The sequence below is a fragment of the Priestia sp. TSO9 genome, assembly GCF_021029645.1.
Taxonomy (GTDB): Bacteria; Bacillota; Bacilli; order Bacillales; family Bacillaceae_H; genus Priestia; species Priestia megaterium_E.
On record NZ_JAJEKD010000003.1, the window covers coordinates 1 to 55,803 of the forward strand.

Consider the following 55,803-nt stretch of genomic DNA (forward strand, 5'->3'; position numbering starts at 1 on the left):
CAATCTCTTGTCTGGTGGCGATAGCGAAGAGGTCACACCCGTTCCCATACCGAACACGGAAGTTAAGCTCTTTAGCGCCAATGGTAGTTGGGACTTTGTCCCTGTGAGAGTAGGACGTTGCCAGGCACCTGAAAAAGGACTAGCTATTTTAGCTAGTCCTTTTTTGTTTACAATTTATTTGTTTTATGAAAAAGTATAGTAAGAACAATAAAATTCACGATTTGCAGGTTTTGAAATAAATTTTAGTGGCAACGATAAAAGTAAAGAATAAACTTTAATAGTACATAGTTGAAAATTTTTTCGTTTCCTTTTATATTTAAATTAAGGTCAAATATAGTCAAAGTCAGAAGGAGGGGGCAGCGTGCCAAATATCTCTGACATTATCGAACAGTATTTAAAACAAGTACTTGAATTAAGTGAAAGAGAAATTGTTGAAATAAGGCGCAGTGAGATTGCTGATAAATTTCAATGCGTTCCGTCGCAAATTAATTACGTTATCAATACCCGTTTTACAGTTGAAAGAGGTTATCTTGTAGAAAGTAAGCGAGGCGGCGGCGGCTTTATTCGTATTGCAAAAGTAAAAATGCACGATGCAGCGGATTTGTTTCAGCAAGTAATTGAGATGATTCAAAATGAAATTTCACAAGTAAGTGCTGAAAACGTCATTATTAGGTTAGTTGAAGAAAAAGTCATCACAGAACGAGAAGCAAAAATCATGTTGAGTGTTATCAATCGTTCAGTTATTAATATTGAACTTCCTTATCGTGATGAGCTAAGGGCTAATCTTTTAAAAGCAATGCTTAATTCATTACGCTACCGATAAGCTCATGATCTATTTTATTTAGAACAGGGAGTGATGACAGGATGATTTGTCAGCAATGTGAAACGAGACCTGCAACTCTTCACTTCACAAAAATCATTAATGGTGAAAAGACGGAGATGCATGTATGTGAACAATGCGCTTCAGAAAATGGAGATGCATTTTCTTTTTCAAATCAGCAAGGTTTTTCAATCAATAACTTACTAGCTGGCCTACTTAACCTAGATCCAGCAGTAACTGAAAATTATAAGAAACAAAGTCAGGAGGTTCTTTCTTGTCCTACTTGTGGCATGACATATCAAAAATTTGCTAAAATCGGCAGGTTTGGATGTGCAGATTGCTACAAAACATTTGAGCGACCTCTTATTCCTTTCTTGAAGAGGCTGCATGGAGGTAATTATCTGCATCATGGAAAAATACCAGCAAGAATTGCAAGTAATCTTCATTTAAAAAAGGAATTACAGGCATTAAGATTGAACTTAAAAGAGTATATCGAAAAAGAGGAGTTTGAGAAGGCAGCCGAACTCCGAGATCACATTCGGTTACTAGAAAAGAAGATGAACGAATCGAGAGAGGAGGAAGCGTAATTCATGTCCCAGGATTTGTTCTTTTCCCAGCCTGTTAGCTCTTGGATGCGTCAAGAAGCTTCGAATTCAGATATTGTTCTAAGCAGTCGAATCAGGCTGGCTCGAAATTTAACTCATTATCTTTTTCCAACTCTCTTTTCTAAAGAACAAGCAGTTGAAGTGGTTCGAGTATTCGAGCAAGTTTTTCAAAAAAGTGAAAACACCAATCAGTGGAATTTGCATTTACTAAAGATGAACGAATTACAGCCTCTTCAAAAGCAAGTGTTGGTTGAAAAGCATCTTATCAGTCCTAACTTGGCTGAAGGAGATAACAACGGAGCTTGTTTTTTATCAGAAAAAGAAGATTTGAGTATTATGGTTAATGAAGAAGATCATTTACGCATACAATGTTTATTTCCAGGCCTTCAATTATCTGAAGCTTTAAGCACAGCCAATAAAGTAGATAATTGGATTGAGAAATACGTAGATTATGCGTTTGATGAAAATAGAGGGTATTTAACCAGCTGTCCCACAAATGTGGGTACTGGGCTACGTGCATCCGTGATGATGCATCTGCCGGCTTTAGTGATGACCCGTCAAATTCATCGTATTATTCCCGCTATTAACCAGCTTGGCTTAGTAGTGAGAGGAATTTATGGAGAAGGTAGCGAAGCTTTAGGGAATATCTTTCAAATTTCTAATCAGATAACCTTAGGGAAATCTGAAGAAGATATTGTGGCAGATTTAAATAGTGTCGTACAGCAGTTGATTACACAAGAGCACTCTGCACGAGACGCGCTGTTTAAAACATCTCATGTAGAGTTAGAAGATCGAGTGTATCGTTCATATGGAGTATTGGCCAATAGCCGTATTATTGAGTCAAAAGAAGCTTCACAATGTTTATCAGATGTTCGATTAGGAATCGATTTAGGGTATATAAAAGGACTGAGTCAAAATATATTGAATGAACTTATCATTATGACGCAGCCAGGCTTTTTACAAAAGTATTCGGGAGGTCCCCTAAAGCCTCAAGAACGTGACATTAAAAGAGCCACCTTAATTCGAGAACGTCTCACTATAAATAAAAACACAAATTAAACGTGGAGGGTGACGATTATATGATGTTTGGTAGATTTACAGAGCGCGCACAAAAAGTATTAGCTTTGGCACAGGAAGAAGCACTACGCCTAGGTCACAACAACATTGGAACGGAGCATATTTTATTAGGTATCGTTCGTGAAGGTGAAGGGATTGCAGCAAAAGCTCTTTCTGCTCTAGGCCTAAGCACTGAAAAAATTCAAAAAGAAGTGGAAGCATTAATTGGCAGAGGCCAAGAATTAACGCAGACCATTCATTATACACCTCGTGCGAAAAAAGTCATTGAACTTTCAATGGATGAAGCCCGAAAGCTTGGTCATTCTTATGTAGGAACAGAACATATCTTACTAGGCTTAATTCGTGAAGGTGAAGGCGTTGCAGCACGCGTTTTAAATAATCTAGGTGTCAGCCTAAATAAAGCTCGTCAGCAAGTGCTTCATTTATTAGGTAGCAATGAAGCTGCTTCAAGTCATCAAGGCGGAGGTTCTTCAAATGCTAATACACCTACGCTAGACAGCTTAGCACGCGATTTAACAGTTGTAGCGCGCGAAGGAAGCTTAGACCCTGTTATCGGACGTGGGAAAGAAATTCAGCGTGTTATTGAAGTGTTAAGCCGACGTACAAAAAACAATCCTGTATTAATCGGGGAGCCAGGTGTCGGTAAAACGGCAATCGCTGAAGGTTTGGCTCAGCAAATCGTCAACAATGAAGTTCCAGAAATTTTACGTGACAAACGTGTTATGACTTTGGATATGGGAACGGTCGTTGCTGGTACAAAATATCGCGGAGAATTTGAAGATCGCCTGAAGAAAGTAATGGATGAAATTCGTCAAGCAGGTAATATCATTCTCTTTATCGATGAGTTACACACATTAATTGGCGCTGGCGGCGCAGAAGGTGCTATCGATGCTTCTAATATTTTAAAACCGTCTCTTGCTCGTGGAGAACTTCAGTGTATCGGTGCTACGACTTTAGATGAATACAGAAAGTACATTGAAAAAGATGCAGCGTTAGAGCGTCGCTTCCAGCCAATTCAAGTGGATGAACCAACGTTGGAAGAGTCTATTCAAATCTTAAAAGGGCTTCGTGACCGTTATGAAGCACATCACCGAGTATCTATTTCTGATGAGGCAATCGAGCAAGCCGTGAAACTATCAGATCGCTACATTTCCGATCGTTTCTTACCGGATAAAGCAATCGATTTAATTGATGAAGCTGGTTCAAAAGTGCGTTTACGTTCATTTACAACGCCGCCAAATTTAAAGGAATTAGAGCAAAAATTAGAATCAGTACGCAATGAAAAAGATGCGTCTGTTCAAAGTCAAGAATTTGAAAAAGCAGCATCTTTACGCGATACAGAGCAACGCCTACGCGAAGAATTAGAAGACACGAAGAAAATTTGGAAAGAGCAGCAAGGTAAAGAAAACTCAGCTGTAACCGTAGAAGATATTGCGATGGTTGTATCTAGCTGGACGGGTGTACCGGTCTCTAAACTGGCACAGGAAGAGACAGAAAGACTGCTGAACATGGAAGAGATTCTTCACTCTCGTGTAATTGGGCAAGAAGAAGCGGTAAAAGCAGTTGCAAAAGCTGTGCGCCGTGCTAGAGCAGGCTTGAAAGATCCAAAACGTCCAATTGGTTCATTCATTTTCTTAGGACCAACAGGGGTTGGTAAAACAGAGCTTGCACGTGCATTAGCGGAGTCAATCTTCGGCGATGAAGATGCAATGATTCGTATCGATATGTCTGAGTACATGGAGAAACATTCTACTTCACGCTTAGTAGGTTCACCTCCAGGATATGTTGGATACGAAGAAGGCGGCCAGTTAACGGAAAAAGTAAGAAGAAAACCTTACTCAGTTGTTCTTTTAGACGAAATTGAAAAAGCGCATCCGGATGTATTTAATATTTTATTACAAGTGTTAGAAGATGGACGCTTAACAGATTCAAAAGGCCGTACAGTTGATTTCCGTAATACGATTTTAATTATGACATCAAACGTAGGTGCTGATACATTAAAACGAAGCAAGCACTTAGGGTTCACAGTAGAAGCAGAAGGGCAAGACTACAAAGATATGAAAGGAAAAGTAATGGCGGAAATGAAGCGCGCGTTCCGTCCGGAGTTCCTAAACCGTATCGATGAAATTATCGTCTTCCATTCATTAGAGAAACCTCACTTAGCTGAAATCGTTAAATTAATGGCGGATCAGTTAACAAAACGCTTAAAAGAGCAAGAAATTGATCTTGAATTAACAAAAGAGGCAATTGATAAGATTGCAGAGGAAGGTTTTGATCCAGAATACGGTGCTCGTCCACTTCGTAGAGCAATTCAAAAACATATTGAAGACCGTTTATCTGAAGAGCTGCTAAAAGGGGTTGTTCAAAAAGGTCAGAAAGTGACGCTAGATGTAGACAAAGGAGAATTTGTTGTTAAATCCTCCGCTCCAAGCAGCATCAGCTAAATTTACTCAAACCAAGACGAGGCATACGAAAAAACACGTATGCCTCCCTTTTTATTTTAGCTTAGGAAATAGTGTACAATAGAGATAGAAATCGATTGAATGAACGGAGAGATTGATAACATAATGGCGAAACGAAAAACAAAATTTGCATGTCAGCATTGCGGATATGAATCAGCAAAATGGATGGGGAAATGTCCCGGATGCGGAAGCTGGAATTCGATGGTAGAAGAAATGGAAGAAACGAAATCATCACGCCGAGGAGCTTTTTCCGGAGCTACTGCTTCTAAAGTCCAAAAACCTCAGTCAATTACAGCGATTGAATCTACAACAGAACCACGAATTTTTACACCTTCTGCAGAGTTAAATCGTGTATTAGGAGGAGGTATTGTCAGAGGGTCACTCGTTTTAATAGGGGGAGATCCGGGTATCGGAAAGTCTACTTTACTTTTGCAAACCTCCGCGCAGTTAGCAATGAAACAAAATAAAGTACTATATATTTCGGGAGAGGAATCAACCAAGCAAACGAAGTTAAGAGCGGACAGGCTAGGTGTAAAAGCTGAAGAGCTTTATGTTCATGCAGAAACAAACTTAGAATTAATACTAGAGGCCATCTCAAGCATGCAGCCTGATTTTGTGGTGATTGATTCAATTCAAACCATTTACCATGCTGATGTCACATCAGCGCCAGGAAGCGTCTCACAGGTGCGAGAGTGTACGGCTGAACTAATGCGTGTTGCTAAAACGAATGGAATTGCCATCTTTATTGTGGGTCATGTAACGAAAGAAGGGGCCATTGCAGGACCAAGACTTCTTGAACATATGGTGGATACGGTTCTTTATTTTGAAGGAGAGCGCCATCATACGTATCGTATATTAAGAGCGGTTAAGAACCGATTTGGATCCACAAATGAAATGGGCATTTTTGAAATGAAAGAAAGTGGGCTAGAAGAAGTATTGAATCCATCTGAAATCTTTCTAGAAGAACGGTCTCAGGGAGCAGCAGGATCGGTTGTTGTTGCTTCAATGGAAGGGACAAGACCCGTATTAGTAGAGCTGCAGGCGCTAATCAGTCCAACGAGCTTTGGAAACCCTAGAAGAATGGCGACGGGAGTAGATCATAATCGCGTTTCGCTTATCATGGCTGTCTTAGAAAAGCGTGTAGGAATGCTGCTGCAGAATCAAGATGCTTATTTAAAAGTAGCAGGTGGAGTAAAATTAGATGAACCAGCAATTGATTTAGCTGTAGCCGTTAGTATTGCTTCAAGCTTCAGAGATGCTGCTTCTAGCGCTACAGATGTTATTGTAGGAGAGGTAGGATTAACAGGTGAAGTACGCCGAGTATCTAGAATTGAACAGCGCGTTCAAGAAGCGGTAAAATTAGGGTTCCAACGAATTATTATCCCAGAGAAAAATTTAGGAGGATGGAAAGTCCCAGATGGTATTGATGTGATTGGGGTATCAACAGTAGCGGAGGCTCTGCAATATACATTAGGAGGATAAGCAGTGGAAGGAGAAAAAACAACAGTTAGTCAAAAACAAATATCAGAAATTCTGCAGTTTGTAGCACCAGGGACCCCTATTCGTGACGGTATCGATAACGTCTTGCGGGCAAAGACGGGCGGCTTAATTGTTATGGGCTACAATGAACAAGTCAAAAAGATGGTAGATGGAGGATTTTCGATTAATTGTGCATTTACACCTGCGCATTTATACGAGTTAGCCAAAATGGATGGAGCGCTTATTTTAAACGACAGTGGAAGCAAGATATTATTTGCTAATGCTCAGCTCATGCCAGACCCCTCTACTCCTTCTTCACAGACAGGAATGCGACACCGTACAGCAGAGCGCGTAGCTAAACAGTCAGGTGTATTGGTGATAGCCATTTCACAAAGAAGAAATGTGATTACGCTTTACAAAGGGTCTCTGCAGTATGTATTGAAAGACATTAGCGTTATTTTAGCAAAAGCGAATCAAGCGCTTGGAACACTTGAAAAGTACAAGGCGGTATTAGACGAATCGATTACAAGTCTCAGTGCATTAGAGTTTGAAGAGCAAGTAACTCATACAGATGTGCTGCAATCGCTTCATCGTACAGAAATGGTTCTGCGTATTAAAAATGAAATTTTGAGCTATATTAGCGAGTTAGGAACAGAAGGAAGACTAATCCGTCTCCAAATGAATGAACTACTTTCCCACTTAGAGGAAGAAGCAACTTTATTAATCAAAGATTATATGTATGACCTCAGTTTTGACCCTTACCGAGTAATTGAACGCATGCAGCAGCCGTCAAATAATGTTCTTCTCGATGACCAAACGCTCCTTCGCTTAATGGGATATCCCATGTATACAAGCTTTGAAGACAGCGTTATTCCTAGAGGGTATCGAATGCTTCATAAAATTCCAAGACTTCCATCGATTATTATTGAAAATCTCATTGATGAATTAGGGGATTTAAAAACGATAGCAGATGCCTCGGTAGAAGAATTGGATGAGGTAGAAGGCATCGGTGAAATTCGAGCACGGAAAATCAGAGAAGGTCTAAAAAGGCTAAAAGAGCAGCATCTTACAAACCGTCAGCTATAGGATATTAATTGACATTAAATGTTTGATTCATTAAGATATTGTGAAAATACAAAAAAAGTGACAGTTTGTTTACAAATTCTGTTTTTTGGTTAAATAACAGGTTTCAATCATTGTAAACTGTTTATAATGATAAAGGGAGGTGAAGGCGTGTTAAAACGTTTTGTACAGTTATTTTTTATTATTACAGGTGGTACATTGGGCGTCTTTTTTATACCTGAACTTATTCAATTATTAAATCTGCAAGATGTAGCATTTCTAGAAAAGCCTTACGTCGATGCAATACTGGGAGCCATTTTGTTTTTCCTTGTCACGTTTTGGATTGTTGATTATATAGTTGAATTAATTCGCCGAGTGGAAGAGGCGTTACTAAAGGCGCCTGTAACAGATGTGCTTTTTGGGAGCTTAGGATTGATTTTAGGGCTTATTGTGGCCTACTTGGTCGGAGCTTTTTTAGGCAGAATTCAACTTCAAGTAGTAAGTACCATTTTACCAATCTTTCTAAGTATTCTTTTAGGTTACTTAGGGTTTCAAGTCGGGTTTAAAAAACGTGATGAACTTGTAAGCGTGTTTTCGATGCCGGCTCGAATTGGGAAGAAAAAAGGACAAGAAGAAGAAACAGATAACGAAGAATCATTAAAGTCTCTTAAGATTTTAGATACAAGCGTTATTATTGACGGCCGTATCGCAGATATTTGTCAAACAGGATTTTTAGACGGAACGATTGTTATTCCGCGCTTTGTCCTTGAGGAGCTCCAGCATATTGCTGATTCGTCGGATGTTCTAAAACGAAACAGAGGTAGACGAGGTCTAGATATTCTAAACCGTATTCAAAAAGAACTGGCAATGAAGGTAGAAATTTATGAAGGCGATTTCGAAGACATTCAAGAAGTAGACAGCAAGCTGGTTAAATTGGCAAAGCTAACTTCCGGTTTGGTCGTGACAAACGATTTTAATTTAAATAAAGTATGTGAACTTCAAAATGTTGGCGTTTTAAATATCAATGACTTAGCAAATGCCGTCAAGCCAATTGTACTTCCAGGAGAAGAAATGAACGTATTGGTTATAAAAGACGGTAAAGAGCACAATCAAGGTATTGCCTATCTTGATGACGGTACAATGATCGTGGTAGAAGAAGGAAGAAATTATATTGGAAAGCAAATTGATGTACTGGTGACGAGCGTACTCCAAACCTCAGCAGGCCGTATGATTTTTGCAAAACCCAAGTTATTAGAAAAAGCACTGTGACGTAACAGGTAAAGGGAGTATACCTATGAAGTATGAAATTATCGTGTTAGCTGCAGGTCAGGGGAAGCGAATGAAAGCGGGGCGGAACAAACAATTTTTAACTATTCAAAACGTTCCGCTTATCATTCATACGCTGCAAAAATTCGAACAAGATCCTTGGTGCAGTGGAATTGTACTAGTCGTAAACGAAAAAGAAGTGGAGATTTTTGAAGAGTTATTGATCGAATATCCAATTCAAAAGGTTCAATCTTTGACAGTTGGAGGCGATGAACGTCAACATAGCGTTTATAACGGCCTTAAAAGTTTAAAGCAGGCTCAGATGGTATTAATTCATGATGGCGCTCGTCCATTTGTTCAACAAAACACAATCCATGAGTTAGTAGAAAAAGCTGCTAGTGATAAGGCTGCTGTGCTGGCTGTTCCAGTCAAAGACACAATTAAGCGTGTGGAACAGGGTACTGTCATTGAAACAGTTGAGCGCTCTAGCTTGTGGGCTATTCAAACGCCGCAGGCTTTTCTTTTTGATGTAGTAATGGATGCACACGAAAAAGCAAAAACAAATGAATACTTAGGCACCGATGATGCAAGTTTAGTAGAAAAAGCGGGGCAAAAAGTATCGATTGTAGAGGGAAATTACGATAATATAAAACTAACAACACCAGAAGATTTGTTATATGCAGAGGCTATATTAACAAAGCTAAACAGGACTGAAGGAGTGGAAAAATGAACATTCGAGTAGGACAAGGTTTCGACGTACATGAGTTTGCAGAAGGAAGACCTTTAATCATCGGCGGTTTAGAAATTCCGTATGAAAAAGGATTATTAGGCCACTCAGATGCAGATGTGCTGTTGCATACAATCGCAGATGCCTTATTAGGAGCGGCGGCTAAGGGAGATATCGGAAAGCATTTTCCGGATACAGACCCTGAATTTAAAGATGCTGATTCAGCAAAGCTTCTTCAACACGTATGGAAACTGCTAAAAGATGAAGGCTATGAATTAAGCAATGTCGATTGCACAATTATCGCACAAAAACCTAAAATGGCTCCTTACATTGAACCAATGAGAGAGCGTATTGCGCAGCTGTTAGAAGCAAGCATTTCTCAAATTAACGTCAAGGCAACAACAACAGAAAAGTTAGGCTTTACGGGACGTGAAGAAGGAATTGCCGCCCAAGCAGCCGTTTTAGTTTATCAAAAATAAAAACAGTTGACTTTGACAGATACCTATTTGGTGATAAAATTAGAACATGTCTAAAACATATAAATACATACTATAAGTAATATTAAATTGGAGGTCATCTTAGTTATGTCAAGCGAAGTAAGAGTTCGTTATGCCCCGAGTCCAACTGGACATCTTCATATAGGGAATGCAAGAACAGCACTATTTAATTATTTATTTGCACGAAATCAAAACGGTAAATTTATTATCCGTATTGAAGATACAGATCAAAAGCGTAATATCGAAGGCGGAGAAGAAAGTCAGCTGCGCTATTTAAAATGGTTAGGTATTGAATGGGATGAGAGTATCGACGTAGGCGGCGAGTACGGTCCTTATCGCCAGTCTGAACGTACGGAAATCTATCAAAAATATACGGAAGAACTTCTTGAAAAAGGATTAGCTTATCACTGTTACTGTACGTCAGAAGAGCTTGAAAAAGAGCGTGAAGAACAGCAGGCGAACAGTCAAATGCCGCGCTATTCAGGTAAATGCCGTAACTTAACAGCTGAACAGCGTGCTGAACTAGAAGCAGAAGGCCGTGAGCCAAGCATTCGCTTCCGTGTTCCTAGCAACACAGAAATTAAGTGGAATGATATAGTCAAAGATGAAGTATCATTTGAATCTGAAGGCATTGGTGATTTCGTTATTGTGAAAAAAGACGGTACACCAACATATAACTACGCTGTAGCCATTGATGATTATCTAATGAAGATGACACATGTTCTACGCGGAGATGACCATATTTCTAATACACCGAAGCAAATTCTTGTGTATGAAGCTTTAGGCTGGACGCCTCCTGTATTTGGTCATATGACATTAATCGTAAATGAAAATCGCCGTAAGCTAAGTAAACGTGATGAGTCAATCATTCAGTTTATTGAGCAATATAAAGAATTAGGCTACTTGCCGGAAGCACTGTTTAATTTTATTACAATGCTTGGCTGGTCACCTGTGGGAGAAGAAGAAATCTTCTCTAAAGAACAGTTCATTGAAATTTTTGACCCAGCTCGTTTATCAAAATCTCCAGCACTATTTGATACAAGCAAATTACGTTGGATGAACAACCAATACATGAAACAATTGGATTTAGACGAGGTAGTAGCTTTATCAGTTCCTCACTTAGTGAAAGCCGGAAAAGTTGAAGAAACGCGCGATGCAGAAACAGAACAATGGGTACGTGACTTAGTCGCTCTATACCAAGAACAAATGAGCTTTGGCGCTGAGATTGTTGAACTTACTGAAATGTTCTTTAAGAAAGAGATTGATTACAGTGAAGAAGCAAAAGCAGTGCTTGCTGAAGAGCAAGTGCCGGAAGTGTTAAAAGCATTTGCTGCAGAGATTTCTTCCTTAGAAGAATTCAGCGCTGATGAAATTAAGGCAGCAACAAAAGCTGTACAAAAAGCAACAGGTCAAAAAGGTAAAAAACTATTTATGCCAATTCGTGTAGCAACAACAGGCGAAACACACGGTCCTGAGCTTCCAAAAGCTATTTCTCTTTTAGGGAAAGAAACAGTTTTAGCTCGTCTAGAAAGCATTTATAGTTAACAAATTTCTATTTTGCCCATATGATAAAATAATCAAATATGGATATCGTTGAGAAGGAAGAGTAGGCAAGTTCATTGCATATCAGAGAGGGTTATCACCGGCTGAAAGTAACCTATGACAAAACTTGTTGAAGTGCGCCTTTGAGTCTTTTGTTGAATGCTACTAAGTAAGTAGGCAAAAGCGGGTACTTTCACGTTATGAGAGAAGAGTTGGGATTGTTTGTTGATCCAAACAGAGTGGAACCGCGTATATACGTCTCTGTGTCATTTGACATAGGGGCGTTTTTTTATACAATCAATGAGTAGATAGAGCAATAGCGGAATTGGGGTGAGATGATGCTAAAGTTGTTAAAGGAAGACATTGAAGCCATATTTGAACAAGATCCTGCAGCAAGAAGTTACATTGAAGTGATATTAACCTATTCGGGGTTGCATGCTATTTGGGCACATAGATTCGCTCACGGACTTTTTAAAAGAAAGTGGTTTTTTCTGGCACGTGTAATCTCACAAATTAGCCGATTCTTCACAGGGATTGAAATCCATCCGGGTGCGAAAATTGGCCGCCGCTTTTTTATTGACCACGGAATGGGAATTGTTATTGGAGAAACGTGCGAAATTGGAGATAATGTAACAGTATATCAAGGAGTAACACTCGGAGGAACAGGGAAAGAAAAAGGAAAGCGTCACCCGACGATTGAAGACAATGTCTTAATTGCAACAGGTGCTAAAGTGCTAGGGTCAATTACGATTCATGCACACTCCAAAATTGGAGCAGGTTCAGTTGTGTTAAATGACGTCCCAGAAAACTCAACGGTTGTTGGTATCCCTGGCCGAGTCGTCATTCAAAATGGCGTCCGGATTCCAAAAGATTTGAATCATCAAGATTTGCCAGATCCAGATGCAGAGCGTTTCAAACAGCTAGAGAAAGAAATTTTACACCTGCAAAATCAATTAAAGGAATTAAAAGAAGGGAAGATTCACCATGGCAATTAAGCTATATAACACGTTAACACGTCAAAAAGAGACGTTTGTACCGCTGGAAGAAAACAAAGTCAAAATGTACGTGTGCGGACCGACTGTATATAACTATATTCATATTGGAAATGCGCGTCCTGCGATTGTATTTGATACGGTGCGCCGCTATTTAGAATTTAGAGGCTACGATGTAGAGTATGTCTCGAACTTCACAGATGTAGATGATAAATTAATTAAGGCAGCAAAAGAGTTAGGAGAAGATGTTCCAACGATCGCAAACCGCTTTATCGATGCTTACTTTGAAGATACGTCAGCTCTTGGATGCAAGCATGCCGATGTGCATCCGCGCGTAACTGAAAATATGGATATCATTATTGAGTTCATTGATGAACTTGTGAAAAAAGGTTATGCGTATGAGTCAGAGGGTGATGTATACTATCGTACACGTAAGTTTGAAGGATACGGAAAATTATCACATCAGTCTATTGATGAATTGCAATCCGGTGCTCGTATCGAAGTTGGCGAAAAGAAAGAAGATCCATTAGACTTTACTCTTTGGAAAGCAACCAAAGATGGAGAGATCGCATGGGATAGCCCTTGGGGTCAAGGCAGACCAGGCTGGCATATCGAGTGCTCGGCGATGGCACGCAAATATTTAGGTGACACAATTGATATCCACGCAGGCGGTCAGGATTTAGCTTTCCCTCATCACGAAAATGAAATTGCCCAATCAGAAGCGCTCACTGGGAAATCGTTTGCGAAATACTGGCTTCATAACGGATATATCAATATTGATAATGAAAAGATGTCTAAATCACTAGGGAACTTCGTGTTAGTTCATGACATTATTAAAAAGCATGACCCTTCCCTACTTCGATTCTTTATTTTATCTGTTCACTATCGTCACCCAATTAACTATAACGAAGAAATTTTAGAGAATACGCGCAAAGCGCTTGAGCGTCTGCAAACAGCTTACGGCAACTTAACTCACCGTCTAAAGGCAGCAACAAATCTTCAAGAAGATGCTTCGGAATGGTTCGAAAAGCTAAAAGAGCTTCGCGAAACGTTTGTTGAAGAGATGGATGATGATTTTAATACAGCAAATGCCATTTCTGTTCTGTTCGAGCTAGCAAAGCAAGCTAACTTGTATTTATTAGAACAAACAACGTCTACAGATGTAATTGAAGCCTTTATTAAAGAGTTTAAAGAATTAGGTGCTGCAATAGGCATTACGTTTGGAGAAGCTGAACTTCTAGACGAAGAAATTGATCAATTGATCCAAGATCGTATTCAGGCTCGTAAAGAGCGTAATTTCCAATTAGCAGATCAAATTCGAGATGAATTAAAGGCTAAAAATATTATTTTAGAAGATACGGCGCAAGGAACAAGATGGAAAAGAGGATAATAGTGTTATGAGCAGCAGTAAATTAGATGTAAAACAGCTAAATAGCTTAGCTCTTGCTTATATGGGTGATGCGGTGTTTGATTTACATGTTCGCCGCCACCTGCTGGTGTTAGGGACAGTGCGCCCTAACCAGCTTCATAATAAAGCTAAAAAATATGTATCAGCAAAAGCACAAGCACAAATCGTATATTATTTTAAAAATGAAAACTTTTTTACTGAAGAAGAAGAAGGTGTACTGCGCCGAGGACGCAATGCAAAGTCCGGTACAGTCCCTAAAAACACAGATGTGCAAACGTATCGCTACAGTACGGCATTTGAAGCGGTCGTAGGCTATTTGTATCTTTTAGGTGAAGAAGAAAGAATGATGGAACTTATTACTAAAGCTATCTCTTTCGTCGATGAAGGAGAGGGAGGAATGAATCATGGAACATGAATTTATCATTGGACGTAATCCGGTCCTAGAAGCCCTAAAGTCTGGGCGCGACATTAACAAACTATGGATTGCCGAAGGATCGCAAGGCGGTTCTATGGGGCAAATCACGCAGTTAGCAAAACGTAATGGTGTATTGGTGCAGTTTGTACCGAAAAAGAAAATTGAGCAAATGGTAGACGGTATTCATCAAGGAGTAGCTGCACAAGTTGCTGCTTATCAGTATGCAGAGTTAGATGATTTATTTAACTTAGCGGAAAAACGTAATGAAAGTCCGTTTTTTCTTCTGCTAGATGAGCTTGAAGATCCCCATAATTTAGGCTCTATTATGCGAACAGCCGATGCCGTTGGCGCACACGGTATTATTATTCCAAAGCGCCGTTCAGTTGGATTAACGGCCACTGTAGCTAAGGCCTCTACAGGAGCGATTGAACATGTTCCCGTAGCAAGGGTAACAAACCTATCAAGGACGATTGATGAATTAAAAGATCGAGGCGTATGGATTGTTGGAACAGATGCGAAAGAAAGCGATGATTACCGCAACTTAGATGGAGGTATGCCGCTTACGTTAGTGATTGGAAGCGAAGGAAAAGGCATGAGTCGTTTGATTCGTGAAAAATGCGACTTCCTTGTACAGCTTCCAATGGTTGGGCATGTTACATCGTTAAATGCATCTGTAGCAGCTAGTCTTCTCATGTATGAGGTTTACCGAAAACGCCATCCTCTAGGTGAATAAGAATGGATATTCTACTGGTGGATGGTTATAACATGATAGGTGCGTGGCCCGACCTAAGAAAGCTTAGAGATAATGATTTAGCCGGTGCTCGAGACCTGTTAATCGAAAAGATGGCAGAGTATCAAGCGTATATGGGTTATCGTGTCATTATTGTCTTCGATGCTCATATGGTCGAAGGAATTGAAAAGAAGGCAAAAAATCATAAGGTTGACGTTGTATTTACAAGAGAAAATGAAACAGCGGATGAGTACATTGAAAAGCTGGCTCAAGAGCTAAACAATGTAAAGACACAGATTCATGTTGCTACATCTGATTTCACGGAGCAGTGGGCAATCTTTGGACAAGGTGCGCTTAGAATTTCTGCTCGAGAATTGTACAACGAAATTGAGCAAATTGAGAAACATATTAATCTTGATGTGAAGTCTATTCAAAATCAAAAGCCAGCGGCACGCATTCAACTTTCCAATCAAGTAGCCGAAATTTTCGAAAAATGGCGTCGGGGACAGCGGTGAGGTTATTGACGGTACGGAATTAGCTACTGTATAATATTTCTATCTACTGTGCGGTCGGGGGGATCGATATGGGCGATAATTATGGGAGAAAACTGCATGCTCATTTCGAACAACAAGAGGATGAAACAGTTGTCGATCTTGTGCATAAAGGCGATATTGACGCATTAGAGTATTTGATTCATAAATACAAAAACTTTGTGCGAGCAAAGGCGCGGTCATATTTTTTAATTGGGGCAGACCGTGAAGATATTGTACAAGAAGGTATGATAGGGTTATATAAGGCAATTAGAGATTTTAGAGAAGATAAGCTAACTTCGTTTAAAGCTTTTGCTGAACTTTGCATTACGAGGCAAATTATTACCGCTATTAAAACCGCAACAAGGCAAAAACACATTCCATTAAACTCTTATGTATCATTGGACAAGCCAATATATGATGAAGAGTCCGACCGAACCCTAATGGATGTTATTTCGGGGACAAAAGTAGCAAATCCAGAAGAGTTGCTCATTAATCGAGAGAAGTTTGATGATATTGAATTAAAGATGGCTGAACTGTTAAGTGATCTTGAGCGAAAAGTTCTCGTTCTTTATTTAGATGGTCAATCTTATCAAGAGATTTCAGAAGAGTTAAACCGCCACGTCAAATCCATCGATAATGCACTTCAGCGTGTGAAGAGGAAATTAGAGCGCTACCTCGAGATTCGTGAAATCACAATGTAGCCTTCTATCCTCATATTGACATGCTAAGAAAGTCTGTGATACTTTTTTATAGACATTATCACTCTATAGGTGGTTGACATTATGCGTAAAAAAGTTGTACTTGCGTGTGTGCAATGCGCTAGTCGTAACTATACGACTATGAAAAACACACAGCAAAACGAAGAGCGTTTAGAAATGAAGAAGTTTTGCAAAACGTGTAACGCACATACGATTCATCGTGAAACAAAGTAGATCAATAATCTGCACAGACTAATACCCCTTTTAATTTATTGGAGGTTACAAACATGAACCGTGTAGGAAATTTCTTGCGTGATGTTGGGCGTGAGATGAAGAAGGTAAGTTGGCCTAAAAAAAATGAGCTAACTCGTTATACAATTACTGTTATTTCTACAGTTGTATTTATGACACTCTTTTTTGTAGTAGTTGATTACGGAATTTCGTCACTTATTCGTTTAATCCCTTGAATAAATTGACTTAAATCATGGTATAATAAAGCTAAATTATGTTTTTTTCAGAAAAGCCCGGAGACGGGTTTTTTAATTTGCTTTAAGAATGATTGTGCTAGGAGTCAACTATTTTCCTAGTGCGTTGTCTGTGCAATAGATTAGGACATCTTATTTTATAGTGAGCTGGGAGGGAAGGACGTATAGTCCTCAGAAATGGAGAAAAATTGGTATGTAGTCCATACTTATTCTGGATATGAAAATAAAGTAAAAACAAATTTAGAAAAGCGCGTAGAAACAATGGGTATGCAAGATAAAATTTTCCGCGTTGTTGTTCCTGAAGAAGAAGAAAGAGAAATTAAGAACAACAAAGAAAAGATTACAAAGAAAAAAGTATTTCCAGGGTACGTGTTAGTTGAAATCATCATGACGGATGATTCATGGTATGTAGTTCGTAATACACCTGGCGTTACGGGCTTTGTAGGTTCAGCAGGTTCTGGATCAAAGCCAACTGCTCTTCTACCAGAAGAAGTAGAAATGATCTTAAAACAAATGGGCATGGACGAGAAGCATGCTGACTTTGACTTTGAACTAAAAGAAACAGTATTGGTTCAAGAAGGTCCGTTTGCAAACTTTGAAGGTACCATTGAAGAAATCGATACAGATAAACGTAAAGTTAAGGTTCATGTGGATATGTTCGGAAGACAAACGCCAGTAGAGCTAGACTTTACACAAATTGAAAAAATATAATCTGTAAGACCTTGCAATTCATGAAGTTTAATGTTAATATTTCATAAGTCAGTATGTCTCAAAACTAGAGACTAAAACAACTATTTCTTTATTTTATATATAAAGAACATTGAGTGGGAGGGCATCGCCCTATTACCACATCACGGACTTAAGGAGGTGTGTCTCGTGGCTAAAAAAGTAATTAAACTTGTTAAGTTACAAATTCCTGCAGGTAAAGCAAATCCAGCGCCACCAGTTGGTCCTGCATTAGGTCAAGCCGGTGTTAACATCATGGGTTTCTGTAAGGAGTTTAACGCTCGCACAGCTGATCAAGCTGGTCTTATCATTCCTGTTGAAATCACGGTATTTGAAGACCGTTCATTTACATTTATTACGAAAACTCCACCTGCTGCTGTACTACTTAAGAAAGCGGCTGGTATTGAGTCTGGTTCTGGTGAACCAAACCGTAATAAAGTTGCAACAGTCAAGCGTGACAAAGTGCGTGAGATTGCTGAAACTAAAATGCCTGACTTAAACGCTGCTAGCGTTGAATCTGCAATGCGCATGGTAGAAGGTACAGCGCGCAGTATGGGAATCGTAGTTGAAGACTAATTCCATTTGATTGGGTGTTAGAAGGTTGCGAGAAATGGAAGTTTTCCTATGCTCGCAACCTTTATTAGTGGGAGGTTATTCCGTTAAAACCACATAAGGAGGAAACAAAAATGGCTAAAAAAGGTAAAAAGTACGTTGAAGCTGCTAAGCTTGTAGATCGTACACAAACTTATTCAGTACAAGAAGCGATTGAATTAGTAAAGAAAACAAACACAACTAAATTTGATGCAACTGTAGAAGTAGCATTCCGTTTAGGAGTTGACCCTAAGAAAGCTGACCAACAAATTCGTGGTGCAGTAGTACTACCAAACGGTACAGGTAAAACTCAACGTGTATTAGTATTCGCTAAAGGCGAAAAAGCTAAAGAAGCTGAAGCTGCAGGCGCTGACTACGTTGGCGATGCTGACTACATCAACAAAATCCAACAAGGTTGGTTCGAGTTCGATGTAATCGTAGCTACTCCAGACATGATGGGTGAAGTTGGTAAACTTGGTCGTGTATTAGGACCTAAAGGTTTAATGCCAAACCCTAAAACTGGTACAGTAACATTTGATGTTCAAAAAGCAGTTAACGAAATCAAAGCTGGTAAAGTAGAATACCGCGTTGATAAAGCTGGTAACATCCACGTACCAATCGGTAAAGTATCTTTCGAAGAGAGCAAGTTAGTTGAAAACTTCACTACAATCTTCGAAACTATGGTAAAAGCTAAGCCGGCAGCAGCAAAAGGCACATACATGAAGAACGTAGCTGTTACTTCAACAATGGGCCCTGGTATCAAAGTTGATACTGCTTCATTCTCTGCTTAATAAATTTGGAAATAAATCGGTGTTGACTTTTTGGGAGTCCCTGATTATAATAGATAATGTTGTTAAAAAGAATAACATTTGTACCGTAGACAGTAGGTGCTGCAAAGCTTAATTCCCTACCGAGGTGTGTGAGATAAATTAGTGAAACGTTATGGTTCGCTTACTACACCTCCATGTCTTTATTGTCATGGAGGTTTTTTATTGCACCTTGTCTGAGTGTACGGAAGGAAATCTACAGGAGGTGTAAAGATGAGCAACGTAATTGAACAAAAGAAACAAGTCGTAGACGAAATTGCTGAAAAACTTCAAGCGAGTAACTCAATAGTTGTCGTTGACTACCGTGGTTTGAATGTTGCTGAAGTTACTGAACTTCGTAAGCAATTACGTGAAGCAGGCATTGAGTTCAAAGTTTACAAAAACACTTTAACTCGCCGTGCTGTAGAAAAACTTGAACTAACAGATCTTAATGATGCGTTAGTAGGTCCAAATGCAATCGCATTTGGTGGAGAAGATGTTGTTGCTCCAGCTAAAATTCTAAACAACTTCGCGAAAGAACACGAAGCGTTAGAAATCAAAGCTGGTGTAATTGAAGGTAATGTTGCATCTGTTGAAGAAATTAAAGCACTTGCAGAACTACCATCTCGCGAAGGCTTACTTTCTATGTTGCTTAGCGTGCTTCAAGCTCCAATTCGCAACCTTGCTCTTGCTACAAAAGCTGTGGCAGATCAAAAAGAAGAACAAGGTGCATAATCTAGTCTGTTATATATAACACAATCACAAGGAGGAAATTAACAATGACTCAAGAACAAATCATTGAAGCAGTTAAAAATATGACTGTTTTAGAACTTAACGATTTAGTAAAAGCAATCGAAGAAGAATTTGGCGTAACTGCTGCTGCTCCTGTAGCTGTAGCTGGCGGTGCTGCTGGTGAAGCTGCTGCTGAGAAAACTGAATTTGACCTAGTACTTGAAAGTGCTGGCGGACAAAAAATCAAAGTTATCAAAGTAGTACGTGAAATCACTGGTCTTGGCTTAAAAGAAGCTAAAGAAATCGTTGATAACGCTCCAAAAGCTCTTAAAGAAGGTATTTCTAAAGAAGAAGCTGAAGAAGCAAAAGCTAAACTTGAAGAAGTTGGCGCTTCTGTAGAAGTTAAGTAATTATTGCTTAACAACTGATATAAAAAAGCTCGCTTGTACAAGCGAGCTTTTTTGCTTCTGTCATCCTTTTCATTTATAGTAAAGAAGAACATATTGATTAGGAGGTTCTATTTTGACAGAACATTATTTTTCCAATACACCATTGTCTGCAAGTAATGAAGAGCGCTTTTCATTTGAATTGAGAGGAACCTCTTTTTCATTTACGAGTGACCGCGGTGTTTTTTCAAAAAAAGAGATCGATTTTGGATCGCGCCTGTTAATTGAAACGTTTCAAATGCCCGAGAGTCCCGGCCCACTTCTGGATGTTGGGTGCGGATATGGCCCAATTGGGTTGGCACTTGCAAAAGAGGACAGCCAAAGAAACGTTCATATGGTTGATGTTAATGAACGTGCATTAGCACTAGCTCAAAAAAATGCTGAAGTTAATTCAGTATCAAATGTTTCAATCTATCAAAGCTCTTGCTATGAAAATGTGAAGGAAACGAATTTTGCAGCTATTCTTAGTAATCCGCCGATCCGTGCGGGTAAAAAAGTTGTTCATGAAATTCTAGAAAAATCATTAGATCACCTTGCTGACCAAGGAGAACTTTGGATTGTGATTCAGAAAAAGCAAGGAGCGCCATCTGCTCTTGCGAAATTAGAATCTCTATTTAATGAAGTAGAAGTAGTAGACAAGAAAAAAGGGTATTATATCATATGTGCTAAAAAATGTTGACTAATATTTTTTAGTATGTTAGCATTATAAAATGCCAATATATAAATATTCCATATAAGCTCGGGTTATACATAAAATAAAAGGTATAATTTTGAATTATATGGGAAAAACTAATAAAATCAATAGTACGTTTTTATGAAATTGTGGTTTTCTATTTAAAGAGACCATTTTTCTTTTGTTCAATAATAAACATATGGTTTATTATATATTTTGAATAATAACGCTTGATTTGAGGGGTGAATCAGTTGACAGGTCAACTAGTTCAGTATGGACGCCACCGCCAACGCAGAAGTTATGCTCGTATTAGTGAAGTTTTAGAGTTACCGAACTTAATCGAGATTCAAACGGCTTCATACCAATGGTTTTTAGATGAAGGTTTACGAGAAATGTTCCAAGATATTTCTCCAATTGATGATTTTACAGGTAACTTATCACTAGAATTTATTGATTACAGCTTAGGTGAGCCAAAGTATTCAGTAGGAGAGTCCAAAGAACGTGATGTAACTTATGCAGCACCTCTTCGTGTTAAGGTGCGGTTAATTAATAAAGAAACAGGTGAAGTAAAAGACCAAGATGTGTTCATGGGAGATTTCCCATTGATGACCGAAACAGGTACCTTTGTAATTAATGGTGCTGAGCGTGTTATCGTATCACAGTTGGTTCGTTCACCAAGTGTTTACTATAGTGGAAAGCTTGATAAAAACGGTAAAAAAGGATATACAGCAACTGTTATCCCTAACCGTGGTGCATGGCTAGAATATGAAACTGATGCAAAAGATGTAGTATACGTGCGTATTGATCGTACTCGTAAACTGCCAGTAACAGTGCTGTTACGCGCGCTAGGTTTCGGTTCTGACCAAGAGATTATCGATTTAATCGGTGATAATGAATACATCCGTAATACGCTTGAAAAAGATAATACGGAAACAACGGAAAAAGCGCTATTAGAAATCTATGAGCGTTTACGTCCGGGTGAACCACCGACAGTTGAGAATGCGAAGTCTCTATTAGTATCTCGCTTCTTTGATCCAAAACGATATGACTTAGCGAACGTAGGTCGCTATAAAATTAATAAAAAGCTTCATATCAAACATCGCTTATTTAATCAAAAGCTAGCTGAAACATTAGTTGATCCTGAAACAGGTGAAATTATTGCAGAAAAAGGCGCAATGATTGACCGCCGTCTGCTAGATCGCTTGATTCCGATGCTTGAAGGTGGAGTAAACTTCAAAACTTACAGCCCAGTTGGCGGAGTAGTAGAAGACGATGTTACATTACAATCTATTAAGATTTATGCGCCAAATGATCCAGAAGGTGAAAAAATCATCACTGTATCAGGCAACGCGTATGTAACAGAAGAAGTTAAAAATATCACACCTGCTGATATTTTAGCATCGATCAGTTACTTCTTTAACTTGCTTCATCAAGTAGGAGACACAGATGATATCGACCACTTAGGTAACCGTCGTCTGCGTTCTGTAGGTGAATTGTTACAAAATCAATTCCGTATCGGTTTATCTCGTATGGAACGTGTTGTTCGTGAAAGAATGTCAATTCAAGACACGAATACAATCACACCTCAACAATTAATTAATATTCGCCCAGTTATTGCGGCGATTAAAGAGTTCTTTGGAAGTTCTCAATTATCACAGTTCATGGATCAAACGAATCCATTAGGCGAATTGACGCACAAACGTCGTCTTTCAGCTCTAGGACCTGGTGGTTTAACGCGTGAGCGCGCTGGTTTCGAAGTACGTGACGTTCACTACTCCCACTATGGCCGTATGTGTCCGATTGAAACGCCAGAGGGTCCGAATATCGGGTTAATCAACTCACTATCTTCTTATGCAAAAGTAAACAAATTCGGTTTCATCGAAACACCTTACCGTCGTATCGATCCTGAAACAGGTAAAGTGACAGAGCGAATTGACTACTTAACAGCTGATGAAGAAGATAACTATGTTGTAGCCCAAGCGAACGCTCGTCTAGGTGATGATGGTTCATTCTTAGATGAAAATGTCGTTGCACGTTTCCGTGGAGAAAACACGGTTATCCGTCGCGATCGTTTAGACTACATGGATGTATCACCAAAACAAGTTGTATCTGCCGCTACAGCATGTATCCCATTCTTAGAGAACGATGACTCTAACCGTGCATTAATGGGTGCGAACATGCAACGTCAAGCAGTACCTTTATTAAATCCTGAAGCACCAATCGTAGGTACAGGTATGGAATACGTATCTGGTAAAGACTCTGGTGCAGCCGTGATTTGTAAATATCCTGGCGTTGTAGAGCGCGTAGAAGCCAAACAAATTTTTGTTCGCCGCTATGAAGAAGTAGACGGACAAAAAGTTAAAGGTAACTTAGATCAATACAAACTATTAAAATTTGTTCGTTCTAACCAAGGTACTTGTTACAACCAGCGTCCAATTGTTTCAGTTGGCGACGAAGTAGTAAAAGGTGAGATCTTAGCCGACGGTCCTTCAATGGAAAAAGGTGAGCTTGCTTTAGGACGAAACGTAATGGTTGGTTTCATGACATGGGATGGCTACAACTATGAGGATGCCATCATCATGAGTGAACGCCTTGTGAAAGACGACGTATATACGTCTGTTCATATTGAAGAATATGAATCTGAGTCTCGTGATACGAAGCTTGGACCTGAAGAAATTACGCGTGACATTCCAAACGTAGGTGAAGATGCGCTTCGCAACTTAGATGAGCGTGGAATCATCCGCATTGGTGCAGAAGTAAAAGACGGAGATCTTTTAGTTGGTAAAGTAACGCCAAAAGGTGTAACAGAATTAACAGCTGAAGAACGTCTTCTACACGCTATTTTCGGTGAAAAAGCGCGTGAAGTTCGTGATACTTCTCTTCGTGTACCGCACGGCGGCGGTGGAATCATTCTTGATGTTAAAGTCTTCAATCGCGAAGATGGCGACGAATTACCACCAGGTGTAAACCAATTAGTCCGTGTATATATTGTTCAGAAGCGTAAAATTTCTGAAGGTGACAAAATGGCCGGTCGTCACGGTAACAAAGGTGTAATTTCACGTATTTTACCTGAAGAAGATATGCCTTACCTACCAGACGGTACGCCAATTGACATCATGTTAAACCCATTAGGGGTACCATCTCGTATGAACATCGGTCAGGTGCTAGAGCTTCATCTAGGTATGGCTGCTCGTAAGCTTGGCATTCACGTTGCGTCTCCGGTATTTGATGGTGCGCGTGAGGAAGATGTTTGGGCAACAATCGAAGAAGCTGGCATGTCTCGTGATGCTAAAACAGTTCTATATGATGGTCGAACAGGTGAACCATTCGATAACCGTGTATCAGTAGGGATCATGTACATGATCAAACTTGCTCACATGGTAGACGATAAACTTCACGCTCGTTCTACTGGACCATACTCACTTGTTACACAACAACCACTTGGTGGTAAAGCGCAGTTCGGTGGACAGCGTTTTGGTGAGATGGAGGTATGGGCACTTGAAGCATACGGTGCTGCTTACACATTACAAGAGATCTTAACAGTGAAATCAGATGACGTAGTAGGTCGTGTGAAAACATACGAAGCAATTGTTAAAGGTGAAAACATTCCAGAACCTGGCATACCTGAATCGTTCAAAGTATTAATTAAAGAACTACAAAGTTTAGGTATGGATGTGAAGATGCTTTCTGCTGACGAGCAAGAAATTGATATCATGGACTCAGAAGAGGACCATGAGCAACCAACAGAATCAATTATTGCAGATAACGAAGAAAGCCTTTCTGAAGGACAAAAAGATCCTGTCACAAAAGAGTAAGGAATTACTTTCATATAAACGTTAAGGGAAAAAACCTGTAGATTAAAAGGGAGGTAGGCTCCTTGCTAGATGTAAATAACTTTGAGTATATGAAAATCGGTCTAGCTTCGCCAGATAAAATTCGTTCTTGGTCGTACGGTGAGGTAAAAAAACCTGAAACGATCAACTATCGTACGTTAAAACCTGAAAAAGACGGCTTATTCTGTGAGCGTATTTTTGGTCCACAAAAGGACTGGGAATGTCACTGCGGAAAATATAAGCGCGTTCGTTATAAAGGTGTTGTATGTGATCGTTGCGGCGTAGAAGTTACGCGCGCAAAAGTTCGTCGTGAACGCATGGGTCACATCGAGCTAGCTGCACCTGTTTCTCATATTTGGTACTTTAAAGGTATTCCTAGCCGCATGGGACTTGTCTTAGACATGTCCCCTCGTGCGCTAGAGGAAATCATTTATTTTGCTTCTTATGTAGTAACAGATGCTGGTGATACACCACTTGAAAAGAAACAGCTTTTATCAGAGAAAGAATACCGTGCGTATCGTGAGAAGTACGGACAAACTTTCCATGCAGCAATGGGTGCTGAAGCTGTTAAAAAATTATTGCATGACATCGATCTTGATAAAGAAGTAGATGCTTTGAAAGAAGAATTGAAAACTGCTCAAGGTCAACGTCGTACACGTGCTATTAAACGTTTAGAAGTACTAGAGGCTTTCCGTCATTCTGGTAACGAACCTTCTTGGATGATTTTAGACGTTCTACCGGTTATTCCGCCAGAACTTCGTCCAATGGTTCAATTAGATGGTGGACGCTTTGCTACGTCTGATCTAAATGATTTATATCGCCGTGTAATTAACCGTAACAACCGCTTAAAGCGTTTATTAGACCTTGGAGCTCCTAGCATTATCGTTCAAAACGAAAAGCGTATGCTTCAAGAAGCTGTAGATGCATTAATCGATAATGGTCGTCGCGGCCGTCCGGTAACAGGACCAGGTAACCGTCCATTAAAATCTCTTTCTCACATGTTAAAAGGTAAGCAAGGTCGCTTCCGTCAAAACTTATTAGGTAAACGTGTTGACTACTCCGGCCGTTCGGTAATCGTTGTAGGTCCGAACTTAAAGATGTATCAATGTGGTCTTCCAAAAGAAATGGCGTTAGAGCTTTTCAAACCTTTCGTAATGAAAGAGCTTGTTGAACGCGGTTTAGCTCATAACATCAAGAGTGCAAAACGTAAAATTGAACGCGTGCAACCTGAAGTATGGGATGTATTAGAATCGGTTATTAAAGAGCATCCAGTTCTTTTAAACCGTGCACCAACGCTACACAGACTAGGTATTCAAGCATTTGAACCTACGCTTGTAGAAGGTCGCGCTATCCGTCTTCACCCGCTTGTATGTACAGCATATAACGCTGACTTTGACGGTGACCAAATGGCGGTTCACGTTCCATTATCTGCAGAAGCACAAGCAGAAGCACGTATCTTAATGCTTGCTGCTCAAAATATCTTGAACCCTAAAGATGGTAAACCAGTTGTTACACCTTCACAGGATATGGTATTAGGTAACTACTACTTAACGCTTGAGCGTGAAGAAGCAGTTGGAGAAGGTATGGTGTTCAAGGATACAAATGAAGCACTATTAGCGTACCAAAACGGTTATGTGCATCTTCATACACGTGTAGGTGTGTATGCAGGTTCTTTAAACAACGAAACGTTTACAGAAGCACAAAATCAACAGTTGCTTGTTACAACGGTTGGTAAATTAGTTTTCAACGAAATTTTACCAAAATCGTTCCCATACATTAACGAACCAACAAGAGAAAACTTAGAAGTGAAAACTCCTGAGAAGTACTTTGTTGAAAAAGGTGCAGATGTGAAGGAATTCATCAAGAATCAACCGGCTATCGCACCGTTTAAGAAAAAAATCTTAGGTAATATTATCGCTGAAGTATTTAAACGTTTCAAAATTACTGAGACTTCTAAAATGCTTGACCGTATGAAAGACCTAGGTTTCAAATATTCTACTAAAGCTGGTATTACAGTTGGTGTAGCTGATATCGTGGTTTTAGGAGAAAAAGAAGTTATCTTAACAGAAGCGCAAGCTAAAGTAGATAACGTACTAAAACAATTCCGTCGTGGTTTAATTACTGAAGATGAGCGTTATGAGCGTGTTATCTCTGTATGGAGCAGCGCGAAAGACGTTATCCAAGGTAAATTAATGGCGTCATTAGACAAACGCAACCCAATCTTCATGATGAGTGACTCTGGTGCCCGTGGTAACGCATCTAACTTCACTCAGCTTGCAGGTATGCGTGGACTAATGGCCAACCCGTCTGGTCGTATCATTGAGTTACCAATCAAATCTAGTTTCCGTGAAGGTTTAACAGTATTAGAGTACTTTATCTCTACCCATGGTGCACGTAAAGGTCTTGCCGATACGGCTCTTAAAACAGCTGACTCAGGTTACCTTACTCGTCGTCTGGTTGACGTGGCACAAGACGTTATCGTACGTGATGATGACTGTGGTACAGACCGCGGTATTCTGGCTGTTGCAATCAAAGAAGGAACAGAAGAAATTGAGAAACTTGATGAGCGTCTAATTGGACGTTATGCAAGAAAAACACTACTTCACCCAGGAACAAACGAAGTGTTAGTGAAAGAAAACGAACTAATTACAGAAGACCTAGCTGAAACAATTGTGGATGCTGGTGTTGAAGAAGTATGGATTCGTTCTGCATTTACTTGTAACACTCGCCACGGTGTATGTAAAAAATGTTACGGTCGTAACCTTGCAACTGGTTCAGAAGTTGAAGTGGGTGAAGCAGTTGGTATCATCGCTGCTCAATCTATCGGTGAGCCAGGTACACAGTTAACGATGCGTACATTCCATACAGGTGGGGTTGCTGGAGACGATATCACTCAAGGTTTACCGCGTATCCAAGAGATCTTCGAAGCGCGTAACCCTAAAGGTCAAGCCGTTATTTCTGAAATTGAAGGTACAATTGCCGGCATTTCTGAAGGACGCGATCGTCAACATGAAATTACTGTTCAAGGAGAGATTGAAACTCGTTCTTACACAGCTCCGTACAGTGCACGTCTGAAAGTTATTGAAGGACAGCGCATTGCACGTGGTCAAGAATTAACAGAAGGTTCAATTGATCCTAAAGAATTACTAAAAGTAAAAGACATCACGGCTGTACAAGAGTACTTGCTTCGTGAGGTGCAAAAAGTATACCGTATGCAAGGGGTAGAAATTGGAGATAAACACGTAGAGGTAATGGTTCGCCAAATGCTTCGTAAAGTGCGCGTAATGGATTCAGGAGATACAGATGTATTACCAGGTTCATTACTTGATATTCACCAATTCACTGATGCAAATGAAAAAGTATTACTTGAAGGCAATCGTCCAGCGACGGGTCGTCCTGTATTACTTGGTATTACAAAAGCATCTCTTGAAACTGATTCCTTCTTATCTGCTGCATCATTCCAAGAAACAACACGTGTTCTTACGGATGCTGCAATCAAAGGAAAACGTGATGAGTTGCTTGGACTTAAAGAGAATGTTATCATTGGTAAGCTAGTTCCGGCTGGTACAGGTATGACGAGATATCGTAATGCTGAACCGATCAAAAACCAAGCTGAAGAAACGGTAACAATCGACTAATTATAAAATCATTACTCTAGAATGGATGTTTTTTTAAAAAACTACAAAACGTTAGTTGACATCCATTCTAGGGAATGATACTATATCAAAGGTGCTCCTATAAACTACCTGTTACTTTGGAGGATATGATAATGTCTTATGAAAAAGTATTACAGGCTGATCATATTATTGTAGGAACAAAGCAGACGGTGAAAGCATTAAAAAAAGGTACAGTAAAGGAAGTCATCATTGCTGAAGACGCTGATTTTTATGTCACCTCCATTGTGGCAAAAACGGCACAGCAAGAAAACGTTCCGTATACGTATGTCCCTTCTATGCGAAAGCTTGGTCAAGCTTGTAGGATAGAAGTTAACGCTGCAACTGTTGCAATTATTAGTTAACACGTTTTTGAACTTTTAGTTTCAAAGACTTTGTTTTTTGCTAAAAAATGAACCACCTGGATGTGTGGTCTTACAAAAGGCGAAAGGAGGAAAATTTAAATGCCTACTATTAACCAATTAATCCGTAATGGTCGTGTGAGTAAAGGTAAAAAATCTGACTCACCTGCTTTAAACAGAGGTTACAACAGCTTCAAAAAAGCTCAAACTAACCAATCTTCTCCACAAAAACGTGGTGTATGTACACGTGTGGGTACTATGACACCGAAGAAACCGAACTCGGCTCTTCGTAAATATGCTCGTGTACGTTTAACAAACGGTATCGAGGTAACAGCTTATATCCCAGGTATTGGTCACAACTTACAAGAACACAGCGTGGTACTTATCCGCGGTGGACGTGTAAAAGATTTACCAGGGGTACGTTACCATATCGTACGTGGTGCACTTGATACTGCTGGTGTGGATGGCCGTATGCAAGGTCGTTCTAAATATGGTACTAAGCGACCAAAAGCAGCTAAAAAATAATAGCTTAACAATTAATAGATAAACTTTTAAAAGTGAAAGGAGGAAGTAGAATGCCACGTAAGGGACCTGTTGCAAAAAGAGACGTATTACCAGATCCGATTTACAATTCTAAGCTTGTATCTCGCTTAATCAACAAAATGATGCTTGATGGAAAGCGCGGTAAGTCACAAGCTATTCTTTATAGAGCATTCGATTTAGTACAAGAGCGCAGTGGTAAAGAAGCTATGGAAGTATTCGACCAAGCTCTTAAAAACATCATGCCTGTACTAGAAGTTAGAGCACGCCGTGTAGGGGGTTCTAACTACCAAGTTCCTGTAGAAGTACGTCCAGAGCGTCGTACTACTTTAGGTCTTCGTTGGTTAGTAAACTATGCTCGTCTTCGTGGAGAAAAAACGATGGAAGAGCGTTTAGCTAACGAAATCCTTGATGCAGCTAACAACACTGGTGCTGCAGTTAAGAAACGTGAAGATACTCACAAAATGGCAGAAGCTAACAAAGCATTTGCTCATTACCGTTGGTAATCTTTTAACGAAACTTTTTAAAAAACAAATTATAATATGGAAGGAGAAATACCTAAGATGGCAAGAGAGTTCTCCTTAGAAAACACTCGTAATATTGGGATCATGGCTCACATTGATGCTGGTAAAACAACAACAACTGAGCGTGTTCTTTATTATACTGGCCGTATCCATAAAATTGGTGAAACTCATGAAGGAGCTTCACAAATGGACTGGATGGAGCAAGAGCAAGAACGTGGTATCACTATCACGTCTGCTGCGACAACTGCTTCTTGGAAAGGTCACCGCGTTAACATCATTGATACTCCTGGACACGTAGACTTCACTGTTGAAGTTGAGCGTTCATTACGTGTACTTGATGGCGCTGTGGCAGTTCTTGATGCTCAATCTGGTGTTGAGCCTCAAACAGAAACAGTATGGCGTCAAGCGACTACGTACGGTGTTCCCCGTGTCGTATTCGTTAACAAAATGGACAAAATTGGTGCTGACTTCTTGTACTCTGTAAAAACGATCCACGATCGTTTAGGTGCAAATGCTCACCCAATTCAGTTGCCAATTGGTGCTGAAGATGAGTTCGAAGCAATCATTGACCTAGTGGAAATGAAAGCATACTTCTACGAAGATGACTTAGGTACTCGTTCAGAGTCTCGTGAAATTCCTGAGGAATACAAAGAGCAAGCTGAAGAATACCGTGCAAGCTTAGTAGAAGCTGTTGCAGAACTTGACGAAGAATTAATGATGAAGTACTTAGACGAAGGCGAGCTTACAGTTGAAGAACTAAAAGCTGGTATCCGTAAAGGTACTTGTGACGTTGAATTCTACCCAGTTATCTGTGGTTCAGCATTCAAAAACAAAGGTGTACAATTAATGCTAGATGCAGTAATTGACTACCTACCATCTCCAGTAGATGTACCAGCAATCCAAGGTATCGTACCTGACACAGAAGAAGAAGTTACGCGTGAGTCTAGCGACAACGCTCCTTTCTCAGCATTAGCGTTCAAAGTTATGACGGACCCTTATGTTGGTAAATTAACATTCTTCCGTGTGTACTCTGGTGTACTAAGCTCTGGTTCATACATCAAAAACTCTACAAAAGGTAAGCGTGAGCGTGTAGGTCGTATCCTACAAATGCACGCTAACTCTCGTGAAGAGATTTCTGAAGTATACGCTGGAGATATCGCGGCAGCTGTAGGATTAAAAGATACTTCTACTGGTGATACTCTATGTGACGAAAAGAGTCTTGTAATTCTTGAGTCTATGGAATTCCCAGAGCCAGTTATCTCTTTATCTGTTGAGCCAAAATCAAAAGCTGACCAAGATAAAATGACTACAGCTCTTCAAAAGTTACAAGAAGAAGATCCAACTTTCCGTGCGGAAACTAATACAGAGACTGGTCAAATCATCATCTCTGGTATGGGTGAGCTTCACCTTGATATCATCGTTGACCGTATGCGTCGCGAATTCAAAGTAGAAGCAAACGTTGGTGCTCCTCAAGTAGCTTACCGTGAAACTTTCCGCGCTGGTGCGAAAGTTGAAGGTAAATTCGCTCGTCAATCTGGTGGTCGTGGACAATTCGGTCACGTTTGGATTGAGTTCGAACCTAACGAAGAAGGAAAAGGCTTTGAATTTGAGAACAAAATCGTTGGTGGTGTAGTTCCACGTGAATACATCCCTGCAGTTCAAGCTGGTCTTGAAGATGCATTACAAAACGGTGTTGTTGCTGGTTATCCATTAATCGATATCAAAGCTGCTTTAGTTGATGGATCTTACCATGACGTTGACTCAAGTGAGATGGCGTTTAAAATTGCCGCTTCTATGGCTCTTAAAAACGCAGTATCAAAATGTAGCCCAGCTATCCTTGAACCAATGATGAAGGTTGAAGTTGTTATCCCTGACGAATACTTAGGAGATATCATGGGTGACATTACGTCTCGTCGTGGACGTGTAGAAGGTATGGAAGCACGCGGTAACGCTCAAGTTGTACGTGCATTCGTTCCACTTTCTGAAATGTTTGGTTATGCAACTGCATTACGTTCAAACACTCAAGGTCGCGGAACATATTCTATGCACTTCGATCACTACGAAGAAGTTCCTAAATCAATTTCAGAAGAAATTATTAAAAAAAATAAAGGTGAATAATTGATTTTCACTCTTTATTGAAGTATAACTACTTATGTACGCTGTGAAAGTGGAGCTCATTCCCTTTCACGGCCTCATAAAACATAAACTACATGAATTTTAAGGAGGATTTTCGAATGGCTAAGGAAAAATTCGACCGTTCAAAAACACATGCCAATATCGGTACAATTGGTCACGTTGACCATGGTAAAACAACTTTAACAGCTGCTATCACTACTGTTCTTGCTAAGAAAAGTGGTAAAGGTGCAGCAATGGCTTACGACATGATCGACGCTGCTCCAGAAGAGCGCGAGCGTGGAATCACAATCTCAACTGCACACGTTGAGTACGAAACTGACACTCGTCACTATGCACACGTTGACTGCCCAGGACATGCTGACTATGTTAAAAACATGATCACTGGTGCTGCTCAAATGGATGGCGGTATCTTAGTAGTATCTGCTGCTGATGGTCCAATGCCACAAACTCGTGAGCACATCCTTCTTTCTCGTCAAGTAGGTGTACCTTACCTAGTTGTATTCTTAAACAAATGTGACATGGTAGACGACGAAGAGCTACTTGAATTAGTAGAAATGGAAGTACGTGACCTTCTTTCTGAATACGACTTCCCTGGTGACGATGTACCAGTAATCAAAGGTTCTGCTCTTAAAGCTCTTGAAGGCGAAGCTGATTGGGAAGCTAAAATCATCGAGCTTATGGACGCTGTTGATGAGTACATCCCAACTCCAGAACGTGACACTGAAAAACCATTCATGATGCCAGTTGAGGACGTATTCTCAATCACTGGTCGTGGTACAGTTGCTACAGGTCGTGTAGAGCGTGGACAAGTTAAAGTTGGTGACGTTATCGACATCATCGGTTTAACTGAAGAGCCAAAATCTACTACTGTAACAGGTGTAGAAATGTTCCGTAAGCTTCTTGACTATGCTGAAGCTGGCGACAACATCGGTGCTTTACTTCGTGGTGTAGCACGTGAAGAAATCCAACGTGGACAAGTATTAGCTAAACCAGGCTCAATCACTCCACACACTAAATTTACTGCTGAAGTATACGTTCTTTCTAAAGACGAAGGTGGACGTCACACTCCATTCTTCACAAACTACCGTCCACAGTTCTACTTCCGTACAACTGATGTAACTGGTATTTGTAACTTACCTGAAGGCGTAGAAATGGTAATGCCTGGCGACAACATCGAAATGACTGTTGAACTTATCGCTCCAATCGCGATTGAAGAAGGTACTAAATTCTCAATCCGTGAAGGTGGACGTACAGTAGGCGCTGGCGTTGTAGCTAAAATCAGCGAGTAATTTCTCGTTTCAGTAAAGGGAGTAGGGTAACCTACTCCCTTTTTTATTTGGTGATAAAAGGTAAAGATAGTTTTTACTATTACACTTGCAAAATGATCTCCTTTTATATATAATGAAAAAAGTGTGCGACACATAAAAAAGTTTTTTAACTTTATTGTTGCAATATGAACCCATTTTTAGTATAATAAAAATGTTGGTCTTTGACTGCGATGATGCGGAAGGTTGCCGACACACCCGGCCGCTTTGCCATGGCGAGTGTGGGGAAATTTCCGCGGAGAATGTCTATTGTAAAATAGGCGAAAAAGGAGGGAAAATAATGGCAAAAGAAAAAATTCGCATTCGTTTAAAAGCATATGATCACAGAATTCTTGATCAATCTGCTGAGAAAATCGTAGAAACTGCAAAACGTTCTGGTGCGGCTGTATCTGGTCCGATTCCATTACCGACTGAAAAATCAATTTATACAATTCTACGTGCAGTACACAAATATAAAGATTCTCGTGAGCAGTTCGAAATGCGCACGCATAAACGCTTAATTGATATCGTGAATCCAACACCACAAACTGTTGATTCATTAATGCGTTTAGACTTACCATCTGGTGTAGATATCGAAATTAAACTTTAATTTAAAATAAAGAATGAAAAGATACTTAGGAGGTGTGACTAATGGCCAAAGGAATCTTAGGAAGAAAGATCGGTATGACTCAAGTATTTGCTGAAAATGGTGACTTGATCCCAGTAACAGTAATTGAAGCTTCTGCTAACGTAGTTCTTCAAGTTAAAAACGCTGAGACAGACGGTTACGAAGCAATCCAATTAGGTTTCGAAGATATCCGTGAAAAACTATCTAACAAACCTGCAAAAGGACATGCTACTAAAGCTAATACTGCTCCTAAGCGCTTCATCCGTGAGTTACGCGGTGTGGACGCTTCAGCATATGAAGTTGGTCAAGAAGTCAAGGTTGATATTTTCGCAGAAGGCGATGTAATTGATGTAACAGGAATCTCAAAAGGTAAAGGTTTCCAAGGTGCTATTAAACGCCACGGACAATCTCGCGGACCTATGTCTCATGGTTCTCGCTACCACCGTCGCCCAGGTTCAATGGGTCCTGTAGCTCCAAACCGCGTATTCAAAGGTAAATTATTACCAGGACGCATGGGTGGAGAGCGCATCACTGTGCAAAACTTATCAATCGTTAAAGTTGACGCAGAACGCAATCTTTTATTAGTAAAAGGTAACGTGCCAGGAGCTAGAAAATCTCTAGTTACTGTTAAATCTGCAGTTAAATCTAAATAATAATTCTTCGAGAAAGGAGGAATAACCAATGCCAAAAGTAGCATTGTTTAACCAAAACGGTGAAAACGTTGGAGAAATCGAACTTCAAGATGCCGTTTTCGGTATCGAACCAAACAACAAAGTACTTTTCGACGCGATCGTAATGCAACGCGCATCTCAACGTCAAGGTACTTCTAAAGTTAAAAATCGTTCTGAAGTAAGAGGCGGTGGCCGTAAGCCATGGCGTCAAAAAGGTACTGGTCGTGCTCGTCAAGGATCTATCCGTTCTCCACAATGGCGTGGCGGTGGCGTAGTATTTGGTCCAGTTCCAAGAAGCTATAGCTACAAATTACCTAAAAAAGTTCGTCGTTTAGCAATTAAGTCTGCATTATCAACTAAAGTTCAAGATAACAGCATCGTTGTTCTTGAAGCTCTTTCTTTTGATGCTCCAAAAACAAAAGAAATGGTAGCAGTTCTTAAAAACCTAACAGTAGAACGCAAAGCATTAGTAGTAACTGCTGATCTTAACGAAAACGTTGCACTTTCAGCACGTAATATTCCTGGTGTAACAGTTGTTGCAGCTAATGGTTTAAGCGTATTAGACGTTATGAACCATGATAAGCTTGTAATCACTAAAGACGCAGTTGAAAAAGTAGAGGAGGTGCTTGCATAATGAAAGATCCTCGTGATATTATTAAGCGCCCCGTAATTACAGAACGTTCAACAGACTTAATGGCTGAGAAAAAATATACGTTTGATGTTGATGTAAGAGCTAATAAAACTGAGGTTAAAGATGCTATCGAAAAAATCTTTGACGTAAAAGTTGAAAAAGTAAACATCATGAACTACAAAGGTAAATTCAAGCGTGTAGGTCGCTACAGTGGTCTTACTAACCGTCGTCGTAAAGCGGTAGTAACACTAACTCAAGAGAGCAACGAAATCGAATTCTTCGAAGCTTAAGATTACTAGAGAAGGAGGGAAATTGAGATGGCGATTAAAAAGTATAAACCAACCTCAAATGGTCGTCGTGGCATGTCAGTTTCTGATTTCGCTGAAATTACTACTGACAAACCAGAAAAATCGTTACTTGCACCTGTCAAGAGAAAAGGTGGTCGTAACAACCAAGGTAAATTGACTGTTCGTCACCAAGGTGGTGGGCACAAGCGTCAATACCGTATCATCGATTTTAAACGCGATAAAGATGGAATACCTGGACGCGTTGCTACAATCGAATATGATCCAAACCGTTCAGCTAACATCGCATTAATTCATTATGCTGATGGTGAAAAACGTTACATCCTTGCTCCTAAAAACCTAAAAGTAGGTTTAGAAGTTATGTCAGGTCCTGAAGCTGACATTAAAGTAGGTAACGCGCTTCCTTTAGCTAACATTCCTGTTGGTACAGTAGTACACAACATCGAATTGAAACCTGGTAAAGGTGGACAATTAGTTCGTTCTGCAGGTACATCTGCTCAAGTACTTGGTAAAGAAGGTAAATACGTATTAGTACGTTTAACTTCTGGTGAAGTACGCATGATTCTTGCAACTTGTCGTGCAACTGTAGGTCAAGTTGGTAACGAACAACACGAGTTAATCAACATCGGTAAAGCCGGTCGTTCTCGTTGGTTAGGTATCCGTCCAACTGTACGTGGTTCTGTAATGAACCCTAACGATCACCCACACGGTGGTGGTGAAGGACGTGCTCCAATCGGACGTAAGTCTCCAATGAGTCCATGGGGTAAACCAACACTTGGTTACAAAACTCGTAAGAAGAAAAACAAATCCGATAAATTTATCGTTCGTCGTCGTAAAAAATAACGGGATTGAGCTACGGTTCAAACGAACCGTAGGACAATCACGAAGGGAGGTTCATTTATGGGTCGCAGCTTAAAGAAAGGACCTTTTGTAGATGACCATTTAATCAACAAAATTGAGAAGTTAAACGAAACTGACAGCAAGCAAGTAGTAAAAACTTGGTCTCGTCGTTCAACTATCTTCCCTCAGTTCATTGGTCATACAATTGCTGTATATGACGGTCGTAAACATGTACCAGTTTATGTTACTGAAGACATGGTAGGTCACAAACTTGGTGAATTCGCACCATCTCGTACTTACAAAGGTCACGCAAGTGATGATAAGAAAACAAGACGCTAATATGAGAGGAGGCTTTTAAATGCAAGCTAAAGCTGTCGCGAGAACAGTACGTATTGCTCCTCGTAAAGTTCGTTTAGTTGTAGATTTAATTCGAGGTAAGCAAGTGGGTGAAGCGCTAGCAGTGCTACTTCACACGCCAAAGGCTGCTTCTCCAGTCGTTGAGAAAGTATTAAAATCTGCTATTGCCAATGCAGAACACAATTATGAAATGGACGCTAACAATTTAGTTATTACTGACGCTTTTGTTAACGAAGGTCCAACTTTAAAACGTTTCCGTCCACGCGCTATGGGACGTGCAAGCCAAATTAACAAGCGCACAAGCCACATCACAATCGTGGTATCAGAAAAGAAGGAGGGATAATTCATGGGTCAAAAGGTAAATCCGGTCGGTCTTCGCGTCGGTGTCATCCGTGATTGGGAATCAAGATGGTTCGCTGGCAAAGACTACGCTGACTTATTACATGAAGACTTAAAAGTACGTGAATATATCGCTAAACGTTTAAACGATGCAGCTGTTTCTAAAGTTGAAATCGAACGCGCTGCTAACCGCTTAAACGTAACGATCCACACTGCAAAACCTGGTATGGTAATTGGTAAAGGTGGTACTGAAGTAGAATCACTTCGTAAAGCTCTTAACCAATTAACAGGCAAGCGTGTACACATTAACATCCTTGAAATTAAACGAGCAGATTTAGATGCTAAACTAGTAGCTGAAAACATTGCTCGCCAACTTGAGAACCGTGTATCATTCCGTCGTGCTCAAAAGCAAGCTATCCAACGTAGCATGCGTGCTGGCGCACAAGGTATCAAAACAATGGTATCTGGTCGTTTAGGCGGCGCTGATATTGCTCGTTCTGAATATTACAGTGAAGGTACAGTTCCACTTCATACACTTCGCGCTGATATTGACTATGCTCACGCTGAAGCAGATACTACTTATGGTAAACTTGGTGTGAAAGTATGGATCTATCGTGGAGAGGTTCTTCCTACTAAAAAGAAAACTGAGGAAGGAGGAAAATAATTATGTTATTACCAAAACGCGTTAAATATCGTCGCGAACACCGCGGAAAAATGCGTGGACGCGCTAAAGGTGGTACGGAAGTACATTTCGGTGAATTCGGTTTACAAGCTACTGAAGCTTCTTGGATTACAAACCGTCAAATCGAAGCTGCTCGTATCGCAATGACTCGTTACATGAAACGTGGCGGTAAAGTATGGATTAAAATTTTCCCTTCTAAACCTTATACTGCTAAGCCTCTAGAAGTCCGAATGGGTTCTGGTAAAGGTGCTCCTGAAGGTTGGGTAGCAGTTGTTAAACCTGGAAAAGTAATGTTTGAAATTTCAGGTGTATCTGAAGAGGTTGCACGTGAAGCTTTACGTTTAGCTGCACACAAGCTACCTGTAAAATGTAAGTTTGTAAAACGTGAAGAAATTGGTGGTGATTCTAATGAAAGCTAATGAAATTCGTGACCTTACCACTGCTGAAATTGAACAAAAAGTTAAGGCTTTAAAAGAAGAGTTGTTTAACCTTCGTTTCCAATTAGCGACTGGACAATTAGAGAATACTACTCGTATTCGCGAAGTGCGCAAATCGATCGCTCGTATGAAAACTGTAGTTCGTGAAAGAGAGATTGCTGCTAATAAATAATTAAGTCTGAGAGGAGGCTTTCAGAATGAGTGAACGCAACCAACGTAAAGTTTACACTGGCCGCGTAGTTTCTGACAAAATGGATAAGACTGTTACTGTTCTTGTTGAAACTTACAAAAAGCATTCGCTTTATGGCAAGCGTGTAAAATACTCAAAGAAATTCAAAGCTCACGATGAAAACAATACAGCTCAACTAGGCGATATCGTGAAGATCATGGAAACTCGTCCGTTATCAGCTACTAAACGTTTCCGTCTAGTAGAAGTTGTAGAAAAAGCTGTTATCATCTAATAGTTAAGATAGATCGGATAAGAATGATTCATCCGAAGGGAGGTTTCGTACATGATTCAACAAGAATCTCGTTTAAAAGTTGCAGACAACTCTGGTGCACGTGAGGTACTTACTATTAAAGTACTTGGTGGTTCAGGTCGCAAGACAGCAAACATTGGTGATGTTATCGTTTGTACGGTGAAACAAGCAACACCAGGAGGCGTTGTTAAAAAAGGTGACGTTGTTAAAGCTGTTGTTGTACGTACAAAAAGTGGTGTTCGCCGTACTGACGGTTCTTACATCCGTTTCGACGAAAATGCTTGCGTAATCATCCGTGACGACAAAGGACCACGTGGTACTCGTATCTTCGGACCAGTTGCTCGTGAATTACGTGATAACAACTTCATGAAGATCGTATCATTAGCTCCAGAAGTTATCTAATTGATATATAGAACAAATACAAAATGCCTTTTAAGGAGGTGCGAATAGGATGCATGTTAAAAAGGGCGACAAAGTAGTGGTTATCTCTGGTAAAGACAAAGGTAAGCAAGGTGAAGTACTTGCAGCTTTCCCAAAGAAAGACCGTGTACTTGTTGAAGGTGTGAACGTTGTGAAAAAACACTCTAAACCTTCTCAAGTAAATCCACAAGGTGGAATCGTTAGCCAAGAGGCACCTATCCACGTATCAAACGTAATGCCGTTGGATCCTAAATCTGGTGAGCCAACTCGTGTTGGGTACCAAGTTATCGATGGCAAAAAGGTACGTGTAGCAAAAAAATCTGGTGAAACTTTAGATAAATAATTAATGAAATGTGAAGGGAGGTTTAGTTCACATGAACCGTCTTAAAGAGAAATTTACAAAAGAGATTACTCCTGCTCTAGTTAGCAAGTTTAATTATGAATCTGTAATGCAAGTGCCAAAAATCGACAAGATCGTAATCAACATGGGTATCGGTGATGCTGTTTCTAACTCAAAAGCTTTAGATAACGCTGTTGAAGAACTAGCTGAAATCACTGGTCAAAAACCTGTTGTAACTCGTGCGAAAAAATCTATCGCTGGTTTCCGTCTTCGTGAAGGTATGCCAATCGGTGCGAAAGTTACTTTACGCGGCGAGCGTATGTACGAATTCTTCGATAAACTAGTATCAGTATCACTTCCACGTGTGCGTGATTTCCGTGGTGTATCTAAAAAAGCATTTGATGGTCGTGGAAACTACACGTTAGGTGTTAAAGAACAATTGATCTTCCCAGAGATCGATTATGATAAAGTAACTAAAGTTCGTGGTATGGATATCGTTATTGTTACAACAGCAAACACTGATGAAGAAGCTCGTGAGCTTTTAACTCAGTTCGGTATGCCATTCCAGAAGTAATAACTGCCAACGTTAAGCAGAGGAGGCGAAAATGTGGCTAAAAAATCAATGATTGCGAAGCAAAAACGCCAGCAAAAATTCCAAGTACAAGAGTATACACGTTGCGAACGTTGTGGACGTCCACACTCAGTACTACGTAAATTCAAGCTTTGCCGTATTTGTTTCCGTGAGCTTGCTTATAAAGGTCAAATTCCTGGTGTTAAAAAAGCTAGTTGGTAAAACCCAAGTTTGGGAAGGAGGTAAATTAATATGGTAATGACTGATCCTATTGCAGATTTACTAACTCGTATCCGCAATGCGAACATGGTTCGTCATGAGAAAATTGAAGTTCCTGCTTCTAACATTAAGAAGCAAATTGCAGAAATCCTTAAGCGTGAGGGTTTCGTACGTGATGTAGAATACATCGAAGACAACAAACAAGGTATTATCCGTATCTTCTTAAAATACGGTTCAAATAACGAACGTGTAATTACAGGCTTAAAACGTATCAGTAAACCTGGTCTACGTGTTTATGCAAAAAATAACGAAGTACCACGTGTACTTAACGGTTTAGGTATCGCAATCGTTTCTACTTCTCAAGGTGTTTTAACTGACAAAGAAGCTCGTCAAAAGCAAGCTGGTGGAGAAGTATTAGCGTACGTTTGGTAATAAGTTTTAAATGTGAATGGAGGTGTAACTATGTCACGTGTTGGTAAAAAGCCTTTAGAACTTCCAGCAGGTGTTACAGTTACGAACGAGAGCAACACTGTAACTGTAAAAGGACCAAAGGGTGAATTAACTCGTACATTCCACCCTGAAATCGAAATTAAAGTTGAAGACAACGTATTAGTTGTTAATCGTCCTAGTGACAATAAAGAGCACCGCGCTCTTCACGGAACTACTCGTAGCCTTTTAGGTAACATGGTTGAAGGTGTTACTAAAGGATTCGAACGTGGTTTAGAATTAGTCGGTGTAGGTTACCGTGCACAAAAATCTGGTAGCAAATTAGTATTGAGCGTTGGATACTCTCACCCAGTTGAGATTACTCCTGAAACAGGAATCGAAATCGAAGTTCCTTCTCAAACTAAGATCGTTATTAAAGGTATTGATAAAGAACGCGTAGGTGCATTAGCTGCAAATATTCGTGACGTTCGTCCACCAGAGCCTTACAAAGGTAAAGGTATTCGTTACGAAGGCGAATATGTACGTCGTAAAGAAGGTAAAACTGCTAAGAAGTAATGCCGGTTAGGTAAAAGAAAGGAGTGCCCGAAATGATCACGAAGCTTGATAAAAACAAAGTTCGTAAAAAAAGACATGCTCGTGTTCGTGCGAAGTTATCTGGAACTGCAACTCGTCCGCGTTTAAACGTGTTCCGTTCTAATCAACATATTTACGCACAAGTTATCGACGATTTAAATTCAGTAACAATCGCAAGTGCTTCAACGTTAGATAAAGACCTGACTTTAGAAAGCACTGGTAACACTGAAGCTGCTATCAAAGTTGGCGAATTAGTCGCTAAACGCGCAGTAGAAAAAGGTGTAAACGAAGTAGTATTCGACCGTGGCGGTTATTTATATCATGGCCGTGTTAAAGCATTAGCTGACGCTGCTCGTGAAGCTGGATTACAATTCTAATTGTAAAAGGAGGGAAAATCATGCGTCGTATTGATCCAAATAAATTAGAGCTTGAAGAACGTGTTGTTACCGTTAACCGCGTAGCTAAAGTTGTGAAAGGTGGACGTCGTTTCCGCTTCGCTGCATTAGTTGTAGTTGGTGACAAAAACGGTCACGTTGGATTCGGTACTGGTAAAGCACAAGAGGTACCAGATGCAATCCGTAAAGCAATTGAAGATGCGAAGAAAAACTTAATTACTGTACCTATGGTTGGTACAACTATTCCACACGAAATCCTTGGACAATTTGGTGCAGGTCAAATTTTCTTAAAACCTGCTTCTGAAGGTACAGGAGTTATCGCTGGTGGCCCAGTTCGTGCGGTACTAGAATTGGGTGGAGTAAGTGATATTCTATCTAAATCTTTAGGTTCAAACACTCCAATCAACATGGTACGTGCAACTCTTAACGGTTTAGCTAACCTAAAACGTGCTGAAGATGTTGCAAAACTACGTGGCAAGACTGTAGAAGAACTGTTAGGATAAGGGAGGGATATAGAATGGCAAACAAACTAGCAATTACCCTTACTCGTAGCGTAATTGGTCGTCCAGAAGATCAACGTGTAACTGTTCGTACACTTGGCCTACGTAAGTTAAATCAAACTGTCGTTCAAGACGATAATCCTGCAATTCGCGGAATGATTAACAAAGTAGCTCACCTTGTTACAGTAAAAGAGCAATAAGTATAAATTGTCACTCTTAAGGAGGTGCTCCGGAATGAAACTTCATGAATTGAAACCAGCTGAAGGTTCACGTAAAGTACGTAACCGTGTAGGTCGTGGTACTGGTTCAGGTAACGGAAAGACTTCAGGTAAAGGTCACAAAGGGCAAAACGCTCGCTCTGGCGGTGGCGTAAGACCTGGCTTCGAAGGTGGTCAAACTCCTTTATTCCGTCGTCTTCCAAAACGTGGGTTCACTAATATCAATCGCAAAGAATACGCGATCGTTAATTTAGAAGCTCTTAACCGTTTTGAAGATGGAACTGAAGTAACACCAGAATTATTAATCGAAACTGGTTTAGTAAGCAAAGCAAAAGCTGGCGTTAAAGTACTAGGAAACGGTACATTAAACTCTAAGCTAACTGTTAAAGCTGCTAAATTCTCTTCAACTGCTAAAGAAGCTATCGAAGCTGCTGGCGGTACAGTTGAGGTGATCTAATGTTTCAAACAATCTCCAATTTAATGCGCGTGCGTGAAATAAGACAAAAAATCTTTTTCACTTTGTTAATGTTAATTGTCTTCCGAATTGGTACATTTATTCCTGTACCAAGTGTTAATACGGATGTACTAAAATTGCAAGATGGGTTAAATGTATTCGGGGTTCTGAATACATTTGGCGGCGGCGCGTTAAAAAACTTCTCCATTCTTGCTATGGGCATTATGCCTTATATTACAGCATCCATCATCGTCCAATTATTGCAGATGGATGTTGTACCTAAGTTTACAGAATGGTCAAAGCAGGGAGATGTTGGGCGCCGTAAATTAGCTCAAGTAACTCGTTATGGAACAATTGTGCTTGGATTTATCCAGGCTTTAGGTATGTCTATAGGATTCAACAATATTTCGGGCGGACAATTGATCGCTAATCCAGGAATTTCTACGTATCTTCTAATTGCTACAGTGTTAACGGCAGGTACTGCCTTCTTAATGTGGTTAGGAGAGCAGATTACTGCAAAAGGCGTAGGTAACGGTATTTCCATCATTATCTTTGCTGGGATTGCAGCTGGTATTCCGACAACATTAAATCAAATTTATGCACAGCAATTTGAAGACGTTGGGGATCAATTATTCATTCGTATCGTAACGGTAGTTTTAATTGCGATTGCAGTTTTAGCTATTATTGTTGGGGTTATTTACTTCCAACAAGCGCTACGAAAAATTCCTATTCAATATGCAAAGGGTTCAGCTGGTCGTAATCCTGTTGGAGGTCAATCCACTCATTTACCGTTAAAAGTAAATGCTGCTGGGGTTATTCCTGTTATCTTTGCAGTTTCATTTATTATCACACCACCAACAATTGCATCATTTTTCGGTCCAAATGATGTAACGACGTGGATTCAGAATACATTTGACTATACTAAGCCAATTGGTATGATAGTGTATGTAGCGTTAATCATTGCTTTTTGTTACTTCTATACATTTGTTCAAGTTAACCCTGAACAAGTAGCAGAGAACTTGAAAAAGCAAGGTGGCTACATCCCAGGCATCCGTCCTGGTAAAAGCACACAAGCTTATTTAACGAAAGTGTTATATCGTCTGACATTAATCGGTTCGATATTCCTTGCGTTAATTGCTGTGTTGCCGGTTCTGTTCATCAAAATTGCAAACTTACCATCATCTGCTCAGATCGGCGGTACTAGTTTGTTAATTGTTGTCGGTGTAGCTCTTGAGACAATGAAACAGCTTGAGAGTCAATTAGTGAAACGCCATTATAAGGGATTTATTAAGTAAAGCTGTTTAGTGGGAAGCAAGCTGCTTTCCCATTAAACGGATAAGATACTGAGGGGGAAGCAAGAAATGAATTTAGTGTTAATGGGCCTTCCTGGTGCTGGGAAAGGTACTCAAGCAGAAAAAATCGTTGAGCATTACGATATCCCTCATATCTCAACAGGAGATATGTTCCGAGCTGCAATTAAAGAAGGAACGCAACTAGGTTTAAAAGCTAAATCATTTATGGACCAAGGTAACCTTGTTCCTGATGAAGTAACAATTGGAATTGTGCGCGAGCGTTTAAACAAACAAGATTGTGAAAACGGCTTTTTACTTGATGGCTTCCCAAGAACAGTAGCCCAAGCAGAAGCTCTTGAAACAATTACAAAAGAACTAAACAAGCAAATTGATTATGTGATTAATATTGATGTAGATCAAAGCATTTTAATGGAGCGTCTTACTGGACGCCGCATTTGTAAAGATTGCGGAGCTACTTACCACTTAGTATTCAATCCTCCTACGAAAGAAGGAGTTTGTGACAAATGTGGCGGAGAGCTTTACCAACGTGCAGATGACAATGCTGAGACGGTTTCAACTAGACTTTCAGTTAATGTTAAACAATCTCAACCTCTACTTGATTTCTATCAAGAAAAAGGTTATCTACGTAATATTAATGGTAATCAAGATATTAACATTGTGTTTGAGGATGTTCGTCAATTACTTGCTGGGGTTAAGCAATGATCATTTGCAAGACACCAGAGGAAATTGAGGTCATGCGTGAAGCTGGACGAATCGTGGCTTTAACTCATCAAGAGTTAAAAAAGCATATCGCTCCAGGTATTACGACTATAGAATTGGATGCAATTGCTGAAAATTTTATTCGTCAACATGATGCAATTCCGTCTTTTAAAGGGTATAATGGTTTTCGCGGCAGTGTATGTGCTTCTGTGAATGAAGAATTAGTTCATGGTATTCCGGGTGAACGCAAGCTTAATGAAGGAGATATCATCAGTTTAGACATCGGAGCTAAATTCGGTGGCTATCACGGTGATTCAGCTTGGACATATGGAGTAGGAAAGATTTCATTAGAAAATCAAGAGCTGCTTGATGTGACTGAGCAATCTCTCTACAAGGGATTAGCAGAAGCTAAGCCGGGTGAGCGTTTGTCGAATATTTCACATGCTATTCAACAGTACGCAGAATCACGTAACTTTTCGATTGTAAGAGAATATGTTGGCCATGGGGTCGGCAAAGACTTACATGAAGATCCGCAAGTACCTCATTATGGTCCACCGAATAAAGGACCGCGTCTACGTCCAGGCATGGTATTGGCAGTTGAGCCAATGGTGAATGCTGGTATGCGATATGTAAAAACATTACCTGATAACTGGACAGTTGTCACAGTAGATGGTAAAATGTGTGCGCACTTCGAACATACTATTGCAATTACTGAGACGGGATATGAAATTCTGACAGCATTGTAATGTTAAAGGATGTTATCTCTATCCATTCCTCGCTAGATGCACTGGACAGTAAACAGTAATTATCTAAATTCACGATGATCGTTTTTCGTCTGAATTGCTGTTAAAATGGTAAAGATGTATATTAGCGTCAATCATCTTGAATTTAATGATTACGATCTCCGGATGTTCAGAACAGGTTCTTTTTAAGTCGTTTAATGATAGCTTGTTACTGTTTCAAAGAAAGGAGAGCACTTTAATGGCAAAAGACGATGTAATTGAAGTTGAAGGTACAGTTGCTGAAACTTTACCTAACGCTATGTTCAAGGTAGAATTAGAAAATGGTCATACAGTACTTGCTCACGTATCAGGAAAAATTCGCATGCATTTCATTCGAATCTTACCTGGTGATAAAGTAACTGTAGAATTGTCACCATACGATTTAACTCGCGGTAGAATTACGTACCGTTTCAAATAAAACCTATGCACTCCGTACTATCAAGGAGGTATGAAACATGAAAGTCAGACCATCAGTTAAACCAATCTGCGAAAAATGTAAAGTTATCCGTAGAAAAGGTAAAGTAATGGTAATTTGTGAAAACCCTAAGCATAAACAAAAACAAGGTTAATCAATAAGGAGGTGCACTATTCATATGGCACGTATTGCTGGTGTTGATATTCCTCGTGACAAGCGTGTAGTAATTTCATTAACATACATTTTCGGTATTGGTCGTCCAACTGCTGAAAAAGTTCTAGCTGAAGCTGGAGTTTCTGAAGATACTCGCGTTCGTGACTTAACAGAAGAAGAATTAGGTAAAATTCGTGATATTTTAGATAGCTATAAAGTAGAAGGCGATCTTCGTCGTGAAGTTTCTTTAAACATCAAACGTTTAATTGAGATTGGTTCATACCGTGGTATCCGCCACCGTCGTAGTTTACCAGTTCGTGGTCAAAACAGTAAAAACAATGCTCGTACACGTAAAGGCCCACGCCGTACTGTAGCGAACAAGAAGAAATAATTAGTAAGGGAGGTCATTAACAGATGGCACGTAAAACTAATACACGTAAACGTCGCGTGAAAAAGAATATTGAAGCTGGTGTAGCTCATATTCGCTCAACGTTTAACAACACTATTGTAACAATTACAGATGTTCACGGTAATGCGATTGCTTGGTCTAGTGCAGGCGCACTTGGCTTCAGAGGTTCTCGTAAATCTACTCCATTTGCTGCGCAAATGGCTGCTGAAACTGCTGCTAAAGTTTCTATGGATAACGGAATGAAAACTCTTGAAGTTACAGTTAAAGGCCCTGGTGCTGGTCGTGAAGCAGCTATCCGTGCTCTTCAAGCTGCAGGTTTAGAAGTAACAGCTATTAAAGATGTTACTCCTGTACCTCACAACGGATGCCGCCCACCAAAACGTCGTCGTGTATAATTAATATGTATAGATTCTATTTCGTTGTCTATAATGATGATGGTGTAGAATTTATTCATGCAACGAAATGTTTTCCATTTGTTGTGCACATTCGGGAACTGTCTAATAGGGAATTTCGGTTAGGCATTTGAGAAATCAGCCGTCTAGCCGAGGTTTCGACGTTTTGAAGGAGGGTTTATATTGATAGAGATTGAAAAGCCAAAAATCGAAACGGTAGAAATCAGCGATGATAGAAAGTACGGTAAATTCGTCGTCGAACCACTTGAGCGTGGATATGGTACTACTTTGGGTAACTCCTTACGTCGTATCCTATTATCCTCACTCCCTGGTGCAGCTGTAACATCTATTCAAATTGAAGGTGTATTACATGAATTTTCAACAGTTCCTGGAGTTGTTGAAGATGTAACAAACATCATTTTAAACGTTAAAAAGTTAGCGTTAAAGATTTACTCTGATGAAGAGAAAACACTTGAGATCGATGTTAAAGGTCCTGGTACAGTAACGGCTGCTGACATTCAAGCAGACAGCGATATCGAAGTTCTAAATCCGGATCTTCATATTGCAACACTTGAGTCAGATGCTCATTTCCGTATGAGACTTACTGCTCGCACAGGTCGAGGTTATAATCCTGCCGATGCTAACAAGCGTGAAGACCAACCAATTGGTGTACTTCCAATTGATTCAATCTATACGCCTGTTACTCGCGTATCGTATTATGTAGAGAATACTCGTGTTGGTCAAATGACAAATTACGATAAGTTAACGTTGGATGTTTGGACTGACGGTAGCATCGAGCCAGAAAAAGCTGTTGCTTTAGGTGCAAAGATTCTAACTGAACACTTAAATATCTTCGTTAACTTAACAGATGAAGCTCAAAAAGCAGAGATCATGGTAGAAAAAGAAGAAGACCAGAAAGAAAAAGTTCTAGAGATGACGATCGAGGAACTGGATTTATCTGTTCGTTCTTACAACTGCTTAAAACGAGCAGGCATCAATACTGTACAAGAGCTTGCTAATAAAACAGAAGAAGATATGATGAAAGTTCGTAACTTAGGCCGTAAATCTTTAGAAGAAGTTAAAGCTAAACTTGAAGAATTAGGTTTGGGTCTACGTAAGGACGACTGATTATATCTACCTGTTTAACTACTTAACAAAGGAGGGGACCTCACATGTCTTACCGTAAATTAGGTCGTACAAGCGCACAACGCAAGGCGCTTCTTCGTGATTTAACAACTGATTTAATCATCAGTGAACGCATTGAGACAACTGAAGCTCGTGCAAAAGAATTACGTTCAACTGTTGAAAAAATGATTACTTTAGGTAAACGTGGAGATCTACACGCTCGTCGTCAAGCTGCATCTTACATCCGTAATGAAGTAGCTAACGAAGAAGCTGGTCAAAGCGCTTTACAAAAACTATTCAGCGATATTGCTACTCGCTACGAAGATCGCCAAGGCGGTTACACTCGTATCTTAAAAGTTGGACCTCGCCGTGGTGACGGTGCTCCAATGGTTATCATTGAATTAGTTTAATATTTTTAATACAGATAGAAAAGGGCGAGACAGTGTGTAACTAGTCGTTGCCCTTTTTTTATACCTAAAACCGGGTAAATAGCGTAAAAAATCAATGTAGGCAATGCTGCAATAGAAAAAGCTGAGAGGAAGATAGCGTTGAAAGAAATGTCTTTAGAGGTAAAAGATTTATGCTTTCGATACGATCCTGAAGCAGACCTAACATTAGATCACCTTTCTCTCTCTGCTTATAAAGGTGAATGGTTAGCGATAGCTGGACATAATGGATCTGGTAAGTCGACGCTGGCACGAATTCTAAACGGCCTTTTGCTACCTGAAAAAGGAACGGTTCGAGTGGGCGATACTCTTTTATCTGAAGAAACAATATGGGATGTGCGTAAGCAGATTGGAATGGTGTTTCAAAATCCAGATAATCAATTTGTTGGCTCAACCGTTCAAGACGATATTGCGTTTGGGCTTGAAAACAACGGGATTCCATTTGAGATTATGGAAAAACGTATACCTGAAGCAATCGAAATGGTCAATATGAGTGCTTTTCTGGATCAAGAGCCTCATCAGCTATCAGGTGGACAAAAACAGCGTGTGGCCATTGCGGGTATAATCGCCGTACAGCCATCTGTCATCATTCTAGATGAAGCAACATCTATGTTAGATCCTATTGGGCGAACTGAAGTACTTGAAACTGTTAGAAAATTAAAAGAAGAAAAACAACTGACGGTTATTTCAATTACTCACGATTTAGATGAAGTAGCAATGGCTGATAGAGTCGTTGTGATGAACAAAGGGAAGATCTATGCAACAGGTACTCCACGCGAAGTATTTGCATTAGGTTCCAAGTTAACGGATATTGGACTAGACTTGCCGTTTTCCGTTAAACTAAGCCATCGTTTTGCTTCCGTAGGAATTCCTTTATCAAAAATTCATTTAACAGATGAGGACTTGGTGGACGAACTATGGACATTATATTCAAAGAAGTAGAGCATCGTTATCAAGTTAATACACCATTTGAACGAATTGCTCTACATGACTTAAATTTAAACATTCAATCAGGTACATTTTTGGCTGTTATTGGCCATACTGGTTCTGGGAAATCAACAATCATACAGCATCTGAATGCCTTATTGAAGCCAACTGCTGGTGAAATTCAAATCGGTGAGCGTACCATTAAAGCCAATCGAAAAGAAAAGAATTTAAAAGCTATTCGTCAGCAAGTAGGCGTGGTGTTTCAATTTCCAGAACATCAGCTTTTTGAAGAAACGGTGGAAAAAGATATAGCTTTTGGACCAATGAATTATGGCGTTTCGGAAGAAGAAGCAAAGCAAAAAGCAAGAGAGCTTATCAAGTTAGTAGGGTTGCCAGAAGACATTCTCACCAGATCTCCTTTTGATTTGAGTGGTGGACAAATGCGGCGTGTAGCGATAGCAGGTATTCTAGCGATGAATCCTAGTGTGCTAATTTTAGATGAACCAACTGCTGGATTGGACCCTAGAGGGCGTCAAGAAATTATGAATATGATTTATCATCTTCATAAAGAAAAAGGCTTGACGACGATTCTCGTGACTCATAGCATGGAAGATGCAGCTATGTACGCGGATGAGCTAATTGTGATGAATAAGGGAACGATTGCGATGAAAGGGTCACCTAGAGAAGTATTTGGTCAGCATACGCAGCTAAAAGAATATGGATTGGATGTTCCAGAATCACTTCGCTTTATGCTGAAGCTGCAAGAGAAATTTCAGCTTGAAGCATCGGATACGGTTATTACCTTTTCTGAAGTGGTAGAGAAAGTGCAGCACCTTATGCAGCAAGGTGAACGATTATGATGAACTCAATCATTATTGGTAAGTATGTGCCGGGTCATTCTGTTGTCCATCGAATGGATCCCCGAGCCAAGCTGCTTCTTGTATTTGCGTATGTATTAATTGTGTTTTTAGCAAATAACCCTATCGGCTATGCTTTTTTAGGTGTGTATACCCTTATGATAGTGACCATGAGTAAAGTGCCCGTTTCGTTTATTTTAAGAGGGTTAAAGCCCGTTATGTTTATTATTATCATCACGTTTCTTTTGCACATTTTTATGACAAAGGAAGGTCCTCTTTTGTTTGAATGGGGATGGTTTTCTGTCTATAAAGGCGGCCTTATTCAAGGTGTTTTAATTTCCTTGCGCTTCTTGTTCTTAATTTTAATTACGACGATGCTAACTTTAACGACTACGCCTATTGAAGTAACAGATGGAATGGAAAGCTTGCTGAATCCATTTAAAAAGCTCAAGCTTCCTGTACACGAATTAGCTTTAATGATGTCCATTTCTCTTCGCTTTATTCCTACATTGATGGAAGAGACAGATAAAATTATTAAAGCGCAGACAGCACGAGGAGTGGACTTTAGCAGCGGCCCCATTACGGATCGTTTGAAAGCTGTGGTTCCTTTGCTTGTTCCTCTATTTATAGGTTCATTTAAGCGCGCTGAAGAGCTGGCTATTGCCATGGAGGCAAGGGGTTATAAAGGCGGAGAAGGGCGTACAAAGTATCGTCAATTGAAATGGGGAAGCATAGATACAATTATGCTTTTACTTCTGCTGGCAGTAGCAGTTGTTTTAGTGCTGATTAGAACGTAAAGATTGTTTGGTGAAAAGATGAAACGTTTAAAATGTATAGTTGCATACGATGGCACACACTTTTCAGGTTATCAAGTTCAGCCCAATAAGCGAACTGTTCAACTGGAGATTGAAGCTGTTTTAGAGAAAATGCATAACAAAAAAGTGCCGATTTACGCCTCTGGACGAACGGACACAAATGTTCATGCACAGGGGCAAGTCATTCATTTTGATACAAACCTAAATATTCCATGTGATAAGTGGAAAAAAGCATTGAATTCAATGCTACCAGATGATATTGTAATGAAGAATGTATGTGAAGTTGATGCACATTTTCACGCCCGGTATGACGTTACTTCAAAAGAGTATCGCTATCATATTTTGCGCGGCGAAGATCGAAATCCTTTCACTCGTTCTTATGCATACCATTACCCTTATCCATTAGACTACTCAAAAATGAAAAAAGCCATCACATATTTACTCGGTACACACGACTTCACAAGCTTTTGTTCAGCGAGGACAGAAGTGGAAGATAAGATTCGTACGATTTACAAGATTGATATGTATGAAGAGAATAGTCAGCTTGTGTTTAGATTCGTTGGAAGTGGCTTTCTGTATAATATGGTTCGTATTCTTGTTGGAACGCTTTTAGAAGTAGGACAAGGCCGTATTGAACCAGATGCTATAAAAGATATTCTAGAAAGCAAATCACGTCCTCGTGCAGGGAAAACTGCGCCTTCGCAAGGGCTATATTTATGGCGCGTTTTCTATGACAACTAAACCTGGTGTAACATTTTCTTGACATTAGTAGCTTAAAGATATAATATATCATATGGTATGTATTTTAACCCCACGGTTAGCCCCGGAAATTAATCGTGTTGAAATAGAAGGTTGAAATAATTTTATAATTGATGATGAAAATTAGGAGGGAAACTCATGCGTACAACTTTCATGGCGAAAGCAAACGAAGTAGAGCGTAAATGGTATGTTGTCGATGCTGAAGGTAAAACTTTAGGTCGTTTAGCAAGTGAAGTAGCATCAATCTTACGCGGTAAACATAAACCAACTTTTACACCACATGTTGATACTGGTGATCACGTGATCCTTATCAATGCGTCAAAAATCGAACTAACAGGTAAAAAATTAACTGATAAAATTTATTACCGTCACAGCATGCACCCAGGTGGTTTGAAACAACGTACAGCATTAGAAATGCGTACTAACTACTCTGAGAAAATGCTTGAATTAGGAATCAAAGGCATGCTTCCAAAAGGTAGCCTAGGCCGTCAAATGTTCAAAAAATTACATGTGTATGCTGGTGAAACACATCCACATGAAGCACAAAAACCAGAAGTTTACGAACTTCGCGGATAATTAATAAGAGGAGGTTATTATCTTGGCACAGGTACAATATTACGGAACTGGTCGTCGTAAAAGCTCTGTTGCTCGTGTACGTTTAGTACCAGGTAACGGTCGCGTAACAATCAACGGTCGTGAAATCGAAGAATACATTCCATTTGCTGCACTACGTGAAGTAGTAAAACAACCACTTGCTTTAACTGAAACTGTAGGTAACTATGACGTATTTGTAAACGTTAATGGTGGAGGTTATGCAGGTCAAGCTGGCGCTATTCGTCACGGAATCTCTCGTGCTTTATTAGAAGCAGACCCTGAATACCGTGGAACATTAAAACGTGCTGGTCTATTAACTCGTGACGCTCGTGCGAAAGAACGTAAAAAATACGGTCTTAAAGGCGCTCGTCGTGCACCACAATTCTCAAAACGTTAATTTTATATTACGTTTCAAGCCTTGGTCTTTGGACCAAGGCTTTTTTTATTTGTTGTTTGCGTATGAGACGAAGGCTTGTGCAGACAATATGTAAAAAAGGGAGGCGTTATTGTGAACGAGGTTACATATTTAAAAGAAAAACGTTATGAAAAAGAAATGAAATATGAACGCAAAGTCCTAAGGGAGCTGTCCTTTGATTTGCTTCAAGAGAGACTGCGCCGTTATTTTCATCCCATGTTTCAGTGGAATATGCTAGGAGACGAACATGTGGAGGAGTACTGTCTTGATATTGCCATCGAATCATTTTTATTAGGTGCTCGGGTGAGTAAACGTGGTAAAGGCTACGAAGATTTTCAGAAGCACAGTAAGCAAGAAGAGTCTCTTTTAATTGATACACTGTACGGAGCCGTCAGCATGTCTGTAACAGATCTTTATCAAGATGGTCTGTATTATTTATGTCAAGGGTATGTGCAAGACTGGTGGAAAGAAGGTTATCGAACCGCAGAAAAAAGACGTCGGTTACGTTTGCATTAAAAAGTACTCATAATTCCCGTTCTTGTCCCATATAGAAATAAATAGGTGAGGCAAGAAGGGAAGGGATAAAATGTCTAAAGTAAAAATAATGAGCACAATTATAGCGCTTCTCGTTCTTTTTGTCATTGTACAATATCAGATAGACCATAGAACATCATCCGGTTCGCTTTCACTCCCTCTTAGCGGGAAAGTTATTGTACTAGATCCTGGACATGGCGGTGTTGATGGAGGAGCCGTAGGAGAGGATGAAGTGCTTGAAAAAGAAATAACTCTTAAAATTTCGTTGATGCTTCGGGACTATCTGCAAGAGCAAGGGGCACTTGTTATAATGACGAGAGAAAAAGACGAAGACCTAGCGGCCAAAGACACAAGAGGATACAGTCGCAGAAAAGTAGAAGACTTAAAAAATCGCTTAACGATGATTAATAAATCCAATGCTGATTTGTATTTAAGTATTCACTTGAATGCTATTCCATCCTCTGCATGGAGAGGGGCTCAAACTTTCTATTACGGGTCCCTAAAAGAAAACGAGCAAGTGGCTAAACTCATTCAACAAGAGCTAAGAAATAATCTGGATAATACGACCCGTGAAGCAAAAGCTATTCAAACTCTTTACCTTCTTAAGCATTCTAAGCCACCAGGTGCTTTGGTTGAAGTAGGATTCTTATCAAATCCTACAGAACGTAAAATGCTTCAATCGAAACGCTATCAAAAAAAGTTAGCTGAATCCATTTATGAAGGAGTCAGCCGGTATTTTACTGGAGAAAAGCCCAAATAAAAAGCATAGCATCCTTCTATTCAGAAAAATCTAATATGTATGATATACTTGATAGTATAAATAAATAGATTTTAACATGGTGGTGGGAGTATGCTAACGGAAAAGCAAGTAAAAGAAGTAGTAGGGGAAATTACAGATCCATTTTTAAATAAAAAACTATCAGAAACAAATGCGATTAAAGAAATAACAATTAAAGCTGAAAAACAGCATATAAGCCTGAAGATTGCTGTTGCAAAAACAGGTACTAGTGAACAGCTGAGCCTTCAAGGCACGATTGTAGAAGAATTAAAAAAAGCAGGTGTACAGTCGGTTGGACTGCGATTTGTTGAGTTTACGCCTGAAGAACTTCAGCAGTACCGCGCTGAGCAACCGAATACTGGAAACTTACTAACTAGTCCGAATGCACCTGAATTTATTGCTATTGCCAGCGGTAAAGGAGGCGTTGGTAAATCAACAGTCTCTGTTAATTTGGCCGTTTCTCTAGCTCGTTTAGGAAAGAAAGTTGGTTTAATTGATGCTGACATTTATGGATTCAGCGTCCCAGATATGATGGGAATCACACAGCGTCCTGTAGTAGAAGGTGAAAAGATTATTCCAGTTGACCGTTTCGGAGTAAAAGTTATTTCCATGGGCTTCTTTGTAGAAGATAATTCACCTGTTATCTGGCGAGGACCTATGCTTGGAAAAATGTTGACGAGCTTTTTTACAGAAGTTGAATGGGGAGAATTAGATTATCTTTTACTAGACTTACCTCCCGGAACAGGTGATGTCGCATTAGACGTTCACTCCATGCTTCCTGCTTGTAAAGAAGTGATTATTACAACACCACATCCTACAGCGGCATTTGTTGCAGCTAGAGCGGGTGCTATGGCTTTGAAAACCGATCATGAGGTAATCGGAGTTGTAGAAAATATGGCCTACTTTGAAAGCCAGTTAACAGGGGAAAAAGAGTATGTATTTGGTAAAGGCGGAGGTCCAAAACTCGCTGAGGAACTTCAGACAGAACTGTTAGGACAGCTTCCGTTAAGTCAGCCTGACTGGAATGAAGAAGATTTTGCACCTTCCATTTACGATGAATCGCATCGTTTAGGTAAAATATACGGAGAGATTGCAAGCAAGATTGCATTTATTTGCGAAAATGAAAAAGCAGCAACAGGAAAATAACAAAAAGCACGCGCTGTTCGAGCGCGTGCTTTTTGTTATTATACAGAGAGTTCAATCTGCGCCTTTTTTAAATCAAATGCTAGGTTTTGTTTTAAGAGAGCTAAAAATGTTTTTCCGGCTGTACTTACGGTATGAGACTGGTGCTTTAAAATGCCGATTGCAGGCCCCTCATGCAAGTCATGAATCGTTTTAACCGCCACTTGATCTGGCGGAAGAGTTGCGCTTATTTGTGGAACAACGGCTATTCCTAAGTTTTCTTTTACAAAATGCTGAAGTGTGCTAATAGTGCCTAACTGGACTTTAGCAGGCAGTTGGCCTGTTCGTTCAAAGATTAGCTGCTCAATTTTCTTTTGAACGGAAGATTGCCCAGCTGTAATCAGCGTTTCGTTTATTAAATCTTTTGCAAAGATTGTTTTTCTTTTTGTTAGAGCATGATTGAATGGTAGTAGCAGCACAAGTTTTTCCGTTAGTAATGCCTCAAACTCTATATCTCTGAACGATTCTGAGACAGTGCCAATCGCGAAATCAATTTCTTGATTGCGTATATGTTGATGAAGATGCTTTTCGTCTGCAACGAGTAAGCTAATTTCTGTGTTGGGATATCTTTTTTTAAA

General features: G+C 39.9%; 71 protein-coding genes, 1 rRNA gene and 2 other annotated features (1 of these 74 only partly in view). Of the genes, 71 read left to right on the top strand and 1 reads right to left on the bottom strand.

Features of this window, described 5'->3' with window-relative positions:
• The first annotated feature begins 10 nt into the window (after positions 1-10).
• The 71 genes from rrf (at position 11) to LJC66_RS00730 (ending at position 55,189) form a co-directional block, all read left to right on the top strand.
• A 5S ribosomal RNA gene (gene rrf, locus LJC66_RS00380) occupies positions 11-126 on the top strand.
• A 235-nt stretch (positions 127-361) separates the two neighbouring features.
• Complete coding sequence (locus LJC66_RS00385; RefSeq protein ID WP_013054895.1) at positions 362-823, top strand: CtsR family transcriptional regulator; 462 nt, start codon at positions 362-364, stop codon at positions 821-823.
• Positions 824-864: 41 nt separating this feature from the next.
• Positions 865-1,407, top strand: coding sequence for a protein-arginine kinase activator protein McsA (gene mcsA, locus LJC66_RS00390; RefSeq protein ID WP_230931637.1), 543 nt, complete (start codon positions 865-867; stop codon positions 1,405-1,407).
• A gap of 3 nt (positions 1,408-1,410) precedes the next feature.
• Positions 1,411-2,484 (top strand): protein-arginine kinase McsB, encoded by a 1,074-nt coding sequence (mcsB, locus tag LJC66_RS00395; RefSeq protein WP_013054897.1) that lies wholly within the window; start codon positions 1,411-1,413, stop codon positions 2,482-2,484.
• A 20-nt stretch (positions 2,485-2,504) separates the two neighbouring features.
• The gene (gene clpC, locus LJC66_RS00400; protein ID WP_014462041.1) at positions 2,505-4,946 is read left to right on the top strand and encodes an ATP-dependent protease ATP-binding subunit ClpC; all 2,442 of its coding nucleotides are present in this window, start codon (positions 2,505-2,507) and stop codon (positions 4,944-4,946) included.
• Positions 4,947-5,069: 123 nt separating this feature from the next.
• Positions 5,070-6,446 (top strand): DNA repair protein RadA, encoded by a 1,377-nt coding sequence (gene radA, locus LJC66_RS00405; protein ID WP_013054899.1) that lies wholly within the window; start codon positions 5,070-5,072, stop codon positions 6,444-6,446.
• A 3-nt stretch (positions 6,447-6,449) separates the two neighbouring features.
• The gene (disA, locus tag LJC66_RS00410; RefSeq protein ID WP_013054900.1) at positions 6,450-7,529 is read left to right on the top strand and encodes a DNA integrity scanning diadenylate cyclase DisA; all 1,080 of its coding nucleotides are present in this window, start codon (positions 6,450-6,452) and stop codon (positions 7,527-7,529) included.
• A 147-nt stretch (positions 7,530-7,676) separates the two neighbouring features.
• Entirely contained in the window at positions 7,677-8,774 is a 1,098-nt protein-coding gene (locus LJC66_RS00415) for a PIN/TRAM domain-containing protein (protein WP_013054901.1), read from the top strand.
• Between the two features lie 25 nt (positions 8,775-8,799).
• The gene (gene ispD, locus LJC66_RS00420) at positions 8,800-9,501 is read left to right on the top strand and encodes a 2-C-methyl-D-erythritol 4-phosphate cytidylyltransferase (RefSeq protein WP_025753186.1); all 702 of its coding nucleotides are present in this window, start codon (positions 8,800-8,802) and stop codon (positions 9,499-9,501) included.
• Complete coding sequence (gene ispF, locus LJC66_RS00425) at positions 9,498-9,977, top strand: 2-C-methyl-D-erythritol 2,4-cyclodiphosphate synthase (protein WP_013054903.1); 480 nt, start codon at positions 9,498-9,500, stop codon at positions 9,975-9,977. Before ispD ends, ispF begins: the two co-directional genes overlap by 4 nt.
• 105 nt (positions 9,978-10,082) lie before the next feature.
• Positions 10,083-11,540: a glutamate--tRNA ligase gene (gene gltX / locus LJC66_RS00430; RefSeq protein WP_153253074.1), complete on the top strand. Its 1,458-nt coding sequence runs from the start codon at positions 10,083-10,085 to the stop codon at positions 11,538-11,540.
• Between the two features lie 39 nt (positions 11,541-11,579).
• Positions 11,580-11,803, top strand: a binding site (T-box leader).
• A gap of 72 nt (positions 11,804-11,875) precedes the next feature.
• A complete protein-coding gene (gene cysE, locus LJC66_RS00435) occupies positions 11,876-12,532 on the top strand; it encodes a serine O-acetyltransferase (protein WP_025753192.1) in 657 nt (218 codons plus the stop codon).
• Positions 12,522-13,919 carry a cysteine--tRNA ligase gene (gene cysS / locus LJC66_RS00440; RefSeq protein WP_230931638.1) on the top strand — a complete coding sequence of 466 codons (1,398 nt, stop codon included), beginning with the start codon at positions 12,522-12,524 and terminating at the stop codon, positions 13,917-13,919. The genes cysE and cysS overlap by 11 nt, the downstream gene beginning before the upstream one ends.
• A gap of 7 nt (positions 13,920-13,926) precedes the next feature.
• Positions 13,927-14,352 (top strand): Mini-ribonuclease 3, encoded by a 426-nt coding sequence (locus LJC66_RS00445; protein WP_013054907.1) that lies wholly within the window; start codon positions 13,927-13,929, stop codon positions 14,350-14,352.
• Complete coding sequence (gene rlmB / locus LJC66_RS00450) at positions 14,342-15,085, top strand: 23S rRNA (guanosine(2251)-2'-O)-methyltransferase RlmB (RefSeq protein WP_013054908.1); 744 nt, start codon at positions 14,342-14,344, stop codon at positions 15,083-15,085. The genes LJC66_RS00445 and rlmB overlap by 11 nt, the downstream gene beginning before the upstream one ends.
• Before the next feature lie 2 nt (positions 15,086-15,087).
• Entirely contained in the window at positions 15,088-15,597 is a 510-nt protein-coding gene (locus LJC66_RS00455) for an NYN domain-containing protein (protein WP_013081364.1), read from the top strand.
• A gap of 68 nt (positions 15,598-15,665) precedes the next feature.
• Complete coding sequence (gene sigH / locus LJC66_RS00460) at positions 15,666-16,316, top strand: RNA polymerase sporulation sigma factor SigH (RefSeq protein ID WP_013054910.1); 651 nt, start codon at positions 15,666-15,668, stop codon at positions 16,314-16,316.
• A gap of 81 nt (positions 16,317-16,397) precedes the next feature.
• Positions 16,398-16,547 (top strand): 50S ribosomal protein L33, encoded by a 150-nt coding sequence (rpmG, locus tag LJC66_RS00465; protein ID WP_013081365.1) that lies wholly within the window; start codon positions 16,398-16,400, stop codon positions 16,545-16,547.
• 53 nt (positions 16,548-16,600) lie between these two features.
• Entirely contained in the window at positions 16,601-16,780 is a 180-nt protein-coding gene (gene secE / locus LJC66_RS00470; RefSeq protein ID WP_013054912.1) for a preprotein translocase subunit SecE, read from the top strand.
• Between the two features lie 195 nt (positions 16,781-16,975).
• On the top strand, positions 16,976-17,509 hold the full coding sequence (gene nusG / locus LJC66_RS00475) for a transcription termination/antitermination protein NusG (RefSeq protein ID WP_013054913.1): 534 nt from the start codon (positions 16,976-16,978) through the stop codon (positions 17,507-17,509).
• 165 nt (positions 17,510-17,674) lie between these two features.
• On the top strand, positions 17,675-18,100 hold the full coding sequence (gene rplK / locus LJC66_RS00480) for a 50S ribosomal protein L11 (RefSeq protein WP_013054914.1): 426 nt from the start codon (positions 17,675-17,677) through the stop codon (positions 18,098-18,100).
• Between the two features lie 110 nt (positions 18,101-18,210).
• Positions 18,211-18,906, top strand: coding sequence for a 50S ribosomal protein L1 (rplA, locus tag LJC66_RS00485; protein ID WP_013054915.1), 696 nt, complete (start codon positions 18,211-18,213; stop codon positions 18,904-18,906).
• A 65-nt stretch (positions 18,907-18,971) separates the two neighbouring features.
• Positions 18,972-19,115, top strand: a sequence feature (ribosomal protein L10 leader region).
• Positions 19,116-19,155: 40 nt separating this feature from the next.
• Positions 19,156-19,656 carry a 50S ribosomal protein L10 gene (rplJ, locus tag LJC66_RS00490; protein WP_013054916.1) on the top strand — a complete coding sequence of 167 codons (501 nt, stop codon included), beginning with the start codon at positions 19,156-19,158 and terminating at the stop codon, positions 19,654-19,656.
• Between the two features lie 44 nt (positions 19,657-19,700).
• Positions 19,701-20,063 (top strand): 50S ribosomal protein L7/L12, encoded by a 363-nt coding sequence (gene rplL, locus LJC66_RS00495; protein WP_013054917.1) that lies wholly within the window; start codon positions 19,701-19,703, stop codon positions 20,061-20,063.
• Between the two features lie 112 nt (positions 20,064-20,175).
• Positions 20,176-20,778 (top strand): class I SAM-dependent methyltransferase, encoded by a 603-nt coding sequence (locus LJC66_RS00500; RefSeq protein ID WP_028410366.1) that lies wholly within the window; start codon positions 20,176-20,178, stop codon positions 20,776-20,778.
• A gap of 245 nt (positions 20,779-21,023) precedes the next feature.
• On the top strand, positions 21,024-24,587 hold the full coding sequence (gene rpoB, locus LJC66_RS00505) for a DNA-directed RNA polymerase subunit beta (RefSeq protein WP_013081368.1): 3,564 nt from the start codon (positions 21,024-21,026) through the stop codon (positions 24,585-24,587).
• A 62-nt stretch (positions 24,588-24,649) separates the two neighbouring features.
• Entirely contained in the window at positions 24,650-28,243 is a 3,594-nt protein-coding gene (gene rpoC / locus LJC66_RS00510) for a DNA-directed RNA polymerase subunit beta' (RefSeq protein WP_013081369.1), read from the top strand.
• 131 nt (positions 28,244-28,374) lie between these two features.
• Positions 28,375-28,623 (top strand): 50S ribosomal protein L7ae-like protein, encoded by a 249-nt coding sequence (locus tag LJC66_RS00515; RefSeq protein WP_013054921.1) that lies wholly within the window; start codon positions 28,375-28,377, stop codon positions 28,621-28,623.
• 99 nt (positions 28,624-28,722) lie between these two features.
• Positions 28,723-29,145, top strand: coding sequence for a 30S ribosomal protein S12 (gene rpsL / locus LJC66_RS00520; RefSeq protein ID WP_013054922.1), 423 nt, complete (start codon positions 28,723-28,725; stop codon positions 29,143-29,145).
• Positions 29,146-29,195: 50 nt separating this feature from the next.
• The gene (gene rpsG, locus LJC66_RS00525) at positions 29,196-29,666 is read left to right on the top strand and encodes a 30S ribosomal protein S7 (protein WP_013054923.1); all 471 of its coding nucleotides are present in this window, start codon (positions 29,196-29,198) and stop codon (positions 29,664-29,666) included.
• 57 nt (positions 29,667-29,723) lie between these two features.
• Entirely contained in the window at positions 29,724-31,802 is a 2,079-nt protein-coding gene (gene fusA, locus LJC66_RS00530; protein ID WP_028410367.1) for an elongation factor G, read from the top strand.
• 116 nt (positions 31,803-31,918) lie between these two features.
• Positions 31,919-33,109 carry an elongation factor Tu gene (gene tuf / locus LJC66_RS00535; protein ID WP_013081371.1) on the top strand — a complete coding sequence of 397 codons (1,191 nt, stop codon included), beginning with the start codon at positions 31,919-31,921 and terminating at the stop codon, positions 33,107-33,109.
• A gap of 316 nt (positions 33,110-33,425) precedes the next feature.
• Positions 33,426-33,734: a 30S ribosomal protein S10 gene (gene rpsJ / locus LJC66_RS00540; protein ID WP_013054926.1), complete on the top strand. Its 309-nt coding sequence runs from the start codon at positions 33,426-33,428 to the stop codon at positions 33,732-33,734.
• A 41-nt stretch (positions 33,735-33,775) separates the two neighbouring features.
• Positions 33,776-34,405 (top strand): 50S ribosomal protein L3, encoded by a 630-nt coding sequence (gene rplC / locus LJC66_RS00545; RefSeq protein ID WP_013054927.1) that lies wholly within the window; start codon positions 33,776-33,778, stop codon positions 34,403-34,405.
• 28 nt (positions 34,406-34,433) lie between these two features.
• Positions 34,434-35,057, top strand: coding sequence for a 50S ribosomal protein L4 (gene rplD / locus LJC66_RS00550; RefSeq protein ID WP_013054928.1), 624 nt, complete (start codon positions 34,434-34,436; stop codon positions 35,055-35,057).
• Complete coding sequence (gene rplW / locus LJC66_RS00555) at positions 35,057-35,344, top strand: 50S ribosomal protein L23 (RefSeq protein WP_013054929.1); 288 nt, start codon at positions 35,057-35,059, stop codon at positions 35,342-35,344. Before rplD ends, rplW begins: the two co-directional genes overlap by 1 nt.
• Positions 35,345-35,371: 27 nt before the next feature.
• A complete protein-coding gene (rplB, locus tag LJC66_RS00560; RefSeq protein WP_013054930.1) occupies positions 35,372-36,202 on the top strand; it encodes a 50S ribosomal protein L2 in 831 nt (276 codons plus the stop codon).
• Positions 36,203-36,259: 57 nt separating this feature from the next.
• Positions 36,260-36,538: a 30S ribosomal protein S19 gene (gene rpsS / locus LJC66_RS00565; protein WP_013054931.1), complete on the top strand. Its 279-nt coding sequence runs from the start codon at positions 36,260-36,262 to the stop codon at positions 36,536-36,538.
• Positions 36,539-36,557: 19 nt separating this feature from the next.
• Positions 36,558-36,899 (top strand): 50S ribosomal protein L22, encoded by a 342-nt coding sequence (rplV, locus tag LJC66_RS00570; RefSeq protein ID WP_013054932.1) that lies wholly within the window; start codon positions 36,558-36,560, stop codon positions 36,897-36,899.
• A 3-nt stretch (positions 36,900-36,902) separates the two neighbouring features.
• Positions 36,903-37,559, top strand: coding sequence for a 30S ribosomal protein S3 (gene rpsC / locus LJC66_RS00575; RefSeq protein ID WP_013054933.1), 657 nt, complete (start codon positions 36,903-36,905; stop codon positions 37,557-37,559).
• Positions 37,560-37,561: 2 nt separating this feature from the next.
• Positions 37,562-37,996, top strand: a complete 435-nt coding sequence (gene rplP / locus LJC66_RS00580) for a 50S ribosomal protein L16 (RefSeq protein WP_013054934.1) — start codon at positions 37,562-37,564, stop codon at positions 37,994-37,996.
• Complete coding sequence (gene rpmC, locus LJC66_RS00585) at positions 37,986-38,186, top strand: 50S ribosomal protein L29 (protein ID WP_013054935.1); 201 nt, start codon at positions 37,986-37,988, stop codon at positions 38,184-38,186. Before rplP ends, rpmC begins: the two co-directional genes overlap by 11 nt.
• A gap of 25 nt (positions 38,187-38,211) precedes the next feature.
• The gene (gene rpsQ / locus LJC66_RS00590) at positions 38,212-38,475 is read left to right on the top strand and encodes a 30S ribosomal protein S17 (protein WP_013054936.1); all 264 of its coding nucleotides are present in this window, start codon (positions 38,212-38,214) and stop codon (positions 38,473-38,475) included.
• Positions 38,476-38,526: 51 nt separating this feature from the next.
• Positions 38,527-38,895 (top strand): 50S ribosomal protein L14, encoded by a 369-nt coding sequence (gene rplN / locus LJC66_RS00595; protein WP_013054937.1) that lies wholly within the window; start codon positions 38,527-38,529, stop codon positions 38,893-38,895.
• Positions 38,896-38,944: 49 nt separating this feature from the next.
• Positions 38,945-39,256 carry a 50S ribosomal protein L24 gene (gene rplX / locus LJC66_RS00600; RefSeq protein WP_013054938.1) on the top strand — a complete coding sequence of 104 codons (312 nt, stop codon included), beginning with the start codon at positions 38,945-38,947 and terminating at the stop codon, positions 39,254-39,256.
• Between the two features lie 31 nt (positions 39,257-39,287).
• Positions 39,288-39,827 carry a 50S ribosomal protein L5 gene (rplE, locus tag LJC66_RS00605; RefSeq protein WP_013054939.1) on the top strand — a complete coding sequence of 180 codons (540 nt, stop codon included), beginning with the start codon at positions 39,288-39,290 and terminating at the stop codon, positions 39,825-39,827.
• A 33-nt stretch (positions 39,828-39,860) separates the two neighbouring features.
• On the top strand, positions 39,861-40,046 hold the full coding sequence (locus LJC66_RS00610) for a type Z 30S ribosomal protein S14 (protein ID WP_013054940.1): 186 nt from the start codon (positions 39,861-39,863) through the stop codon (positions 40,044-40,046).
• A 30-nt stretch (positions 40,047-40,076) separates the two neighbouring features.
• Positions 40,077-40,475, top strand: a complete 399-nt coding sequence (rpsH, locus tag LJC66_RS00615; protein ID WP_028410368.1) for a 30S ribosomal protein S8 — start codon at positions 40,077-40,079, stop codon at positions 40,473-40,475.
• 30 nt (positions 40,476-40,505) lie between these two features.
• On the top strand, positions 40,506-41,045 hold the full coding sequence (rplF, locus tag LJC66_RS00620; protein WP_013054942.1) for a 50S ribosomal protein L6: 540 nt from the start codon (positions 40,506-40,508) through the stop codon (positions 41,043-41,045).
• A 32-nt stretch (positions 41,046-41,077) separates the two neighbouring features.
• On the top strand, positions 41,078-41,440 hold the full coding sequence (gene rplR / locus LJC66_RS00625; protein ID WP_013054943.1) for a 50S ribosomal protein L18: 363 nt from the start codon (positions 41,078-41,080) through the stop codon (positions 41,438-41,440).
• Positions 41,441-41,460: 20 nt separating this feature from the next.
• Complete coding sequence (rpsE, locus tag LJC66_RS00630; protein WP_013054944.1) at positions 41,461-41,961, top strand: 30S ribosomal protein S5; 501 nt, start codon at positions 41,461-41,463, stop codon at positions 41,959-41,961.
• A 14-nt stretch (positions 41,962-41,975) separates the two neighbouring features.
• Positions 41,976-42,158 carry a 50S ribosomal protein L30 gene (gene rpmD, locus LJC66_RS00635; RefSeq protein ID WP_013054945.1) on the top strand — a complete coding sequence of 61 codons (183 nt, stop codon included), beginning with the start codon at positions 41,976-41,978 and terminating at the stop codon, positions 42,156-42,158.
• A gap of 34 nt (positions 42,159-42,192) precedes the next feature.
• Positions 42,193-42,633, top strand: a complete 441-nt coding sequence (rplO, locus tag LJC66_RS00640) for a 50S ribosomal protein L15 (RefSeq protein WP_013054946.1) — start codon at positions 42,193-42,195, stop codon at positions 42,631-42,633.
• Positions 42,633-43,925, top strand: a complete 1,293-nt coding sequence (gene secY / locus LJC66_RS00645; protein ID WP_013054947.1) for a preprotein translocase subunit SecY — start codon at positions 42,633-42,635, stop codon at positions 43,923-43,925. The genes rplO and secY overlap by 1 nt, the downstream gene beginning before the upstream one ends.
• Positions 43,926-43,991: 66 nt before the next feature.
• On the top strand, positions 43,992-44,645 hold the full coding sequence (locus LJC66_RS00650; protein ID WP_230931639.1) for an adenylate kinase: 654 nt from the start codon (positions 43,992-43,994) through the stop codon (positions 44,643-44,645).
• Complete coding sequence (map, locus tag LJC66_RS00655; protein ID WP_014462024.1) at positions 44,642-45,388, top strand: type I methionyl aminopeptidase; 747 nt, start codon at positions 44,642-44,644, stop codon at positions 45,386-45,388. Before LJC66_RS00650 ends, map begins: the two co-directional genes overlap by 4 nt.
• Positions 45,389-45,623: 235 nt before the next feature.
• On the top strand, positions 45,624-45,842 hold the full coding sequence (gene infA, locus LJC66_RS00660) for a translation initiation factor IF-1 (protein ID WP_010285101.1): 219 nt from the start codon (positions 45,624-45,626) through the stop codon (positions 45,840-45,842).
• A gap of 37 nt (positions 45,843-45,879) precedes the next feature.
• Complete coding sequence (gene rpmJ / locus LJC66_RS00665) at positions 45,880-45,993, top strand: 50S ribosomal protein L36 (RefSeq protein WP_003156543.1); 114 nt, start codon at positions 45,880-45,882, stop codon at positions 45,991-45,993.
• 24 nt (positions 45,994-46,017) lie between these two features.
• The gene (rpsM, locus tag LJC66_RS00670) at positions 46,018-46,383 is read left to right on the top strand and encodes a 30S ribosomal protein S13 (protein WP_013054950.1); all 366 of its coding nucleotides are present in this window, start codon (positions 46,018-46,020) and stop codon (positions 46,381-46,383) included.
• Positions 46,384-46,406: 23 nt separating this feature from the next.
• A complete protein-coding gene (gene rpsK, locus LJC66_RS00675; protein WP_013054951.1) occupies positions 46,407-46,796 on the top strand; it encodes a 30S ribosomal protein S11 in 390 nt (129 codons plus the stop codon).
• A gap of 180 nt (positions 46,797-46,976) precedes the next feature.
• On the top strand, positions 46,977-47,921 hold the full coding sequence (locus LJC66_RS00680; RefSeq protein WP_013054952.1) for a DNA-directed RNA polymerase subunit alpha: 945 nt from the start codon (positions 46,977-46,979) through the stop codon (positions 47,919-47,921).
• 44 nt (positions 47,922-47,965) lie between these two features.
• Positions 47,966-48,328 carry a 50S ribosomal protein L17 gene (gene rplQ, locus LJC66_RS00685; RefSeq protein WP_013054953.1) on the top strand — a complete coding sequence of 121 codons (363 nt, stop codon included), beginning with the start codon at positions 47,966-47,968 and terminating at the stop codon, positions 48,326-48,328.
• A 138-nt stretch (positions 48,329-48,466) separates the two neighbouring features.
• Entirely contained in the window at positions 48,467-49,306 is an 840-nt protein-coding gene (locus LJC66_RS00690; RefSeq protein WP_013054954.1) for an energy-coupling factor ABC transporter ATP-binding protein, read from the top strand.
• The gene (locus LJC66_RS00695) at positions 49,282-50,151 is read left to right on the top strand and encodes an energy-coupling factor ABC transporter ATP-binding protein (protein WP_098332917.1); all 870 of its coding nucleotides are present in this window, start codon (positions 49,282-49,284) and stop codon (positions 50,149-50,151) included. Before LJC66_RS00690 ends, LJC66_RS00695 begins: the two co-directional genes overlap by 25 nt.
• Positions 50,148-50,945, top strand: coding sequence for an energy-coupling factor transporter transmembrane component T family protein (locus LJC66_RS00700; RefSeq protein ID WP_230931640.1), 798 nt, complete (start codon positions 50,148-50,150; stop codon positions 50,943-50,945). Before LJC66_RS00695 ends, LJC66_RS00700 begins: the two co-directional genes overlap by 4 nt.
• 18 nt (positions 50,946-50,963) lie before the next feature.
• Positions 50,964-51,704: a tRNA pseudouridine(38-40) synthase TruA gene (gene truA / locus LJC66_RS00705; protein WP_013054957.1), complete on the top strand. Its 741-nt coding sequence runs from the start codon at positions 50,964-50,966 to the stop codon at positions 51,702-51,704.
• 156 nt (positions 51,705-51,860) lie between these two features.
• The gene (gene rplM / locus LJC66_RS00710; RefSeq protein WP_013054958.1) at positions 51,861-52,298 is read left to right on the top strand and encodes a 50S ribosomal protein L13; all 438 of its coding nucleotides are present in this window, start codon (positions 51,861-51,863) and stop codon (positions 52,296-52,298) included.
• A gap of 22 nt (positions 52,299-52,320) precedes the next feature.
• Positions 52,321-52,713 carry a 30S ribosomal protein S9 gene (gene rpsI / locus LJC66_RS00715; protein ID WP_013054959.1) on the top strand — a complete coding sequence of 131 codons (393 nt, stop codon included), beginning with the start codon at positions 52,321-52,323 and terminating at the stop codon, positions 52,711-52,713.
• Positions 52,714-52,824: 111 nt separating this feature from the next.
• Positions 52,825-53,247: a DUF2521 family protein gene (locus tag LJC66_RS00720; protein ID WP_013054960.1), complete on the top strand. Its 423-nt coding sequence runs from the start codon at positions 52,825-52,827 to the stop codon at positions 53,245-53,247.
• A gap of 70 nt (positions 53,248-53,317) precedes the next feature.
• Entirely contained in the window at positions 53,318-54,025 is a 708-nt protein-coding gene (gene cwlD / locus LJC66_RS00725) for an N-acetylmuramoyl-L-alanine amidase CwlD (protein WP_014462005.1), read from the top strand.
• A gap of 90 nt (positions 54,026-54,115) precedes the next feature.
• Positions 54,116-55,189, top strand: coding sequence for an Mrp/NBP35 family ATP-binding protein (locus LJC66_RS00730; protein WP_230931641.1), 1,074 nt, complete (start codon positions 54,116-54,118; stop codon positions 55,187-55,189).
• A gap of 38 nt (positions 55,190-55,227) precedes the next feature.
• Here LJC66_RS00730 and LJC66_RS00735 read toward each other — a convergent pair whose 3' ends face one another.
• Positions 55,228-55,803, bottom strand: partial view of a LysR family transcriptional regulator gene (locus LJC66_RS00735; RefSeq protein ID WP_230931642.1) — the 3' portion only. It continues 333 nt past the right edge of the window; the window shows 576 of its 909 coding nt (coding positions 334-909); the start codon falls outside the window, past its right edge — the gene reads right to left on this strand; the stop codon is at positions 55,228-55,230.

Excerpts from the sequence above, each read along its gene's own strand:
- rplV (WP_013054932.1), top strand. The coding sequence starts at position 36,558 with ATGCAAGCTAAAGCTGTCGCGAGAACAGTACGTATTGCTCCTCGTAAA.
- nusG (WP_013054913.1), top strand. The coding sequence starts at position 16,976 with ATGGAGAAAAATTGGTATGTAGTCCATACTTATTCTGGATATGAAAAT.
- LJC66_RS00695 (WP_098332917.1), top strand. The coding sequence starts at position 49,282 with ATGGACATTATATTCAAAGAAGTAGAGCATCGTTATCAAGTTAATACA.
- truA (WP_013054957.1), top strand. The coding sequence starts at position 50,964 with ATGAAACGTTTAAAATGTATAGTTGCATACGATGGCACACACTTTTCA.
- map (WP_014462024.1), top strand. The coding sequence starts at position 44,642 with ATGATCATTTGCAAGACACCAGAGGAAATTGAGGTCATGCGTGAAGCT.
- rpmC (WP_013054935.1), top strand. The coding sequence starts at position 37,986 with ATGAAAGCTAATGAAATTCGTGACCTTACCACTGCTGAAATTGAACAA.
- rplQ (WP_013054953.1), top strand. The coding sequence starts at position 47,966 with ATGTCTTACCGTAAATTAGGTCGTACAAGCGCACAACGCAAGGCGCTT.
- rpsC (WP_013054933.1), top strand. The coding sequence starts at position 36,903 with ATGGGTCAAAAGGTAAATCCGGTCGGTCTTCGCGTCGGTGTCATCCGT.
- secE (WP_013054912.1), top strand. The coding sequence starts at position 16,601 with ATGAACCGTGTAGGAAATTTCTTGCGTGATGTTGGGCGTGAGATGAAG.
- cwlD (WP_014462005.1), top strand. The coding sequence starts at position 53,318 with ATGTCTAAAGTAAAAATAATGAGCACAATTATAGCGCTTCTCGTTCTT.
- LJC66_RS00455 (WP_013081364.1), top strand. The coding sequence starts at position 15,088 with ATGGATATTCTACTGGTGGATGGTTATAACATGATAGGTGCGTGGCCC.
- rpmJ (WP_003156543.1), top strand. The coding sequence starts at position 45,880 with ATGAAAGTCAGACCATCAGTTAAACCAATCTGCGAAAAATGTAAAGTT.
- tuf (WP_013081371.1), top strand. The coding sequence starts at position 31,919 with ATGGCTAAGGAAAAATTCGACCGTTCAAAAACACATGCCAATATCGGT.
- radA (WP_013054899.1), top strand. The coding sequence starts at position 5,070 with ATGGCGAAACGAAAAACAAAATTTGCATGTCAGCATTGCGGATATGAA.
- rplO (WP_013054946.1), top strand. The coding sequence starts at position 42,193 with ATGAAACTTCATGAATTGAAACCAGCTGAAGGTTCACGTAAAGTACGT.
- rplC (WP_013054927.1), top strand. The coding sequence starts at position 33,776 with ATGGCCAAAGGAATCTTAGGAAGAAAGATCGGTATGACTCAAGTATTT.
- rplM (WP_013054958.1), top strand. The coding sequence starts at position 51,861 with ATGCGTACAACTTTCATGGCGAAAGCAAACGAAGTAGAGCGTAAATGG.
- rpmG (WP_013081365.1), top strand. The coding sequence starts at position 16,398 with ATGCGTAAAAAAGTTGTACTTGCGTGTGTGCAATGCGCTAGTCGTAAC.
- mcsB (WP_013054897.1), top strand. The coding sequence starts at position 1,411 with ATGTCCCAGGATTTGTTCTTTTCCCAGCCTGTTAGCTCTTGGATGCGT.
- rpsL (WP_013054922.1), top strand. The coding sequence starts at position 28,723 with ATGCCTACTATTAACCAATTAATCCGTAATGGTCGTGTGAGTAAAGGT.
- mcsA (WP_230931637.1), top strand. The coding sequence starts at position 865 with ATGATTTGTCAGCAATGTGAAACGAGACCTGCAACTCTTCACTTCACA.
- rlmB (WP_013054908.1), top strand. The coding sequence starts at position 14,342 with ATGGAACATGAATTTATCATTGGACGTAATCCGGTCCTAGAAGCCCTA.
- rplR (WP_013054943.1), top strand. The coding sequence starts at position 41,078 with ATGATCACGAAGCTTGATAAAAACAAAGTTCGTAAAAAAAGACATGCT.
- LJC66_RS00515 (WP_013054921.1), top strand. The coding sequence starts at position 28,375 with ATGTCTTATGAAAAAGTATTACAGGCTGATCATATTATTGTAGGAACA.
- ispD (WP_025753186.1), top strand. The coding sequence starts at position 8,800 with ATGAAGTATGAAATTATCGTGTTAGCTGCAGGTCAGGGGAAGCGAATG.
- LJC66_RS00650 (WP_230931639.1), top strand. The coding sequence starts at position 43,992 with ATGAATTTAGTGTTAATGGGCCTTCCTGGTGCTGGGAAAGGTACTCAA.
- rplF (WP_013054942.1), top strand. The coding sequence starts at position 40,506 with ATGTCACGTGTTGGTAAAAAGCCTTTAGAACTTCCAGCAGGTGTTACA.
- rplJ (WP_013054916.1), top strand. The coding sequence starts at position 19,156 with ATGAGCAACGTAATTGAACAAAAGAAACAAGTCGTAGACGAAATTGCT.
- rplP (WP_013054934.1), top strand. The coding sequence starts at position 37,562 with ATGTTATTACCAAAACGCGTTAAATATCGTCGCGAACACCGCGGAAAA.
- clpC (WP_014462041.1), top strand. The coding sequence starts at position 2,505 with ATGATGTTTGGTAGATTTACAGAGCGCGCACAAAAAGTATTAGCTTTG.
- rpmD (WP_013054945.1), top strand. The coding sequence starts at position 41,976 with ATGGCAAACAAACTAGCAATTACCCTTACTCGTAGCGTAATTGGTCGT.
- rplB (WP_013054930.1), top strand. The coding sequence starts at position 35,372 with ATGGCGATTAAAAAGTATAAACCAACCTCAAATGGTCGTCGTGGCATG.
- rpsH (WP_028410368.1), top strand. The coding sequence starts at position 40,077 with ATGGTAATGACTGATCCTATTGCAGATTTACTAACTCGTATCCGCAAT.
- sigH (WP_013054910.1), top strand. The coding sequence starts at position 15,666 with ATGGGCGATAATTATGGGAGAAAACTGCATGCTCATTTCGAACAACAA.
- rpsM (WP_013054950.1), top strand. The coding sequence starts at position 46,018 with ATGGCACGTATTGCTGGTGTTGATATTCCTCGTGACAAGCGTGTAGTA.
- rpsE (WP_013054944.1), top strand. The coding sequence starts at position 41,461 with ATGCGTCGTATTGATCCAAATAAATTAGAGCTTGAAGAACGTGTTGTT.
- rpsS (WP_013054931.1), top strand. The coding sequence starts at position 36,260 with ATGGGTCGCAGCTTAAAGAAAGGACCTTTTGTAGATGACCATTTAATC.
- rpsG (WP_013054923.1), top strand. The coding sequence starts at position 29,196 with ATGCCACGTAAGGGACCTGTTGCAAAAAGAGACGTATTACCAGATCCG.
- rplE (WP_013054939.1), top strand. The coding sequence starts at position 39,288 with ATGAACCGTCTTAAAGAGAAATTTACAAAAGAGATTACTCCTGCTCTA.
- cysS (WP_230931638.1), top strand. The coding sequence starts at position 12,522 with ATGGCAATTAAGCTATATAACACGTTAACACGTCAAAAAGAGACGTTT.
- LJC66_RS00700 (WP_230931640.1), top strand. The coding sequence starts at position 50,148 with ATGATGAACTCAATCATTATTGGTAAGTATGTGCCGGGTCATTCTGTT.
- ispF (WP_013054903.1), top strand. The coding sequence starts at position 9,498 with ATGAACATTCGAGTAGGACAAGGTTTCGACGTACATGAGTTTGCAGAA.
- gltX (WP_153253074.1), top strand. The coding sequence starts at position 10,083 with ATGTCAAGCGAAGTAAGAGTTCGTTATGCCCCGAGTCCAACTGGACAT.
- rplX (WP_013054938.1), top strand. The coding sequence starts at position 38,945 with ATGCATGTTAAAAAGGGCGACAAAGTAGTGGTTATCTCTGGTAAAGAC.
- cysE (WP_025753192.1), top strand. The coding sequence starts at position 11,876 with ATGCTAAAGTTGTTAAAGGAAGACATTGAAGCCATATTTGAACAAGAT.
- LJC66_RS00445 (WP_013054907.1), top strand. The coding sequence starts at position 13,927 with ATGAGCAGCAGTAAATTAGATGTAAAACAGCTAAATAGCTTAGCTCTT.
- LJC66_RS00730 (WP_230931641.1), top strand. The coding sequence starts at position 54,116 with ATGCTAACGGAAAAGCAAGTAAAAGAAGTAGTAGGGGAAATTACAGAT.
- rpsQ (WP_013054936.1), top strand. The coding sequence starts at position 38,212 with ATGAGTGAACGCAACCAACGTAAAGTTTACACTGGCCGCGTAGTTTCT.
- rplD (WP_013054928.1), top strand. The coding sequence starts at position 34,434 with ATGCCAAAAGTAGCATTGTTTAACCAAAACGGTGAAAACGTTGGAGAA.
- rpsJ (WP_013054926.1), top strand. The coding sequence starts at position 33,426 with ATGGCAAAAGAAAAAATTCGCATTCGTTTAAAAGCATATGATCACAGA.
- rplA (WP_013054915.1), top strand. The coding sequence starts at position 18,211 with ATGGCTAAAAAAGGTAAAAAGTACGTTGAAGCTGCTAAGCTTGTAGAT.
- rplL (WP_013054917.1), top strand. The coding sequence starts at position 19,701 with ATGACTCAAGAACAAATCATTGAAGCAGTTAAAAATATGACTGTTTTA.
- rpsK (WP_013054951.1), top strand. The coding sequence starts at position 46,407 with ATGGCACGTAAAACTAATACACGTAAACGTCGCGTGAAAAAGAATATT.
- rplW (WP_013054929.1), top strand. The coding sequence starts at position 35,057 with ATGAAAGATCCTCGTGATATTATTAAGCGCCCCGTAATTACAGAACGT.
- rplN (WP_013054937.1), top strand. The coding sequence starts at position 38,527 with ATGATTCAACAAGAATCTCGTTTAAAAGTTGCAGACAACTCTGGTGCA.
- secY (WP_013054947.1), top strand. The coding sequence starts at position 42,633 with ATGTTTCAAACAATCTCCAATTTAATGCGCGTGCGTGAAATAAGACAA.
- infA (WP_010285101.1), top strand. The coding sequence starts at position 45,624 with ATGGCAAAAGACGATGTAATTGAAGTTGAAGGTACAGTTGCTGAAACT.
- fusA (WP_028410367.1), top strand. The coding sequence starts at position 29,724 with ATGGCAAGAGAGTTCTCCTTAGAAAACACTCGTAATATTGGGATCATG.